Origin of the sequence: Faecalicatena faecalis (assembly GCF_012524165.2) — a bacterium.
Classification (GTDB): Bacteria; Bacillota; Clostridia; order Lachnospirales; family Lachnospiraceae; genus Faecalicatena_A; species Faecalicatena_A faecalis.
On the sequence record NZ_JABACJ020000020.1, the window covers coordinates 57672 to 102524 of the forward strand.

Genomic DNA, 44853 nt, shown 5'->3' on the forward strand with positions numbered 1-44853 from the left:
AGATAAAGTATCACCAAGGCTGCGGTTAAAAGATTCTTTGGACAAGATTTTTGAAAAACCGATTAGCAGGGAATTTTGTGTAGATTCCGTGGAAAGTAAGCTGTTTGGTCTTGGGAGTGAAAGCTATGTGCCGGGTTCACATGAATTTTATACAAATTACGTCATGACACATCAGAATTGTATCTTATGTATGGATGCCGGACATTTTCATCCGACAGAGACGGTTTCATCTAAAATTTCATCATATCTGGCATTTGATCAGGAACTGATGCTGCACGTCAGCCGTCCAGTACGATGGGACAGTGATCATGTAGTTATGTTGGATGATGAGACAAAAGCAATCATGGAAGAAATTGTCCGTTGCCATGCATTAGATAGAGTTCATATTGGGCTTGATTTCTTCGATGCAAGTATTAACCGGATTGCTGCAACAGTCATTGGTGCGAGAAATGCGAAGAAAGCACTGCTTCTTGCACTATTGCAGCCGACTGAGGAACTGGTCAGAGCAGAATTGGAGGATGATTTTACCAAGCGGTTAGCATTAAGCGAGGAAATGAAGATGATGCCGTTTGGACTTGTATGGGATATGTTCTGTGAACAGGAAGGAAAGCCGACGGAAGACTGGCTGACACGAATCCAGTATTAATAAGAACATGTATAAAAGGGAGGGCTAAAGTAATGGATCGAATTGTAATTCCAAATACCGAATTGTCTGTTTCACAGATTGGCCTGGGGACTGTTGGGGCAGGAATTGACTGGGATGGAGCAGATGCCGACAGGATTTTTGATACGTACTTGGATCTTGGAGGGAACGTTATCGACTCCGCACACGTCTATTCAGACTGGATACCGCCTGAAATAGCAAGAAGTGAGCGTGTAGTAGGCGATTGGCTTCAAAGAAGCGGCAAAAGGAAAGAGATTGTGCTGATTACAAAGGGCGGGCACCCCGATATGTTGGGAGAACATCCTGATATTCATATCAGCCGCATGAGAAAGAGTGATATGGTCGGTGACCTGGAGGCGTCTTTGAGGCAGCTTCGTACAGATTATATTGACATCTATTTTTATCACAGAGATGATATAAAGCAGCCTGTTGAACAGTTAGTTGATGTGATGCAGGGGTTTGTTAAGGAGGGGAAGATACGTTATTATGCTTGCTCTAACTGGTCAGCCAGGCGGATGAAAGAAGCGGAGGCTTACACTAAAAAAATGGGGTACCGGGGATTTATTGCAAATCAGGCACTTTTAAACGTAGGATCTAAATACATGAAACCGTTAGCTGATGATACTATGGAAGCAGTAGACGAGGAAATGTATCGTTACCATAAAGAAAATACATCAAATCTTCTTATGCCATATATGGGAGTGTGCAGTGGTTTTTTCCACATATATATTTCCAAAGGAGAAGAGGCGGTAAAGAATAGCCCATATTATACAAAAAATAATTTACAGATAGCAGAACATTTAAAGAAACTAATGGGAAAGTATGGATGTACCGTTTCACAGACAGTACTTGGCTTCTTTATGCAGCAGGAGTTCTCCTGTGTGCCTTTATATGGACCGCAGAATATAGAGCAGCTGCGAGATGCAATGGAAACCCCAGAAATTCCATTTTCGAAGGAAGATTATGATTTTCAATGATAAGAAAATAACTACGAAGCCAAAAGAGGAGGTAATTAGTTTGAGAAGTAATATTTCAAAACAAGAGTATCAAAGAGTTCCAATGAATGTTGGGGGTGAAATGCTTGATGCAGCATGGCTTAATAATCTAAGAGAGAACAATAAGACTAAAAAGATATATGATTCGGACCCATTTGTAGAAGTCTATCAGTTCCGCGAGAACTTTTATGGCTTTTTAACTGATCTGTTGGATGGAGATAATAATTATGTATGGATGTATTTGATTGTAGGACCTGAAAAAGCAATGTTGATTGACACTAGTTTCGGACTTGGAAGGCTAAAAGACCTTGTTGATGAGATAAGCGGAGGAAAAGAGGTCATCGTTGTCAATACCCATTGCAGCTGTGACCATTCCTATGGTAACTGTCAGTTTGAAAAAGCATATGGGCATGTTGATTTGGTGGATGATATGAACTGGAAGCAGAATCCTGGTATCTGGGACTATCTGTTTGATGAAGATGGAAAAAGCATCTGGGTCGACTTTGAACGTGAAGATCTTATACCATTTAAAAAGTATGAATTTATTGGGGTACAAGACGGCCATGTATTTCAACTTGGCGGGGATTATGATGTTGAACTTGTTTGGCTTCCAGGACATCAGCCAGGCCATGCCGGATATCTGGATAAGAAAAACCGTATTTTAATTGCTGGGGATGCAGTATGCGGCGGTGGAGTTGGGCTGAGCGGAGGAAGCGATTTCTTTGCTGATGAACATCATGCCAGGGATAAATTCCAGGGAAGCAATATACCATCGGAAGATTCCAGAAGGACGGTAACTGCGTATCGAGATGGCCTTGTAAGAGTATCGGAACGCATGGATGAATTTGATTATATTTTTGGCGGTCATGGGACAAATGATATAGATAAGAATATTATTCCATCTATTATCGAAACATGCAATAAAATTATAGCAGACCCTGATTGTTATGATTATAAGAATGGAGATAGATTACAGAAAATGGTCCCTGGCTGGGCATCCATTGGGTATTTTGAAAATGGTGTTTAGTCTGAACAATGTTGGAGTCTAGTAATTATAGAGGAAGTTTTCTATATCATTTTGTGGTATGGGAAACTTTCTCTTTTTAGATGGAGAGTTTTGTCTTTTTATCAAAACTAGAAGCTTATAATGAATATTTGTATCGGGAGGTGACTTTCTTACCAGGCAATGTTAAAATATGAGTAACGTAAGTGCGAGTCAGACAAGCAGGCATAATATAAGTAAGTGTGGAATGGTGCGGGAGGATGTATTCTGAAAGGAGCTAGTTTATGATAACAGTAATGAACCGGAAAGAACTGATTGCTACATATGATATGAGGGTTCAGTCGGAGGTCCGGGATCTCCTGGCGCACAATCATATCGATTATCAGGTCAAGGTAGTGAACCGGAAGAGCTCATCGCCGATAGGGCCTGGGATGCGGGCGTATACAGGGACCATGGGAGAGAAGCTTGATATGGAAGGGGAATATATCATCTATGTGAAGAAGGATGAATATGATGCAGCGTGGGAAGTGATTAAGGACGTGGATGTCAGTCCGAGACGATAAGGAGAATTGCAGGATGAAGTTATATGAGATTTATTTCAGTCCTACAGGCGGAACGCGAAAAGTCAGCGGGATTTTAAGCAGTGAATGGGATTGCGGGAAAACGGAGATTGATTTGTCTGATACGCAGGCAGATTTTCCGGAATATCAGTTTGGAGAAGATGATATCTGCATTGTATCGGTGCCTGTATTTGGCGGCAGAGTTCCTGTACCTGCGATTGAAAATTTAGGAAAGCTGAGAGGGAATGGTGCAAAGGCTGTTCTGGTGGCTGTGTATGGGAACCGTGCGTATGAGGATGCACTGCTGGAAGTGAAGGATGCGGCCGTATCCGCAGGCTTTGTTTGTGTGGCCGGGATTGCCGCAATTGCGGAGCACTCGATTATGCACCAGTTTGCGGCGGGCAGGCCGGATGAGACGGATAGAGGGCAGCTTTTGACATTTGCAAAGGAAATCAGGAAGAAGCTGGAAGCAGGAGAAGTTCCGGGCGGTCTATGTGTCCCGGGGAATCATCCTTATAAAGAATTAAAGGTTGTGCCGATGGTTCCGGTGGCTGGTGAAGAATGTATCAGTTGTGGAATCTGTGCAAAGAAATGTCCGGTCGGCGCTATTTCGAAAGAAAATCCGATGGAAACAGATGGAGATACATGTATCGCCTGTATGCGCTGTATTTCCGTATGTCCTGAACAGGCACGCAGGATAGATTCGGCGGCTGTGGAGGCACTTTCGAACCGGCTTTTTGATATCTGCACGGTGAGGAAAGAAAATGAACTGTATCTGGCGGAGTAGAAGAGGGGATTAGTGATGTTTTACGAATATGGTGATGGAAAACTACATTATGAAATGATAGGAGAAGGGAAACCTGTTCTCATGCTTCATGGTATGACATGCGACCTGAATATGATGAAAGGCTGTATGGAACCGATATTTACGGGGGATACCTTAGAGAAGTACCAGCGGATCTATGTAGACCTTCCGGGGATGGGACAGTCTGTTTTCCCGCTTGATTGTGCATCGGCGGACCGAATTCTGGAAGTGCTGGAGGCATTTATCCGCGATACGGTGCAGGGGGATTTTTTGCTGGCAGGAGAATCTTATGGGGGATATCTGGCCCGGGGAATTCTGTCAAAACTGTGTGACCGAATTGCAGGAATGCTGTTACTCTGTCCGGTGGCTATACCAGAGAGAAGCCAAAGGACGGTGCCGGAGACAAAAGTTAAGTTCTGGGATGAGCAGTTTCTGGATAGTCTGTCATCAGAAGAGCGGAGAGGATTCTTCGGATATGCAGTCGTTGCCAACAAGGAGACATACCGGAGATATCAGCAGGAGATTCAGCCGGGAATCGCTCTGGCAGATCCTGTGTTCGCTGAGCGGCTGGAAGAAAATTATGCTTTTACCTGGGACGTGGACGCGAGAATCAGAGAGCTTGGCTGTACACAGCCTGTCCAGTTCATCTGCGGAAGACAGGATGACTGCGTAGGATATCAGGATTTGTGGAATCTGATGGAGGATTATGAGAGGTCAGCTTTTTCAGTGGTTGATATGGCAGGACATAATCTGCAGATCGAGCAGCCGGAGATGTTTGGGGCACTGGTAAGGAACTGGTTGAATATGGCGGGAGAATAGAGGAGATATAGATGCCAAAATTAAGGAAGATGCTGGGGGATGTGAATTCAGAGGAATGCATTTCCCTGATGCAGTTGATAGAGACACAGAGTAAGAGTACCCTCACGGCTTGGGCTGTCGGGTATGTAAAGGAGAATTATCTTGGATTATATGAGGCAGAGCATCCGGAAGACCATCGGCTCCGGGATGCAGTTTCCGCCTGCGAAGAGTGCCTGACAGGGACAAAAAAGTTAAGTGAGATCAAGCCGGTTCTAAAGGAAGCGGCACAGAGTGCCCGCGATGCGGCAGACTATCCGGTTGGACAGGCAGCAGCACGGGCCGTTTCCACGGCGTGCGGAACACTGCAGACGCCCACGAACGCACTGGGGTTTATATTTTACGGAGCAGCTGCGAAGGCTTACAGTCAGGCAGGGCTGGATGGATCAAAGGAAGTATATGATAGACTGGCTGATGTGGAGTTCAGGAATGTTTATGAATCTCTGAAAAAGGCAGCAGTGGAGGATGAAAAGAATCCGGTTAAGGTGAAGTGGAATTGTTGATTTTCATTTGACCCGGGAAGTCGGGCAGCAGATTTTGAATATCTGTTTTGAAAATGTTTATTTTTATAAGTGAGAAAGAGAATGGAGGAACAGTATGACCAGAGGAGAAGGTGCATGTCTGATTTGTGGACAGCCGATTCAGTATTTTGAAAAAGCGCAGGAGATGGAGTGCGTGATCTGCCATCAGAAATTCATAAGCCATGCAAGCTGCGAGGAAGGGCACTATGTATGTGACGAGTGTCATGCAAGTAAAGGTGTCGAGATCATTTTACAAGGGTGTTTAAATAGCACGTCTCGAAATCCGGTTTTAATGATGCAGGAACTCATGGAAAATCCTTACATATATATGCATGGACCAGAACACCATATTTTAGTTGGAGCCGCCTTGCTCACTGCGTATCATAACAGTGGTGGTGAGATAGAAATTGAGAAGGCACTGGAAGAGATGAAGTCACGTGGAAGCGAATATCCCGGCGGCTCCTGTGGACTGTGGGGATGCTGTGGAGCCGCTGTCAGTACAGGGATGTTTATGAGTATTATCACAAAAGCTACCCCTCTGACGGGAAAATCATGGAGATTATCCAACCAGATGACATCCAGAGCACTCAAAGCGATTGCGGATTTGGGCGGTCCCAGATGCTGTAAACGTAATTCCTTTACAGCAGCCAAAGAAGCTGCAGAATTTGTCAAAGAAAATTTCCAGATAGAGATGGAACTTCCAGAAAAAATAGAGTGCGAATTCTCATCAGAGAACCAACAATGCCTGAAAGCACATTGTCCATATTTTAAAGTGGGCAGGTCCTTATGATGGTCATATTCAGAATATTTTTTAAACAATAAGGTTACAAATAAGAGTCCCCACGTTCCAGACTAAATTGTCTTGAATGTGGGGACTCTTTGGATTTTTCGGTTAATTGATACAATAAGTCGGTTTTCCTAGAGCATTTCTGCATTTCGATTGATAGTTTCCTGAAGGATGTTTTGTACATAGTTTCCGATATGCTTTTTTTCTTCCTTTTCCAGTTGATCTGGGTAGATTGGTTTTCCATATTCGATTATAACATGTACTTTTTTGATTCTTGGAAATTGTTTTTCGAAGATCGCACATGTATTATTCATGGAAATCGGTATGATTGCGCAGTTTGTCTTTGTGGCAATCTTAAATGCACCATCTTTAAAAGGAAGCATGCTTAATTCCTCCCCTTTATTACGTGTTCCTTCTGGGAAGATACAGATGGAGATTCCTTTTTTGACATAATCAATTGCCTGCAGGATGGTCTTAAGTCCTTCCTTCGGGTTCTCGCGGTCAAGGAACAGGCAGTACAGATAGCGCATCCATGTGGAAAGCAGTGGAATGTGCTCCATCTCTTTTTTTGCAACATATCCTGTCAGACGTCTGCAGCGGGAATATGTCAGCAGAATGTCGAAAAAACTACGGTGATTGCCGATAAACAGCACAGGTTCATCCGGGACATTTTCTTCTCCGATGACAGTCGTTTTCACACCTGTTATTTTCAAAATTACTTTGAATGCCCATTGAACAATACGCAGGGAGCTGTAGTCCCTCTTTTCGCGGTTGAATTTTCCGATGACCCATTCCACGAAAAATACTGGTATTGAAAGAATCAAGAACGATACCAGAAAGATTACGATACAGATAAATCTAAACATAAAGAAATACCCTCTTTTCTATTTTATTTATGTATAAAATCGAGGTACGCCCCTCGATTTCCGCTTTTACAATTATACTAAAGCTGATAAAAAAAGACAAGCTTTCTAAACAGTTTGTGCTTAGTGAGCGAGCTCCCACGCAAAAACTGTACATTTCTTTCCGCATATTCGTAGGAAAACGATTCAGCCATGCAAGCTCGATTCCGCGGCGGAGCCGCTCCATCTCGCTTCGGCTAAGCGCCGTATGGAAAAAAATATACAGTTTGTGCTTAGTGAGCAAGCTCCCACGCAAAAACTGTATATTTCTTTCCGCATGGCTGAATAGTTATGAATATTTCAGACAGCCTTTTAATATGATAATAGAGAGAATATACCGCGGAGATTGGATATGGAATATAAATCATATCGGTTTTGGCATCCCATAATACCAGTCTTAGGGGCAGGAACCATACACAGGAGGTGCAGATACCTGGTTGTTCTGACAGGGTGTCTGTTTATGCTGGTACTGTCAGGATGTGTATCTCGCCCCCAGAAAACAGAGAAGCTCAGGGACCTGAAATTTACTGTGATGGATAAAGAAAAAGTGCCAAATGAGTTGAAAACGGCAATTCTGGAGAACAGGGATATGCCTTTCAAGCTGACCTATGCTGACCAGGGATATCTGTACATTGCTGAAGGGTACGGGCCGCAGCAAAAGAGCGGGTACAGTGTGGAAGTGACAGGGCTTTATGAAACAGAGAATGCTGTTTATATACATACGAATCTATTGGGGCCTGAAAAGGGCGAGAAAACGCAGGATGCAGTCACATATCCCTATGTGGTGGTGAAGCTGGAATTTATCGACAAAAATGTGGTGTTTGATTAGAGGAGGATGTATATGGAATTGATTAAAAAGCAGGTACATTATACACAGGAAGGAAAACGTACGTTCGATCAGTTTTATTTGGATGAGGATTACAATGTCCCGGATGCGAAGGAGGATGTACAGCAGATTATTCAGGGGAATGGAAATGTTAAAATAGAAGATATCAAATTAGTGGAGAACTACATACGTATTTCCGGGAAACTGTATTTTCATATTCTTTATGTGACTGCAACAGGGGATCCCCAGCCTGCAGTTCTGGACGGAAAAATTCCCTTCGAGGAAATGGTCTACACGGATGGGGGAGAGATGGAGAACTATTTTATTCAGAACATCCGTGTGGAGTTCACCTCCAATCTGGTTCATTCCCGTAAGTTGAGCATCCGCGCCATGGTTGAGATGGAAATTGGCCGGGAAAAACTGGAGGATGAAGAGACAACGGTAGATATTGACAGTCCTGTATCCATTTATAAGAAAATGAAACGTGTAAATCTATTGGAGCTCCATACGACTAAAAAGGATACTTATCGAATCAAAGAAGAAATCACACTTCCAGGTACAAAGGAAAGTATTGGACAGCTTTTATTGACAGATGTCAGCAGCAGGAAGCTGGAGATCCGTTTGGGGCAGGATGAGATGCAACTGAAAGGGGAACTGCTCGTTTTCTGCATGTATTTGTCAGAGGACGGGAAGACCGATTGGCTGGAACAGACGCTGCCTTATGAGGGGAGAATTGAATGTGGTGGCGTGGAAGAAGGGATGTATTATTATGTCCACAGCAATCTGGAGGATACCCTTGTGGATATCCGCATGGATGAGGATGGCGAGATGCGTCTGCTTGGGATTGAAGGAACATTGAACTTGCGGATGAACATTTATATGGAGGAAGAAATGGAGCTTTTGGAGGATTTATATTCTCTGGAACAGAACTGTGGGTTTGAGACGCGGGAGGCTGTCTACGAGGAACTACTTGTACAGAATTATTCCAAATGTAAAGTAACGGAGAGGCTATCCCTTCCTGAATTAAAAGATGATGTGCTTCAGATTTGTCATAGTGATGGCAGTGTGCAGATCGAGCATATGGAACAAGTGCCGGAGGGAATTCAGATCGAAGGAATTCTTCATATTTCCTTCTTATATTTAAGGGCTGACGATGCGATGCCGTTTGGAGGATGGCAGGGAATGGTACCATTTTCATATCTCTTGGAATGCCCGGGAATGTCCGAAGAGGTGCGATACAATATTTCCTATCATGTAGAGCAGCTCTCTGTTAACCTTGCTGGCAGCGAGGCGGTAGAAGTGAAGGCTGTCCTGGCGTTTGATACCTTTATGCGCAGACCGGTGCCGATGCAGGTGATTACCAATGTGGAGCTGTCCCCTGTTTCTATGGAAGAAATGGAGCGGCGGCCAGGAATTGTGGGGTATATCGTGAAGGATGGAGATGAGCTCTGGAATCTGGCAAAAAATTACATGACCACGATCGAGGGGATTAAAGAGGTCAATGAGTTGGAGAGTGATGCCATCAAGGCAGGCGATAAGCTTCTGATTTTTAAAGAAAATATGAGCATACTATAATCCTGTTAAGGAAATAGAGGAGAAGAAGCAGTGTTACAGTACACGTCAACAGGGTGTGTACTGTAACACTGCTTCTTCGAAAATAATGAGATTCCGGGAGAAAAGATTCCGGGGGAAATGATTGATTTTTAAGAAAAATGTGGTTATACTGTGAGTATAATGTATACAAGATACAAAGGAGGACAAAGGATGAAACGGTTACCTGAGAGTGCAGTAAATCCTGCACAGCCTTCTGATGGGCAGGCGCTAAGAGGAACCCGGAAGAGGATAGAATTAAAGGCACTTGCGAAGATAAATCTTGGACTGGACGTATTGGGAAAAAGAGAAAATGGATATCATGATGTGCGCATGGTAATGCAGTCGATCTACCTGTATGATGATGTGAGAATTGAACGGACAAAGAATCCGGGGATTGAAGTGAAGACCAATCTGTATTTTCTGCCTACGGATGAGAATAATATTGCATATAAAGCTGCGGCGATGCTGATTGAGGAATTCCAGATTCATGAGGGCGTAGTCATCACATTGGATAAACATATCCCGGTGGCAGCAGGTATGGCTGGAGGGAGTTCTAATGCCGCGGCAGTCCTGTTCGGAATGAACAAGATGTTCGGCCTGGGGCTGTCCAAGCAGGAATTGATGGAGAGAGGTGTCAAACTGGGGGCGGACGTGCCGTACTGCATCATGCGTGGGACAGTTCTGGCCGAGGGAATCGGAGAAGAGCTGACAGTACTTCCGGCGATGCCGAAGTGTACGGTTCTGGTGGCCAAGCCTGGTATTAGTGTTTCTACAAAGGTGGTATATGAAGCATTGGATTCGAAAGAGATCGTAAAGCATCCCAATATTGATGCTCTGCTTGCTGGTCTTGAAAAAGGTAGTCTTCGAGAGGTAGCAGCTGCGATGGGAAATGTGTTGGAGGATGTGACGATTCCGATGTACCCCGTAATTGAAGACATTAAGAATGTGATGAAGGAAGAAGGAGCAATGAATGCCATGATGAGCGGCAGCGGTCCGACTGTATTTGGCTTGTTCGAGAACAAGGCACAAGCCAGGAAGGCACAGGAGAAGATCCGTGAAAAGGCACTGGCAAAGCAGGTGTATGTAACGAACATCCACGGGGCAAGGAGGAACGAATATGGAGCCTAAATTTGAAGTAACAATGAACGAATACCTGCCTTTAAGAGATGTTGTATTTAATACCTTGAGACAAGCGATTCTGCGAGGAGAGTTAAAACCCGGCGAGCGTCTCATGGAAATCCAGCTCGCGAATAAGCTGGGAGTCAGCCGTACTCCGATTCGTGAAGCCATCCGTAAGTTAGAGTTGGAGGGCTTAGTCCTTATGATTCCAAGAAAAGGTGCGGAGGTTGCGGAAATCACAGAAAAAAATCTAAGGGATGTTCTGGAGGTACGTGGCGCTCTGGAAGAACTGGCGGTCCGTCTTGCCTGTGACCGGATTGGCGAGGAAGGAATCGAGAACCTGAAAAAAGCTGCGAAGGGCTTCGAAGCCGTGCTTGATAGTGAAGATATTACGAAGATCGCAGAGGCAGATGTGGCATTTCATGACATCATCTACCTTGCGACAGACAATCAAAGACTAATTCAACTCTTAAATAACCTGCGTGAGCAGATGTACCGTTATCGTGTAGAATATCTGAAACAAAAAGAATGGCATCCGAAGCTCCTGGCAGAGCATCAGGATATTATCCAGGCCATTGCAAACCGGGAACGGGATAAAGCGGCTAATATCACAAGTCAGCATATAGACAATCAGGTAGAAGCTGTCATCGACATACTGCGTCATAAAGACGAATAAAATGAGAAGATTCTGACAATGGAGAGCAAAGGGGGCTTACCCCTTTGCAAAATGTATAAAGCCTGAAGTTCTGTCAATACTCCATATATAACAAAGATTAGCTAAATGGAGGTATTTACATATGGACAGGACTTATATAGAAAGGCGTGCCAACAGGATTATTTTGATTTTGGCAGTTGTAATTGCAACGATTATTACGGGGGTGCTGAGCTGGAGGATGCAGCTTACAGCGAAAGCAGAGGCGCAGGAACATCTGGCAGGGGAAGTGTTGCGCTTTCACATTTTGGCGAACAGTGACAGTAACGAAGACCAGGCTCTGAAGATGAAGGTCAAAGATCAGGTGATCGCGTATTTGGATGAAACTATGCCAAAAGGGCTGGATGTGGATGAGACAAAAGACTGGGTGCGCAGACATACTGACGAGTTGGAGAGTCTGGCAGAGACGGTCATTGCAGAAAAGGGGAGGGACTACCCGGTGAGTGCTGCTGTGACGACCTGCTATTTCCCGGATAAAACATATGGGGACGTGACATTTCCGGCTGGTAATTATGAGGCACTGCGAATGGAAATAGGTGCGGCAAAGGGACATAATTGGTGGTGTGTTCTGTATCCGAACCTATGCTTTTTGGATGCTGCGAATGCGGTAGTACCGGAAGAAGGAAAAGAAGAATTAAGAAGTGTGCTGACTGAGGAAGAATACTCACAGGTGACGGCACAATCAGACTTTAAGATAAAATGGTATTTTCTGGAGAACTTAAAATAGGATATCGGTTGTGGACAAACATCCGGGTATGTGGATAAAAGAACTCCGGGAATCAGGCGGAGGGGAAAATGACTGAATTTTTGGTGAAACATTTTGTGAAAGATTATGAGCATGTGGAAAAGGTGTCCGTGCGTACGGCTTATGGAGTATTATCCAGTATCGTGGGCATCTTTTGTAATGTTCTTTTATTTGTGATAAAATTTATAATCGGATTGATTCTGCACAGTGTTGCAGTTATGGCGGATGCATTCAATAACCTGTCGGATGCCGGATCCTCCATTATCAGCTTTATAGGAGTGAAAATGGCCAGCAAGCCGGCTGATGAGGATCACCCATTTGGGCATGGCAGGATGGAATATATAGCAGCACTTGTCGTCTCTTTTTTGGTATTGGAGGTGGGATTTACATTCCTGAAAGATTCATTGGGGAAAATCAGACATCCCGAGGTTTTGAATTTTCAATTGTTGTCTGTGATCATCCTGCTTCTGTCTATTGGTGTGAAGCTGTGGCTGGGAATATTTAACCGGAAATTGGGACAAAAGATTGATTCCAAGGTCATGATGGCAGTATTCACAGATTCTATGGGAGACGTAATCACAACGGGGGCGACGATTCTGTCCGTTGTATTTTTTGCGTTGACGGGAATCAATATTGACGGGTTTGTCGGTGTTGGAGTCGCTCTGGTCGTTATGTGGGCAGGTGTTGGAATTGCCAGGGATACGCTGGAGCCTTTGATTGGTGAGGCTGTGGACCCTGATCTCTATACGAAGATCAAGCGTTTTGTTGAAAAATATGACGGCATCGAGGGGACCCATGATTTAATTGTACATGATTATGGACCGAACAGAAGCATGGCTTCGATTCATGCCGAGGTCCCGAATAATGTGAATATTGAAGTCTCACATGAGGTCATAGACCGAATAGAACGTGATGCAGTGGAACAATTGGGGATTTTCCTTGTTGTTCATATGGACCCGATCGAAACAGAAGATGAGGCGGTATTAAGGCTTCGCAAGCAGGTTGAGGGGGCACTTAAAGGGTTGGATGAAAACTGCAGTATTCATGATTTTCGTGTGGTGGAAGGTCAGGAGCAGATTAATCTGATTTTTGATATGGTCGTACCGATCGCGTATGACGATATGCAGAAACGCGAGCTGCAGGAAAAGCTGGCTGCAGTACTTCGGGAAACGGATTATCGTTATCGATGTGTCATCACGATGGAACACAGCTTTATGGCAAATAAGGACGAAGATTAGACAGTATGCATCAGAACAATTAGAGGAAAGAAGGATAAGATATGTATTCATTTGACAGTAGAGTAAGATATAGTGAAATTGACCACCATGGCACATTGACCCTCCCCGGATTGATTAATTATTTTCAGGACTGCAGTACCTTTCAGTCAGAAGATATCGGGCTGGGACTGGAAGTGCTAAAGGCGAGGAAAAAGGCATGGATTCTTTCCTACTGGCAGGTTGTGATAGAGCGTTTCCCGGCAATGGGAGAGCAGATAACAGTGGGGACCTTTGCCAGCGGATTCAAGGGTTTATACGGAGACCGTAACTTTGTCATGGATGATGCAGACGGAAACCGGGTAGCCTATGCGAATTCTATCTGGGTATTTATGGATACAGAGAAGGGAAGACCCACAAGACCCAGCGAGGAGGATATTCGGCCGTATGGAGCGGAGCCTCCGCTTGATATGGTGTACGAGGGACGCAAAATAAAACTTCCCGAAATGAGTGAAAATCTTCCTTCTTTTCCTGTGCGGAAGTATCATATCGACACAAATGAGCATGTGAATAATTGCCAGTATGTACAGATGGCACTAGAAATACTGCCCGAGGATATGAAAATTCATCAACTTCGGGTGGAGTATAAGAAATCGGCGGTGCTTGGAGACGTGATTTATCCGAAGGCAGCATATGAGGCAGAACGGACGGTCGTGGAACTGTGCGATGCAGATGGCAAACCGTATGCGGTAATTGAGTTAAAAGAATAAAATGAAGAGATATAAGTTAGCTGTAAGAGAGAATAAGAAATAGGATAGCAGCAGAATCCGGGTGAAGGTGCCGTTTTCATAGGATTCTGCTGCTTTTTGCTTATAGAGAAAATTTGTCCGCACATTTTAGCAGTGAGATTCGTTAATCATATTGTAAGAATAGTGTGGAAGTAGCGAAGCGGATTCCAAATATCTGCTTTGAGCTGAAAGGGGGGATTCTGGCGTGTTCACGGGACTGGAAGAGGATTACGAGAAGATATACCGGTATTGTTATATGAAGCTTAAGCACCAACAGACCGCAGAGGATATTACGCAGGAGACCTTCCTTTGTTTTCTGGAGAATTGTACATACAAAGAAATCGGCAGGCGCCTGCCGTTTCTGTATACCATTGCCAGGAATAAATGTATTGATCAATATCGGGCGAAAAAGACAGAGGGACTCAGTGACAACGTGGCAGACAGTAAAGACAGAAGTCCAGAGGTTTCCATTGACCTTGAGCGTGCAGTAGTAAAATTGAACAGTGAGGAGCGGGAGCTGATTTTTCTAAGGTATGTCAATGAAGTACCAGTAAATGATATTAGTAAAATACTGAATATTTCCCGCTTTTCTGTACGCCGAAGAATTCAAAACTGCCTGAAAAAATTGAAAGATACATTAGGGGAAGATTTTTAGGACATGGAAGGAGGTATTGGCTTGCGAAAAAGAATAGAAGAAAAGCTAAGTAAGGATCTGAAACAATTATATAAAGCGCCTGTTCCAGAGGGAAAGGCAGAATTCATCAGAGAGCTGGAACAGCAGTTGGAACTGATAACAGAGAAGAAGGAGATGTCTAATTTCCAATTTATCTGCCAACAGATTCCTTATATCAGAAAATGGAATTGGCTGCTGGTAGTCTTAAGCTTTGTGTTTACCGTGCTGGGAATCAAATATATAGATAGACAAGCGGTCTGTCTGACGGCGGCTTTTGTGCCATTTTTGGCACTTGCGGCAGTATCGGAGGGCAGCCGTTCTATACAGTATGGTATGGATGAATTGGAGCTGGCGTCCCGGTTTCCATTAAAAGTCATTGCTGCCTCCAGGCTGTTCCTTTTGGGAGCAAGCAATCTGATCTTACTGACGGTATCCAGCTTTGTTTTAGGAACAAGAGGTACTACCGGAATTTTGTTCAATGGGGCAGTGATCATGATACCGTATCTGCTGACCGCCTTCCTGAACTTATTTATTGTAAGGAAGATGCATGGCAGGGAGAGTATTTATGTCTGTCTGGGAGGCACAGTACTGATCAGTGGGGTGAATTTGCTGATGAGCGTACCAGAGAATTCAATTTACATGCGGCTGAGTGATAAGAGTCTTCTGCTGATTTTTACAGCAGCAGTCATTATGACCATCCGTGAGTGTGTGAAATTTATGAAGCAAACGGAGGAATACGTATGGAGTTAGTAATAGATAGACTGACAAAGCAGTATAAAAATAAAATCGCTGTGGACCGGGTCTCCATAACATTATCACCAGGTGTATATGGTCTGTTAGGGGCGAACGGGGCAGGAAAAACGACGCTGATGCGTATGATCTGTGGAATATTGAAGCCTACAGGGGGGACGGTCACCTTTCAGGGAATACCGGTATCTAGTGAAGAATTCAAGGATATGTTGGGATATCTGCCACAGGATTTTGGGTATTATCCTGACTTTACAGGGATGGATTTTCTGATGTATATGGCCCTTCTGAAAGGAATCAATAAAACTGCGGCACGGAAGCGATGCAAGGAATTATTGGACCTGGTCGGGCTTTCAGGAATGGAGAAGAAAAAGATCAAGATCTATTCTGGCGGAATGAAACAGCGTTTGGGAATCGCACAGGCGATTCTGAACCGCCCAAAGCTCCTTGTGCTGGATGAACCAACAGCGGGGTTGGACCCGAAGGAGAGGGTACGTTTTCGAAACCTGATTGCAGAATTGGGGAAGGAAAATATTGTGCTTCTTTCCACGCACATTGTGTCCGATGTAGAGAAAATCGCGGACCGCATCCTTATGATGAAGGAGGGGCAGTTGATATTCAATGGGACCTTTGATGCTATCGGGGAAAAACTAGAGGACTTTTATTTGGAACAGTTTGAGGAGGATGGCATATGAAAAATTTCTGGGCATTGACAGGAGTTGAGTATAAGAAATTATTAAAACGAAAAACAATCTGGGTCACATTGGCGGTCCTCACTGCATTTGCTGTATTTTCTGTATGTGGATCTCTTCTGGGAAACGTATACGTAGAGGGGGAAGCAGTGAGCACACATTTTGAGATGATTCAACAGGACCGTAGGGCGGCGGCAAAGTTTGAAGGCGAGAAGATCGATGCAGGGATGCTTGATCGTCTGGCAAACCTGGAGCAAAAAGATTCTGATTCGATACCGACTGACCTGTTTGTCTATGTGGGAACGATACTGAAGAATGCAGGTATGACGGAGGAGTTGGAAGGAAATATGTACAGATTTGATGAAGATCTGTATCAGATAAGAGCAAAAGCTCTGGAAGAATACTGGAAGTCTGACGTTTTAGCAACAGGAGAAAAGGCAAGGCTACGGGAGATGAATCAAAAGTTAGAGATTCCCTTTACATATCACTACACAAAGGGATATGAGAAAGTAATCAGACTGGAGTATGCTCTTGCTGTCCTGCAGGGGCTGCTGATCGCTATTTGTATTCCTCTGATTTTTGCGGAGGAGCACCAGAGAAAAACGGCACAGGTAATTATGTGCAGCAGACTGGGGCGAAGCAGCCTGTTTCGGGCAAAAATATTTACCGGGATTACATTTTCTGTCTTGGGAACGCTTCTTTTATTTGCTGCGATACTGATACCTGCGGCGTTGATCTATGGGATGGGCGGATTCCAGACACCGATTCAGGTATACTTCCCGATGCTGCCATGGAACTTGAACATGGGACAGATGATGCTCATACTTTTGGGAATCGGGCTTTTATCAGCAATCCTCAGGAGTGTCATTGCCATGCTTCTGGCGGAAAAATTCAGGAGCAGCACAGTTCCGATGGCAATTCTGGTAGGCTTTCTGATTCTGAGCAGTTTCATTGAAATACCGGGTCAGTTCAGGGTTCTATCCAGAGTATGGGCCTGCATCCCAGGGAATTTTATGAATGCAGTGGATGCGTTTGGCAATAAGCTGATTTCTATGTTTGGTAATTACGCTGGAATCTGGCAGGCGGGTCCTATCTTTTATCTGATCTTAAGTCTCGTACTGATTGGAATCCTATTTAGTATTTATAGTACCTATCAGGTAAAGGAAAAGTAATCAGCTCCTTTTCGCTGACAGCGCAAATCAAGAAAAACAGCCTATCTTTTTTTATAAAGCTGTATCAGGAAATAAATCATAGGCCCGAACGTTAAAATCAGAGTTCCAGGCAGGAACCATGCAGGCAGCGGGCGGGCCGTGGTAGTGTTGACTGTAATAAAGGTAAAGACGAACACCATGACCAATTTCATAGTTACAATCATATTTTTCACAATCGTATAGATCCGGAGCTGATTTTTCCTTGTTACCTCTACACCTGTATTCCAAACCTGCGGATGGCGTTCTAACAGTCCAATGCCCAGATACATAAGGACAGCGACGATTGGGCAGAATAATATTTCATATTTTGAGCCCCAACGGTCAATCTCTCCGACACCGTTATAATGTGCAGGAAGCTGGTCGGGGAGCTGCTGCCAATTGATGATGAGCCAGATAAAGGTTCCAGCCAGCATTATGATGCAGGCCAGGTTGACGGCCCGGTGGTATTTGGTACGGGGAATTTCAAGTTTTTCGTTCATAGAAACGCCGCCTTTCTTCATGGACTGATCTAGGTCAGTACATTTGTTGACCTTATTATATATTCCGATGTAAAATAGTACAATAAAATATTTGCTAATTCATGGGATTCAAGGTATACTTACAGGGTATCGGAGGAAGAATCAAAGCAGGGTAGGAAGACTTTGGTGTAATAGAAGGAGATTTATCAATGAAGTTAGGTGAAAAACAGGTATTAACTGTTGTAAAAAAAGTGGATTTTGGAGTTTATCTTGGAACGGATGAGGAGCGCGTCCTTCTGCCGAAAAAGCAGGTGCCAGAAGGTGTTGAACCAGGTGATCCGGTTGAGGTGTTTTTATACAGAGATTCTGATGACAGGCTGATTGCGACTACACATGAACCGAAGATCACGCTGGGACAACTGGCGGTCCTTAAGGTAGCCGATGTAGGACGACTGGGAGCATTCTTAGACTGGGGATTGGAAAAGGATCTGTTCCTTCCATTTAAAGAGCAGACGGTCAAAGTACAGAAGGGTGATTCCTGTCTGGTATCTCTTTATATTGATAAGAGTGGCAGACTTTGCGCTACAATGAAGGTATATCATCTTCTGTCCACGGAATCCCCATATAAGAAGGACGACAGAGTTAGCGGGATGATTTATGATACCAGTGATGAATTTGGCATGTTCGTGGCAGTAGATAACAAATATTCTGCCCGGATACCAAAGAAGGATATCTGTAAGGGATTGAAGGTAGGCAGAGTCGTGGAAGCACGTGTGGCCGCTGTAAAAGAGGACGGTAAACTGGATCTGAGCGTGCGTGATAAGATTCCAGAGCAGATGGATAAGGATGCACAGTACATTATGAAAGTAATGCAGGGATATGACGGGGAACTGCCATTTACAGACAAGGCTGACCCGGAGACGATCAAGGATGAACTGAACATGAGCAAGGCCGCATTCAAGCGTGCTGTGGGACGTCTTCTCAAAGCTGGAAAGATTGAAATCCTGGAAAAAGGCATCCGCATCCGCTAAAAAAATATTGCAATCCTCCTAAAATAGGATATAATAGGAGAGGAAGAAGTAGATTGAAAGGAGATAGAGTAGAATGAAAGTACAGAACATCACAGACATAGACGCATTTTTTAAAGTAGTTGATCAGTGTAAAGGAAGAGTAGAGTTAGTAACAGGAGAGGGAGACAGACTGAACTTAAAGTCAAAGCTTTCTCAGTATGTTTCCATGGCGAACATCTTCTCTAACGGTGAGATTCCGGAACTTGAGATTATTGCATATGAAAAAGAAGATACAGACAGACTGATCGGTTTCATGATTAATGGTGGACAATAAGATCAGCAGTACATAAGTGAGAAGGAAGCATATAGAAGGGTAGTCTCTGTCAGGGACCGCCCTTTTTTCACATAAATACAGGCAGCAGAGGTGAACAATGGATTTTGCACATTTACATGTCCATACAGAATATAGTCTTCTGGATGGTTCGAACAAGATAAAAGAATATGTGGCAAGAGTAAAAGAGCTGGGAATGAACAGTGCGGCAATTACAGACCATGGTGTGATGTATGGTGTGATTGACTTTTACCGCGAGGCAAAAAGCCAGGGAATCAAGCCAATCCTTGGATGTGAAGTGTATGTTGCTCCGAATTCCAGGTTCGATAGAGAGATTGCCGGGGGAGAGGACCGTTATTACCATCTTGTTCTGCTGGCGGAGAACAATACCGGGTATGCGAACCTGATGAAGATTGTATCCCGGGGATTTGTGGAAGGATATTATTACAAACCGCGAGTGGATAAAGCGCTTCTTCGTGAGTATCACGAGGGGATCATTGCATTGAGCGCCTGTCTGGCAGGTGAGGTGCAGCGTTATCTTACCAAGGGATTGTACGATGAGGCAGTGAAGTCGGCTTTGGAATACCAGGAGATCTTTGGAAAGGACAATTATTTTCTGGAGCTGCAGGACCATGGCATCCCGGACCAGGCACTTGTCAATCAACAGCTTTTAAAGATGTCGCGGGAACTGGACATTGACCTGGTAGCTACCAACGACGTACATTATACCTATGCGGAGGATGAGAAGCCCCACGATATCCTGCTCTGCATCCAGACCGGCAAGAAGCTGGAGGATGAGAACAGGATGCGTTATGAGGGCGGGCAGTATTACGTCAAGTCCCCGGAGGAGATGGCGCAGCTATTCCCTTATGCCCTGGAGGCATTGGACAACACACAGCGAATCGCCGACCGCTGTGAGGTAGAGATTGAATTCGGTGTGACGAAGCTCCCGAAATATGATGTGCCTGACGGCATGACATCCTGGGAGTATTTGAATAAGCTTTGTTATGAAGGATTAGAGAAGCATTACGGTAACCCATCTTCGGAATTGAAGGACCGCTTGAAATATGAGCTGGATATCATCCAGAATATGGGATACGTGGATTACTTTCTCATCGTATGGGATTTCATTAAATATGCGAAGGATCATGGGATTCCGGTAGGGCCGGGACGTGGATCGGCTGCGGGAAGTATCGTTTCCTATTGCCTGGAAATTACGAATATTGATCCAATCAGATATCAGCTTCTGTTCGAGCGTTTCCTGAATCCAGAACGTGTATCCATGCCTGATATCGACGTGGATTTCTGTTATGAAAGACGCCAGGAGGTCATAGATTATGTGGTACGCAAGTACGGCAAGGACAGAGTGGTACAGATCGTGACCTTCGGAACGTTGGCGGCCCGGGGTGTTATTCGGGATGTGGGACGTGTGATGGACCTGCCATACGCGTTTGTAGATTCCATCGCGAAAATGATTCCAACAGAGCTGAATATTACGATTGATAAGGCATTGAAGATGAATCCTGAGCTCAGGAAGACGTATGAGACAGATGAGCAGGTCAAATATCTGATCGACATGTCCAGACGTCTGGAGGGACTCCCGAGACACAGCTCCATGCACGCGGCCGGGGTCGTGATCAGTCAGAAATCGGTGGATGAATATGTTCCCCTGTCCCGGGCACAGGATGGTTCGATCACTACGCAGTTTACCATGACCACGCTGGAGGAGCTGGGACTTCTTAAGATGGATTTCCTGGGACTGCGTACTCTGACGGTGATTCAGAATGCGGTACACATGGCGAGAGAGAAGACTCCTGGCCTGAATATGGACGAGATTGACTATAACGATAAAGAGGTGCTCGATTATATCGGAACGGGCAAGACGGATGGAATCTTCCAGTTGGAGAGTGCGGGGATGAAGAGCTTTATGAAGGAGCTAAAGCCCCACAGTCTGGAGGATATTATCGCCGGTATCTCACTATATCGTCCGGGGCCCATGGATTTTATCCCGCAGTATATCCGCGGTAAGAATGATGCCTCTTCCATTACCTATGATTGTCCGCAGTTGGAACCGATTCTGGAACCTACCTATGGCTGTATTGTCTATCAGGAACAGGTTATGCAGATCGTACGTGACCTGGCTGGGTATACCCTGGGACGAAGCGATCTTCTGCGCCGTGCCATGTCCAAGAAAAAGGGCGATGTCATGCAGAAGGAGCGGGAGATTTTTGTACATGGGGACCAGGAAAACGGGGTTCCTGGGTGTATTGCCAACGGAATCGATGAGAAGACGGCGAATAAGATCTATGATGAGATGATCGATTTCGCAAAATACGCATTCAATAAGTCCCACGCGGCTGCATATGCGGTGGTTGCCTACCAGACAGCCTATCTGAAATATTACTATCCCGTGGAGTTCATGGCAGCACTTATGACATCCGTGATTGAAAATCCGCCCAAGGTGGCAGAATATATCTATGCCTGCCGGCAGATGAATATTCAGATCCTGCCGCCGGACATCAACCGTGGAATCGCAAATTTTTCTGTTGACGAAGGGAATATCCGGTATGGACTTGCTGCGATCAAGGGGGTAGGTAAGCCGGTCATTGAGGCCATCGTGGCAGACCGCAAGGAGTTCGGGCAGTTTAAGAATCTGGAGGATTTTATCAGCAGACTATCTGTGAAGGAGATCCTCAACAAACGTGTCATTGAGAACTTTATCAAATCGGGTGCGCTGGACGGTCTGGGTGGAACAAGAAAGCAGTTCATGAGTATCTACATCCAGATCGTGGACCATGTGAACCAAGAGAAGAAGTATGCCATGACCGGGCAGATGACGCTTTTCGACCTGGTGGACGAGGATCAGAAGAGTGAGTTCGAAATCAAGCTTCCCGATGTGGGAGAGTATTCGAAGGAGAATCTCCTGGCATTTGAAAAAGAGGTGCTCGGTATCTATATCAGCGGACATCCACTGGAGGAATACGAGGAGAAATGGCGGAAGTCTATCTCAGCTACAACGGCGGATTTCCAGCCTGATGAGGAGACAGGAAGGACCAAGGTACATGACGGTGCGCGGGAAATCATCGGCGGCATGATTACGGATAAGACGGTCAAGCATACGAGAACGAACCAGATGATGGCGTTTTTGACGGTGGAAGATCTGGTCGGGACAGTCGAGGTGGTTGTATTTCCGAGAGATTATGAGAAGAACCGCGTACTTCTCGAGGTAGATAACAAGGTATTTATCAAAGGCCGGGTATCTGAAGAGGACGAGAAGGCGAGCAAGCTGATCTGTGAGAAAATCATACCGTTCGAACAGACAAAGAAAGAATTGTGGATTCAATTTCCGAGCAAGGCGGCATTTCTTGAAGAGGAGCAGATAGTATATGGTTATTTGGCAGACTCAGAGGGAGAGGACGAGGTCGTGATCTACTGTCAGGCAGAGCGGGCAGTCAAGCGCCTTCCAAGGAACCGTAATATCAGTATCGGGCAGCAGGTATTAGGCAGATTAATGAACCATTACGGCGAAAAGCGGGTAAAAGTGGTAGAAAAACCTATTGAAAACCATATATAAATAGGTTAGAATAATACCCGAAGTGTTAAAAAATAAGCAAAGTAGGTCCTGTTAAGTGTGAGGGACGCCGCACTGGGAAAAGATGCCGGCTGCGGAAAGTTTTTCAGTGAACTTTATGATTAGGTAGGGATTTTTAGAAAGGTGGATATGAACATGGCAGAAACAAAAGCAAAGAAGGAAAGCCTCCTGGATGAGATTGAGGATCAGATTCGCACAATTGGAGTTCTGACCAGTGGTGGAGATGCTCCGGGAATGAACGCAGCAATCCGTGCTGTCACAAGAACAGCGCTTTCTAAAGGACTGAAGGTCCGTGGAATCAGAAGAGGATATCATGGTCTTCTGAAAGAGGAAATTATAGATTTATCTGCCCGTGATGTATCTGATACAATTCAGCGCGGAGGTACCATCCTCCAGACAGCACGCTGTCAGGCGATGCGTACAGAAGAGGGACAGCAGAAAGCAGCAGCGATCTGCAAGAAATATGGAATTGATGGGCTGGTAGTAATCGGTGGAGACGGTTCTTTTGCCGGTGCACAGAAGCTATCACACCTTGGAGTCAATACAGTAGGACTTCCGGGAACAATTGACCTGGATATCGCATGTACAGATTATACGATTGGTTTTGACACTGCAGTCAATACAGCAATGGAAGCGATCGATAAGGTGCGTGATACTTCTACCTCTCACGAGAGATGCAGTATCATTGAGGTTATGGGACGTGACGCAGGCTATCTGGCTCTGTGGTGCGGTATTGCCAATGGTGCAGAGAGAATCTTGATGCCAGAGGAGAAGGATTATGATGAGGCGGCACTGATTGCGGATATCATGGCAAATAAAAAACGCGGTAAGAAGAACTACATCATCATCAATGCAGAGGGTGTCGGCGATTCTATCAATATGGCAAAGAGAATTGAGGAAGCGACCGGAATCGAGACACGTGCAACGATTCTGGGACACATGCAGCGCGGTGGGAGCCCGACATGTAAGGACAGAGTATATGCGTCTACTATGGGTGCTATGGCAGTAGAACTTCTCTGTGCAGGAAAGTCCAACCGCGTCGTTGGTTATAAGAACGGAAGATTCGTAGATTACGATATCGAGGAAGCTCTGTCCATGAAGAAAGAGATTCCTGCACACCAGTATGAAATCGCAAAAATATTAGCAATCTAGGAGACGAGTGCATTGAGTATGGAATGTAAAAAGACGGCGCCGATCGGTGTATTTGATTCCGGCGTCGGCGGGCTTACAGTAGTACGGGAGATGATCAGGCAGTTACCGAACGAGAATATCGTATATTTTGGGGATACTGCCCGCGTTCCATACGGCAGTAAGTCCCAGAAGACGATCATCCGTTTTTCGGAGCAGATCATCCGTTTTCTTAAGAAAAAGCAGGTGAAGGCAATCGTCATTGCCTGTAATACAGCCAGTGCGCTTGCATTGGATGCAGTAAGAGACGAATTCGACGTACCGATTCTGGGTGTGGTCATCCCCGGAGCACGTGCTGCGGTGGAGGCAACTCAGAATTACAAGGTGGGCGTTGTCGGAACAGATGCGACAGTCCAGAGCGGTATGTATACGAAGGTCATCCGGGGGATGAACCCGGATATTACCGTCATCGAAAAGGCCTGTCCCCTGTTCGTCCCGTTGGTGGAAGAGGGCTTTAAGGAGCATCAGGTGACACGGGAGATTATCGATTATTATTTGGATTCCATGAAGAAGACAGATATTGACGCGATGATATTGGGATGTACTCATTATCCTCTGCTCCGCTCTAAGATTCGTGCCTACATGGGGGATAAAATACAGATTGTGAATCCGGCCTATGAGACTGCGATGGATTTAAAGAGATTGTTAGAAGAACAGGATATGGTCAATGACGGAACCAAGGCACCGCACAGCAGCTATGAATTTTTTGTGAGTGATGCGGCGGAGAAGTTCCGGCAGTTTGCCAATACGGTGATGCCGTTCGACATATCCGAGACAAATGTAGTAAATATAGAAGAATATTAGGTGAAGCATATGACAAAGGATGTATTGGTCAGCATATCAGGAATGCACATGGACGTTGTCTCAGGAATGACAGATGCGGACAACGAGCCGATTGAGGTCGTCACCCCTGCCAGCTATTACTGCAAAAACGGCAAGCATTACGTCATTTATGATGAAGTAGTAGAAGGTATGACCGGGACAATCAAAAATAAAATAAAGATTACCGGCACAGACAGCGTAGAAATCATGAAGACCGGTATATCCAATGCCCATATGGTATTTGAGAAGAACAAGAAGAATCTTACTTACTATCAGACCCCGTACGGGCAGATGCTTGTGGGCGTGAATACCAGGAACATGGAAATTAATGTGACAGACGACAACATCGGCGTCAGCGTTGATTACGAACTGGATATCAATCATGAGCCATTGGCAGATTGTAAAATAAAGATGGAGATTTATTCAAAGGGGTCAGACCCTTTCTCATAGGGGGAAGACCTTTTGAATAATAATAGAGAACCCGTCCGGGATTTTCACAAGCTGAGAATCCCGGACGGGTTTTTTGACTGTATTTTTAAATTCCCCATTCACGTCTATACTGAAGTGGTGTTTTGCCATCCTCCTTTTTAAAACATCGAATGAAATATCCTACACTTTCAAATCCCAGATGATCTGAAATATCGTTGATGGACATGGTCGTGACACGAAGAAGCTCTTTTGCCTTATCAATCCGCATACTACGCTGAAATTCACTCGGCGTACTTCCGACATAAAGACGAAACTGCTTCTGAAGATAAAATTTATTTACAAAGAACTCCTCCGCAAGAGAGTCGAGCGTGATGCGCTCATTAAAATGTTCTGTAATATATTCCATAGCCTGTGGAACAAATTTAGGAGGCTGCTTTTTTAGCGCCATTGTCTTGTCGTGTATTGCAGATTCCATACAGTAGGTCATCAGATATGTAATGATGGAGGCGGCTTTGATGTCCGTCTGATAATCATTGTAAATATTGGTATTATAGAAGCTGATCAATTTCCGAAGATGCTGTACGGCGTCGTTGTTTCTCATGGTACCAATCGGACTGTTGTTATTGAGTTCCATAAAGCTTTCGTAGTATTCGTGTGTGGAATTTCCCCAGAAATGCATCCAGATCACATTCCAGTGTTCCGTGTCTGAATCTATTGCATAATAATTCAGTTTCCGACAGTCTATCCAGAAAAACTGTCCGGGAGAAAGCGTGTAATGCTTTTCGTCGTAGTTCAGATATCCTTTCCCATCTAAAGTGATTTTTAAGAGATAAGACTGCAGGCCCTGACGGGTCGTCATGTAATTTTTGCCTGTTACGAATTCCCCTACCTCCTGGACGTATGGCAGATGCGCCCGGGCTTTGGGGTTTGTGTGTGCGATGAACCATTGTGAATCAGGCGTGACATCAAGATTGTACTGAATAAATGCACAACCGGTCTGAGTTTCGGCCAAAGTGTCTTGATACTGTGGAAAGTCTACGAGATTCTGCGCTTTTTGATTTACTTTTTTCGTCATTTCCAAATTCCTCCTCCAAGCCAAGATAGTGACATTTTTGCACAAGATAAAATAATGACATCTTGGGCAACATGAGTATAATTAAAGGAAATGGATAGAGAATTTCGAAAAAAATATTAAATATTGTGCACAATTAAGCGTTTTTTTAGATTTGTTGGTGCTATCCATTGTATCACACATTTATTTGATTTTAAATCCAAAATCAGAAAATGTAAAAAATTACTAATACATCGAAAGGAAAAGAAAGTGAATACGAAAGTGCTGTTTGAGGAATACAGGGCAGATATTTTGGAGTGCGTTCATTCTGGGACTGTCTGTGTAGTAGACAAGAAAGGAGTCATCGCCTCTGTGGGGGATACAGATTGGACCTGCTTTTACAGAAGTGCTTCAAAACCGATTCAGTCTCTTCCAGTGCTGATTCATGGATTAGACAAAAAGTACGGACTGACAGAGGAAGAGATGGCACTGTTTTCAGGATCGCACTGGGGCGACCAGGAACATGTCAGGGTATTAGAGTCAATCATGGAAAAAACCGGGCTAAAGGAAGAACAGATGATTATGCTTCCGACTTATCCGAACCGAGTTTTCGAAAGGGAACGGCTGCTGAAAAACCATATGCCGCCCCGCAAGATCTATCATAATTGTTCGGGAAAACATCTGGGCATGATGCTGCTGGCAAGAGAATTGGAAGGGAAGGTGTCGGATTATTGGGTGCGCTCTAGCCGGACACAGCAGGAAATCCTGGAAATTATTTCGATGATGACAGATGTGGCGGTGAAGGAGATACAGATAGGGGTCGATGGATGTGGGGTTCCTGTATATGCGGTACCTTTCCATGCAATCGCAGATTCTTATCTCAGGCTGGTATGTCCAGAGCTGATCAAAGATTCGGTACTGCGCAGAGCGGTAGAACAAAATGTCAGGATGATACACCAGTTCCCCCATATGATTGCCGGAAAGGATGTTGTATGTTCAGTTCTTGCATCCAGCGGGGATCTGCTTGGTAAAAGCGGTGCAATGGGGGTATATGCAATGGGAATCCGTTCCCTGGGCGTTGGAATCGCAGCCAAGATCATGGATGGCAGCCATGATGAATTTGCGGCGGTCGTACAAAGAGTGTTTGAGGAGCTGGGCTATGTGAATCACGAGGTGACCCGAAGGTTGGAAGAGTTGTACCCATCGACCATTGTAAATGACAATTTAGAGACGGTGGGATATCGAAGGTCTGTTTTTCAGCTTTAGAAAAGTAAAAGAAAAGGAGATGTAACATGCAGGAGGAGTTGATTCGAATTCCGAGAACGGAATTCACGGGGCGTTGGGAAAAGGTTCAGATGCTGATGCAGGAACAAAATTTGGATATGATTCTTGCTTACAGCGATGACAGGGCAACTTACGGGAATGCTTATGCGAGATATTATACAGATCTGCAGACGCATTTTGAGCCGGTGATAGTCCTGTTCGCGGCAGGCATCCCTCCGGTCATAATGACCGGACCGGAGACCGATGGGTATGCGAAGGAGAGAGCGGCAGTCCAGGAGATTCGGGTATTATCTGAACTGGCAGCAGAGGATGAGGATTATCCGTTTTCAAGAGTAGAAACTTTGGGGCAGATCGTAGGAGAGTATGTAGGAAAAGTACCGAAACGGATCGGACTGGCTCCTAAGGTGTTGATGGGGGCGGAACTATATGAAGCGATCCTTGAGACTTTCCCGGAGGCGGAATTTGTGGATGTGGATAAGCTTCTGGCACCTTTGCGGGGAATTAAGTCCCAGAGTGAGATCAAAGTGATCACGAAGGCCTATGAGATTGCCAATGCAGGAATGCGGGCAGCCGTAGAGGCTGTCAGACCGGGAGTTACAGAGCGGGAAGTGGCAGCGGAGGCGGAGTATGTGATGCGCAAGATGGGGTGCGAGGGGTACGGTATTGATCCAATCGTTGCCACCGGTCCGAATACATACCATGTACTTGCAAGAACGACGTCAAGGGTAATCGAGGAAAATGACGTTGTCGTAATCACTCTGGCACCAAGATATGAAGGTTATCACGGAGCCTTAGGCAGAACAATCCTTGTAGGAGAACCTGGGGAGAAGGCCGAGCAGGCAGTGAAAGCAATGATAAAGGCACAGAATCTCTGTGCAGACAATCTGATTCCAGGTAAGGCAGGAAGTCAGGTGGAAGCGATGGGAAGACAAGTGATGAAGGAAGCTGGATATGAAAAGAACTTTATGTATTCCGGCCTTCATAGCGTTGGGGTCATCGAATTTGAGCCGCCGATTCTGGGACCTTCCAGCAATACTATCATCCAAAAGGACATGGTTATTTCCGTTGATATCCCATTGTTCGAGGCAGATGTCCAGGGGATGAGAATGGAGGATGGATACCTGATTACAGAGACAGGGTGCAGAAGACTCACAGATTGTCCGCAGTGGATTAAAAAGTAGAGGCAGTTTTATAAAAGGAAAGAGGGGGGATAGAAAAGCGGCTATCAAATACAACGTTAACCTCATCAAGGAAGTGGCGAAGCGGATCGTGGATTTCTGCTTTGACTAGAAAACAAGGGTAAAGAAGAATGGAGGAAAAGTCATGGGAAAGTGCATGAAAAAGGTTTTATCAGTAGCTTTAGCGATTGGATTAATTGCAGGTATGGCAACCGGCTGCAGCTCATCTAAGAAGGAATCTTCAAAGAACAATGATGCGGCAGCAAAAGAGGAGGGAAGTGGAAGCGCAACTCTGGATGCGATTTTGGAAAAGGGAAAGATCGTTGTGGGATGTTCTTTGAACGGAGCACCGATCGGATTCACCGATGACAGCGGAAAAGAGATGGGATACGATGTCGACTGGGCCAACAGGCTGGGTGAGGTTCTGGGCGTTGATGTAGAAATCGTCAATGTAGATGCCGAGACTCGTCTCCCGGCGTTGACATCAGGCCGTGTAGATGTTCTGTTTGCGAATGTGACTGGAAATCTGGAACGTGCACAGTCTGTTGATTTCTCTATCCCGTATCTGCGTGCAGGAATTAAAATGTTGACGGCAGCAGGCTCAGAGCTTCATACATTAGAAGACCTGAACAATCCTGATGTAACGGTATCTGTCAACCGTGGGTCTACCGGGGAAGCACTTGTGACAGAGTATGCACCGGATGCGAATATCCTGTATGTAGATAACTTTACAGACTCCGTTCTTCAGGTGGAGCAGGGAAAAGCAGATGCTGCGTTTGAAGACAATACGGTCGTGGAATATGCAGCGTCACAGAACGATAAGCTGGAAGCGCAGGAAAAGATGTATACTTCTGATCCGATCTGTGCGGCATGCAGGAAAGGCGATATGGAATTTACCCGGTATCTGGACATGTTCGTATCATGGCAGATCAGTTCTGGATGGCAGTCTGATACTTATGAAAAATGGTGGGGAACAAAACCGGCAGAATTAAATTACCTGTGGTAGTGACCACAACAGATGCCTGCCTGTGCAGGGCGGGCATCTGTGTACAGCAGGAGGAGACAAATGTATAAACTAAACTTCAATTTTCTTGAGCGATATGGAGACATGCTGCTGGATGGAATGAAGATGACGGTGATCATTGTGGCCTGGTGTCTTGTGATTGGACTTGTATTAGGAACGGTCATGGCACTGCTCAAACAATCAAAAGTGCGGATTCTGCGTATCTTTGCCACAGTCTATGTTGATATTCTCAGGAATACTCCGTTTCTGGTCCAGCTTTTCTTCTTTTTCTATGGTCTCCCGGCACTGGGAATCCAAACGGATGCAATGGCGACTGCGGTCATTGCCTTAGGAATCAATACAAGTGCACAGAACTGTGAAATCATCAGATCGGGGCTTTTAGCTGTAAAAAAAGATTATTACGAGTGTTCTGGGGCGTTGGGATATACCAAAATGCAGACATTATGGTATTTTGTGCTTCCGATATCCTTCCGTCTTGCCTTTAAATCCCTGGTAAATAACTTTATCAATCTGGTCCTTACCTCTTCTGTCTGCTTTTCCATTACCGTGGTCGAAACAATGGGCGCAGCAAAAATTATTGTGGGCAGGACATCAAGGCCGTTTGAAATCTATCTGATGATATTATTATGTTACTGCGTATTTACATATATCATTTCTTTTATTGCGAAACTGGTCGACAGAAAAATACACATTGTACTATAGGAGGGACTGAAATGTCATTTTACGATTATGCGAACCTGACGGGGAATGATGCCATGCAGTACCTTCGGGCAGCAGGAGTGACCCTATATATTACGTTAATGTCCCTGCTGATCGGAACGATACTGGGCGTGGTACTTGGACTGATCCGATGCTCTAAAAATAAGGTGATCAGTATACTGCCGCTCATTCTGATAGAACCATTACGAAATTCACCATTAGTGACACAGCTATTCCTCATATTTTATGGTCTGCCTATAATAGGGGGAATAATGTTGGATCCGTTTCCGGCTGCAATCCTGGCACTCTCTTTAAATACAGCGGCATTTATGGCAGTTCTGGTACATAATAGTGTTTCTGCGATTCCACAGGGGCAGTGGGAAGCAGGACTGGCTCTGGGGCACAGCAGAGGATCTACCTTTATCCATGTAATATCAAGACAAGCACTGAGACTTTTGGTGCCTCAGGCGATCACACTATATATTTCCCAGCTTCAGTGCTCTTCATTAGTTGCATTGATCGGAATCATGGACCTGACGAAATTAGGGCAGAATCTGGCACTCCGCACCTTGAAGCCGTTCCTGATCTATGGGATCGTCTTTTTGATCTATTACGTGATATCCAGTCCTTTGTCACGTCTGGCAAAGAGCCTGGAGAAGAAATTGTCATTCCATTATTAGAGCGTGGAACGCTATTAAGATAAGAGAGGTGAAGAGAACAATGTCTATGATTGAAGTGAAAAATGTTACGAAGAGTTTTGGTGATCTGACAGTATTAAAAGATTTCAGTGTAGATTTCAATCAGGAGGGGGTAACTGTTCTCCTTGGTCCGAGCGGAACGGGAAAAAGTACCCTTTTGAGATGCATAAATGGGTTGGAAACAATTGACGGCGGAGATATCATTGTGAATGGTCTGTCTGTAAAGGAGAAAAAGAATTTGCGGCAGATACGTCTGGATTGTGGTATGGTCTTTCAGAGAACCGTCTTATTCCCACATTTAAATGTAATGCAGAATTTAACTATGAGTCCTATAAAGCTTCTGAAAATGAACAAAAAGGAAGCAGAAGAAAAAGCTGTTCTTTATTTGAAAAAAGTGGGGCTGGAATCCAAGGCAAAGGCGATGCATAATGAGCTCTCAGGCGGTGAACAGCAGAGGATAGCGATTGCGAGAGCACTGATGATGAATCCTAAGGCTTTGCTGCTGGATGAAGTGACATCAGCACTTGACCCGGAGATGACAAGTGAGGTGCTGAAAATACTGGAGACGCTGGCGCAGGAAGGGGTATGTATGTTATGCGTGACCCATGAAATGCAGTTCGCAAAGCATGTGGCAAGCAGAATTATTTTTATGGATAAAGGGATTGCTGCGGCGGATGAGACGGCGGAAAACTTCTTTTCTGTTGTTAGGAAAGAAAATGAGAGAATTGCTAAATTCCTGCAGTTTATTGGAGAGTAATATAGAAGTAAAAAAATAACCACAGTTTCTGGTAATTCTTTCTCAAGAATGGATATCAGAATGCTGTGGTTATTTATTTTCTTATTTGTCTTTTTTGAATCGTGCGAAGAATCCCTTCTTTTTCTGTGGAGCTTCCAATGGTCCTCGAAGTCCTCTTACGGCTGTTATGTAGATACCGCTGACGGTTGCTTTGACTTCCTTCTTTACCGGAATCAATGGGAATACTTCTGCATCGCACATCAGTGTCATGATCTTGGGACCGACCTTTGCTTTTACGACCGGGACTTTAGTGCGTCTTAAATACTTCGGGGTATTCTCAACTACGACTGCAGGAAAACCTGCTCCTTTTAACTTCATCTTGCCCTTATCAATGATCAGCATATTGACATTCTGTGCGGCTGCGTCCATCTGTTCTTTCTGTGCTGCCTGTTTCTTCTCAGCTTTCTTGCCGAAGAAATAAAGTGCGACTAATGCAATGACTAAAAGAACAAGCACAATGAGCATTATCTTTAAACCTAAATTCACGACGAACCCTCCTAAAAATACTCTTTTTCCGCGATTATGCAGTAGTATTGTACCATTCTTTGGGGGGAAGTGCAAGTAATTTGGCATTTTAGGGTTACTTTTCCTACGAGAAGATAGTATAATCAATTATGTTACATACAGACAAAGAAGGAGTTTTAATTTTATGGCAGAAACGTTATGGAATGGATTGACATCAGCTTATAATTTTGTCATGGATAATCTGTTCATCATCAATATTTTTCTTTCTCTGGTCATTATTTTCTTTCAGAGACGTTCCCCGCAAACTGTGTGGACTTGGCTTCTTTTGCTCTATTTTATCCCGATTCTTGGATTTATTCTTTATCTGGTCATCGGACAGGATTTCCATAAGAGCAGGATGTTCAAGGCAAAGGAGATAGAAGGAGAGCTGAAATATGCGGTCCGGAGGCAAGAGGAGACAATATATAGGAAGCAGCTAAGACTTGCGAATCCTGAGATGGCAAGATTCAAGGATCTGATTCTTTATAATCTGGAGGCGGGCGAAGCGGTACTGACGGATAATAACGATGTGCGTATCTATACGGACGGAAAAGAAAAGTTCCGCGCATTGATTGATGAGATGAAGCAGGCAAAACGTTATATCCATATGCAGTATTACATTATCCGTAACGATGAATTATGGCAGGAGATAGAGCCTGTATTGATAGAGAAGGCCAAAGAAGGCATTGAGGTCAGGGTATTATTTGACAGCATGGGATGCCGGACGATGCATAATAAAGATTGGGAGCGGCTGGAAAAGGGCGGCGTACAGGTCGCAGAGTTCTTCCCGGCGCTTTTAGGGCAGCTTCAGCTCCGTGTGAATTACCGAAATCATAGGAAGATCGTGGTGATTGACGGACGTGTAGGTTTTGTCGGTGGATTTAATGTGGGAAGAGAGTATCTGGGTCTGGATAAGAAGTTCGGTTACTGGCGGGATACCCATCTTTGTATTGAGGGGGCGGCGGTCACCTCACTGGCAGTACGTTTTGTGCTGGATTGGAACTACGCGGCGAAGGAGAATCTGTTCTTACAGGATCATCTGTTCGAAATCCCCGATTATGTGAGGAACGGGCATGATCCGGTGCAGATTATTTCCAGCGGGCCGGACTCCCAGACAAAGACGATACATGATAACTATCTTCGCCTCATCCACAGTGCGAAGGAACATATCTATCTGCAGACGCCTTATTTTATCCCGGACGATTCTATTTTTGATGCATTGAAGATTGCAAGCCGTTCTGGAATCGATGTGCGGATCATGGTACCATGTAAGCCAGATCATCCATTCGTTTACTGGGCAACGTATTCCTATCTCGGGGATATGGTGGCAGCAGGTGCGAAGTGCTATGTATATGATAACGGTTTCCTTCATGCTAAGACGCTGAGCGTGGACGGAATGGTGGCTTGTGTGGGAACTGCTAATATGGATATCCGCAGCTTTGGGCTGAATTTCGAGGTCAACGCAGTTGTGTACAGTGAGAGGACCGTACAGCGTCTGGAACGTGCCTTTGAGAATGATATGACAAAATGTACCCATGTGACACGTAAGGTATATGATCAGAGAGGCTTGATCATTCGGGTGAAGGAGCAGTTCTCGAGACTTCTTTCTCCGCTGCTGTAATATTTTGGCTGGTGGGAATAGGAGATACTGTGAAAAGTCTATGAACCCCCTTTAAAATAGGAAGAAAATGTGATATAACGGTAAAGTATGCAGACTGGACGGCAGGTATTGCGTTTCTGCACGAATATAGAGAAGGACAACATGAGGTGAAAGAATGAAGAAGAGATTATTGGCACTGACAATGAGTGTTTTGATGGCAGCATCGCTTGCAGGCTGCAGCAAACAGCTTTCTAATGAATATATTACGGTCAAGCAGTATGACGGGCTTGAGGTTCCGAAGGCAGAAGCAACAGAGGTGACGGACGTAGATGTTGAGAATTCGATCAATGGCCGGCTTTCTGCAGCAGCGACTACAGAGGAGATAACAGACCGTGCAGCACAGGACGGTGATACGGTGAATATCGATTATAAAGGAACTGTGGATGGAGCAGAGTTTGAAGGCGGTTCTGCACAGGGCAGTGACCTTGTTTTAGGTTCAGGCAGCTTTATCGGAGCCAATGGTGATTATAAGGGATTCGAGGAGCAGATCGTCGGACACAACATAGGAGAGACATTTGATATTACAGTACAGTTCCCGGAGAACTACCCTGATATGGCGAATAAAGTTGCTGTATTCAACATTAAGCTCAATAAGATTTCTGTTCAGCATGTTCCGGAATTGACGGATAAGTGGGTCAAGGAGAATAGTGAAAAATCCAAGACTGTGGAAGAGTATAAGAAGGAAGTCAAGAAGGAACTGGAAAAGAACAATAAGGAGAGCGTAAAGAGCACTCTGCAGAATAGTGTTATGGAGGCTCTCGTAGATCAGATCGAGGTGAAGAAGCTGCCGGAGGATCAGGTCAAGGATCAGATGGCATCCATTGAATCCTACTATCAGCAGATGGCAGCTGTTTACGGGATGGAGTTCGAGGATTTCCGTGACCAGATGATGCAGATGTCTGAGGATGATTTTAACAAAGAGTCCAAGAATGCAGCCGAGACAGCAGTGAAAAGAAAGCTGGCATGTGAACTGATTGCGAAGAAGAAGAATCTGGAGCCTTCTGACAAGGAATATGAGAAGCAGATCAAGGAATACGCCGGAGATCAGGATGTAAAGGAGTTCAAGGAGCAGGTTGGAGAAGATGTGTTAAAGAATACGATCCTGCAGCAGAAGGTTGCAGAATATCTTGTTGATAATTGTGTGCAGGTGGAGCAGACCAACAGTACTGAGGAAGCAAAATAAAAGAGATTCGACAAATTTCGACAAATAAAGTCCTGAAAAATTACAAATAAAGTCCTTGCTTTCTGGGAATAAATCCCAGTATTATGGATAGAATAATCATATACACAAAGTAAAGGAGGAAAACAGGACATGCAAAAAGTTGAAATTTGTTTTCGCCGGCCAGAAGATATTACTGAGTTTGTGGATATAATGAATCAGTATGAATACGATATTGACCTGAAAAGTGGAAAAAATATAGTAGATGCGAAATCCCTTCTGGGAGTGATTGCAATCAGCAAGGCGGACGGAGTAGAACTTGTCATCCATAGTGATGACTGTGCGGAACTTTTGGAGAAGATCCAGGGGTATGCACGTAGCAGGAAGATAGCATAATATAGCAACATCAAGAAAGTAGAGGAGCGGATAGCGAATATCCGCTTTAACGAAGACACATATGAGAATCCCCGGTATCGTTATGATGCCGGGGATTTAATCGTTAGAAGAGTTTTTAAGGCTCTTGATAGTGCTGGGTCGTATTGCGGACAATAAGAGTGGGCTCTATGATCACTCGCTTTGGTTCCTTGGGCGGATCAGTTAACAACTGAAGCATAAGATCAGCCGCCTCCTTGCTCATGGTTTCTACATGCTGGCTTACTGTGGTCAACTGTATCTGATGCAGGCTGGAATAAGCGATATCATCGAAGCTGACAATAGAGATGTCATCGGGGATGCGAATGCCATGTTCGCCGCAGTAATTCATGAATCCGAGCGCAAGCAGATCATTGGCAATTAAAAACGCGGACGGGCGCTGTTTCGTCTCCCGGGGCGTGCTAAAAATGCTTTCTGCAGCTTGGTAGCCTGTATTCATTCTCCAGTCCAGATCATACAGGCAGTAATCAGCATGATAATCCAACTGATAGTTATTCAATGCCTGCTGAAATCCCTGAAAACGTTGTGAAGAGGCGCTGGAGCTTTTGTTCTGTCCGGCAAGAAAGCCGATTCTTTTGTGTCCCAGATTAATCAGATGCCTCGCCGCAATATAACCAGCCTGGAAGTTGTCTGTTACGATCAGGGGGCCGTTATAGTGCTTGGTGATACGGTTCACAAGGAGGACGGGGATATCAAGATGTCCCAGATACTTGTCAGCCTCCTCACTGTTCACGGTCACGAGTATGATACCGGAATAGTTGTACTGTTCTGCAAACTGGATAAACTGTTTTTCTTTTTTATAGTCATATTCACTGTTAAATGTCGTTACGATGAATCCCTTTGTGTCCAGTGCCTTCTGGATGCCAAAGGCCAGATCGGCATAAAAAGGATTCCTGATATCTCCTAAGATCAGGGCTACCATATTGCTGCGTCCGCGGCTTAAACTTTGTGCTACTGTGTTGGGACGGTATCCTATTTCATCTACGAATTCAAGGATCTGCTTACGTACAGAGTCACTGACTCCAGGAGCATTGTTCATTGCCCGTGATACGGTAGATGGTGAAACCCCAAGCATTTTTGCTACCTGCGAGATGGTGTAAGGTTTTTCACTCATAATCTGCCTCCTAATAAGCGGGAATATTAAGCATACTTTCTATTTTCTGCTATTGTGTTTATTATACCGCGTGACATGGAAAAAGGAAAGCGGTTACTTAGAAAAACCTCCCGGCATAAAAGAGTCCGGGAGGCTGGAAGTGTTTGATGTTTAAACTGATTAATGACAGGTCAGTGAAAATAAGATTTCTTTGTAGATCTCGTTTTTCTTATCGAAATCCTCAGGTGTGGAAGCTATATTTGCAATGACAAGCCGTTTTGTTACAGGGCAGTAGGTAGTGAGCTGCATAGCCATGATTGTTTCTTCCTGTCCCATAGAGCGGTAAACAGAGTGATTAGCACGTATGGAAGAGTACATAAGGTACGCTTTATGCGGCATATTATCAAGTGGCTCTATGGAAAGAATCTCAAAATGGTCTTTTTTATTTTTCTTTTGTTTCTTTTCATACTGTCTCTGGACCTCTTCCATGTATTCGTCGATGTTCGTATCCTTTTTCAACTTTGCCCAACGAAGGGAGAGAGAAGCCTGATCAGCACATTTTTTGTCAGCGGAGCGGTCGATCTTTGCAAAACCATCATGGAATGCAAAGGATTTGCTCGGGTTTACGAAAACATGCCATGTATCAGGATGTTTGATACCTACCTGATATACCTGAAATGGAATCAGGTTATATGTATCGGGTACTAATTCATGCAGTTCAGATTCCTGTTCTGTTTCTTTTTCAGCTAAGTTTGTCCTTGTTAATAATTTAAACATCATTTACGACCTCCAATTTTAAAATAAAATATTATTTTTCGTTTACAGCAGCAATTGTAGCGTCTGTCAAAGAAGTAAGCTCAGCACCAGAGTAGATGATAGAATCGATTCTGGTATGATATTTTGCGATGATTTCCTCTGGTACTTTTGTGCAGAGACTTACGATAACCAATAATGCTGTGTTGACTACAAGTGCCCAGATCAAAGCGGAGAATCCAAGCGGCGGTGTTACTATAAATGTAAAGATAATTGCTACGATCAGACCGGATACAGTTCCTGCGATTGCACCTTCCTTGGTAGCCTTTTTCCAGAATAATCCGGCAACAGTTGCTGGAAGGATCTGGGCAAAGAACGGTGAAGAAAGCTTATATGCATAATCTGTAATAGAAGCTGGTCTGACAGCTACGATAATAAGTGTGATGATCATCAGCACCAATAATACGATACGGCCAAACTTTACAACCTGTTTTGAATCTGAGGATCTTCCCTTTAATTCGTAAACATGATGCAGGTAGATATCTCTTGAAGCCATTGCACTTGCGGATAAGAGCAGAGAGTCTGCTGTGGATACACCGAAAGCGAAGAGGCAGAGCAAGGAGATAAATGCAATAAACGGAGGAGCATACTGTGTAGACAGTACTGCTACGATGTTGTCTGGTTTGTCAAAGCCTGCACCTAAGATAGCAGGAGCAAGGATTGCACCGATTAATACGATTGGTGTATATACTAAAACGTAGGAAATCGGCATAGCCCATGACATCTGACGGAAGTTCTCTTTGCTGGATGCAACAAAGGTTCTCATGAAAATGTGAGGCCATACTACTGTTGCGATAGCTCCGGTCAAGGCGTTTCCTACGATACCTTTCCAATCAAATGCACCGTTAGGACCAGGTGTGGAAAGAATGTCAAAGGTACCATTCTGTCTCATAATATCAACTGCTTCTACGAACCCGCCATTCGGGAAGTAGTGCATTGTCAGATAAACGATAAGTGTTAATAATGTACCAAAACCAAGGCACATATGGAAGGTATCCATCCAGGCAACAGATCCCATACCGCCTCCGATGATATGAAGGGATACAACGATCGTACCTACGGCAACAGCGATAACATAAGGTACCATTCCTTCTGTTGTTACTACGACAGCATCACCGATGGCAATGAGCTGCATTGCTACATACGGGATGATGAAAAGAATCAGTACGATGGATACGAGCAGGCCATAACCTTCTGAATAATATCTGGATCTTAAATAATCAACTGGTGTAGTGAAACCGTACTCTTTTCCAAGAAGCCACAGGCGGTAACCAAGAATAACGAACATAAGTCCGGCTACCATACCACCGGTATTGGAATAAAATCCGATTCCGTCTTTATAAATTCCTGATGGTGCTCCGTAAAAGGCAAGAGCACTGAATACGGAGATTGATGTGGTACATAATAGGACGAAAGGATTCAGTCCTCTGTCTGCAGTGAAGAACTTTTCAGATGATTCACTGGTTGATTTGAAGGAACGAAAGCCGTGCCATACAATAAAGATAGCATATGCCAAAATTCCCAAACTAATAAATACTGCTGGTTTCATTATATTATCCTCCTTATTTCTCTTTTGTCATAGATCCATTACTTTTTAAATCATGATTTCACATGCTTTTGTGTGTTGAAAAAAGCATTAAAGTAAATTCCCCAGACAATCGCTGCCGGTACTGGCAGGAAGAGCAGGATACAGAGCTGCAGAGGCAGCCATCCGAATAAGATCGGATTAGGCAGGAAGGTTACCAGGATGTAATCTACAAAGAAATAAATGATATTGAAGATTACAAATGCAATTTTTGAGCTCTTTTTCATAATTTTACTCCTTTCTTTAAAAGTAGTTCTTTGAAAAGACAGTCATGCGACAAGAAAACGATAACTGAAATCGTTAAAAATGTGTACGCAATCGATTTCTTGCGTTTTCTGGTTATGATAATAGCACAGTTGATTTTAGAAAACAATATTTTTGCCGAAAATGAAAACGAATTGTATAATAAATATAAAAACACACCATGTAAATTGTGCAAAAGTGATAAAAATGGTTTTCGTGCACTTATTATAGGAAGAAAACGTAAATAAAGGAAAAATACACAAAAAAGTCCTGAAATATATGGGAAAAATGCACATTGACGAAAAAAAGAGAGTTTGATACTATGTAGAAAAGAGAAAACGGTTGCGTAAAACCGGAAATTGGAATCTGCGATAGTAAGGAGGAGAAAAATGATAGACGGGAATCTCTTATGGGATAAGTCTCTTACCAATGACTTGATTCAAGTACAGTTCCAGGGGAGTCCAATGATAACTACTTTCCCAGGATTACCGGATAATTTGTATATGGCTTTAAAAAGAACTGCTTCTTATTATCCGGAGAAGATCGCTTTATCAGATAATTATGGGAGAGAATATACATATCAAAATTTCCAGCAGAGGTGTGAAGAGCTTTCAGCTTATCTGTACTTTAGAAAAGGAATACGCAAGGGCAGCCACGTGGGGCTGATGATGTACAATTGTGTGGAGTTTTGTGTGTCTTTCCTGGCGCTTAGCAGACTTGGAGCGGTTACGGTACCGCTTCCGAGTAAGTTTAAAGAAAAAGAGGTACTATCACTGGCGAAACGGGCCGAGGTAGAGCTGGTAATCTGTGATGAGCAATATGAAGCATGGTTTCAGGGCGTGTATCAGCCGGAGGCTGTGATGACAGTGCGAAAGGTCGAAGAACAATATGGTTTCTTAGATCTCTATCGTGAATGGGATGCACAGCCGCTTTTAAAAGCACAGGATATAAGCGGACTTGATGGCGTAGAGACGGGCAGCCCTAAAGATGCTGCAATTATTATGTTTACTTCGGGAACGACCTCTGAGAGTAAGGGCGTTTTACTGCGGAATTATAATATTATGCATGCAGTCGAGGCCTACCGCAGGACGCTGGGGATTACAAAGGAAGACATATCGGTCATTGCAACGCCGATTTATCACATAACTGGATTGGTTGCTCTTTTGGGTCTCTTCCTGCACACAGGAGGAACACTTTATCTTCACAAATTCTTTGATGCGTCCAGGGTGATTCGTGAAGCAAGGGAGAAAGGTTTTACATTTATCCATGCATCACCTACGGTGTTCAACCTTTTGATTCAAGAAGGGGAAAATACACCTCCTATTCCGTCGCTTAAGTCCTTTGCCTGCGGGAGCAGTAATATGAATAAGAGCAAGCTTAGGCAGTTACATAAATGGCTTCCAGATTCGAAATTCCACACTGTTTACGGGCTGACGGAGACCAGCTCTCCTGCCACAGTTTTTCCGGGGGATGCAGCCACGAGTACTCACATAGGGGCATCAGGAATACCGATACCAGGGACAAAGTTCATGATCCTGGATGAGGATGGAAAAGAGCTCCCGACAGGAGAGGTCGGAGAAATCGTGGTAAAGGGAAGCGTGGTTCTGGATAGTTATTATAAGCAGAAATCACAGAGTCTAAAGGATGGCTGGCTGTATACAGGCGATCTCGGATATTTTACGGAGGATTCGTATCTATTTGTAGTAGACCGGAAGAAAAATATGATCAACCGCGGCGGTGAAAAGATCTGGTGCTTTGATGTGGAGAATGAATTGACATCCATGGAGGAGATTCAGGATGCAGCGGTCGTAGGAATACCCGACGAGCTTTATGGAGAAGTGGCAGCAGCAGTCGTGCAGCTTCGGACAGGCAGCGAGGTGACACCGGAGATGATCAAGGAGTATCTTGCAGGAAGAATTGCGAAGTACAAGATTCCGGTTAAAATCAAATTAGTTGACAGGGTGCCGCAGACGGCAAATGGAAAAACAGATAAAAATACGATAAAAAAATTATTGATGGAGGATGAAACATGATTAAGGCAAATTTTATCACAGCAGAAGAGGCCGCACGTTTTGTAAAAGACGGTATGACGATTTGTCCGGTCGGCATGACACTTGTAAGTGCCAGCGAGTCTGTGCTAAAGGCTCTGGAGGCTTCATTTTTGGAAACACAGCATCCAGCGGGGCTGACACTGCTCCATTCTTGCGGTCAGAGTGACCGGAAAGACGGAATTCAGCATTTCGCACATGAGGGTATGGTGACCAGAATTATCGGTTCACACTGGGGACTGCAGCCAAGATGGATGGAGATGATCGCAGGAAATAAAGTGGAGGCCTATTGTCTGCCACAGGGACAGATCGCGCAGCTCTATAGAAGCATGGCATGTGGACTGCCAGGCAAGATGTCAAAGGTCGGTCTGGGAACTTTCGTGGATCCAAGACTGGAGGGCGGTAAGATGAACGACCGCACCAAGGAATTGGAGGATATCGTTGAGATCATGGATTACCATGGGGAAGAGTATATGTTCTACAAACAGGTTCCAATCGATATCTGTCTGATCCGTGGAACAGAGTGCGACGAGATGGGGAATCTGACAACAGATGAGGAAGCCATGAAGCTGGAGGTGCTTGCTGCGGTCATGGCGGCAAAGCGGTTTGGCGGAAAGGTAATCGCTCAGGTAAAACGAGTGGTACAGACTGGAACAATTAATCCGAAAAATGTGACGGTTCCGGGTGTATTTATCGATGGTATTGTCGTATGTGAGAATCCTGAGACAGACCACAGACAGACTTCATCCTGGTATTTTGATCCTTCTTACAGCGGGCAGGCGAGAGTACCTCAGAATGCGATTGAACCACTGCCGATGAGTGTGCGGAAGTTCATCGGAAGAAGAGCGATTGAGGAAGTTTATCCGGGATGTGTGGTGAATCTTGGAACGGGAATCCCGAATGACGTTATCGGAAATATCAGTAATGAGGAGGGTATCAATGACGATATCATGATTACTGTTGAATCAGGAATCTACGGAGGTGTTCAGGCGGGAGGCATTGATTTTGGAATCGGCCAGAATCTTTATGCCATGATCGGTCATCATGAGCAGATGGATTATTATAACGGAGCCGGTGTAGATGTGACCTTTATGGGCTTTGGCGAATTAGATGGACAGGGAAATATCAATGCTACGAAGATGGGACCTCGCTGTACGGGGTGCGGTGGATTTATTGATATTACACAGAATGCAAAGAAGGTTGTTTTCTGCGGTACATTTACAGCAAGTGGATGCAAATTTTCGTTCAAAGACCATAAATTGACGATAGAAAATGAAGGTAAGATCCGCAAGATGGTATCCGAGGTCGCACAGTACTCTTTTAACGGTAAGATTTCCCGTGAAAAGGGACAGGAAGTATATATTGTGACAGAACGAGCTGTATTTCAGTTAGTTCCAGATGGAGTTATGTTGATCGAGATTGCCCCGGGTATTGACCTGCAGACACAGGTGCTTGATCTGATGGATTTTGAACCTATTATCAGTAAGGATTTGAAGGTCATGGATGAAGCGTTATTTAATGAAGGGCCTGTTGGAATGCGTGATTTAATTATGAGCAAAAATACACAGGCAGATTAAACGACAGGTTATGGATTTAGAAACAATAATTTATTTATATATCATGAAAGGAGAACAACAATGAGATTAGAAAACAAAGTAGCAATTGTAACTGGTGCAGGAAGAGGACTTGGAAAAGGAATTGCCAAGAAGCTTGCGAAAGAGGGAGCAAAAGTTGTAGTTGCTGATATGGCTCCAGCAGATGAAGCAGTGGCAGAGATTGAGGCAGAAGGTGGAACTGCCTGCACATTTACAGTAAATGTGGCAAAGCAGGAGGAAGTTCAGGCTATGGTGGCATTCGCCATTGAAAAGTATGGAACTTTGGATATTATGGTCAATAATGCGGGAATCAATCGTGATGGAATGCTGCATAAAATGCCGGTTGAAAATTGGAACACAGTCATTGATGTGGATCTGACCGGAACATTTTATGGGACACAGGAAGCAATCAAATATATGAGAAATCAGGGATCAGGCCGTATCATTAACATTTCATCAGGCAGCTGGCTTGGAAATCTGGGCCAGGCGAACTATGCAGCAGCCAAGGCAGGCGTAGTAGGTCTTACTAAAACAGCAGCTCGTGAAAATGCAAGAAAAGGAATTACATGCAATGTCATCTGCCCAGGATTTATTGAGACTGATATGACATTGAAATTAAAGGAAGTCAATGATGGAGCTGCATGGGACAGCATGATGCAGAGAATTCCAATGGGGTATGCTGGAAAGCCAGAGGATGTAGGAAATATGGTTGCTTTCCTGGCATCTGATGAAGCTGCTTATATCACTTCAGAAGTGATTAATGTCGGCGGCGGAATGATTGTATAAGATATCGGAATGGAAGATACATATTCAGTATCATAAATATAGCAGCGTAAAAGGCAGTTGAAGGAGGCGGTATCAGTGAACATAGCTGTAATCGGTGCAGGACTGATGGGAAGCGGAATCGCACAGACCTGTGCACAGGCTGGATATGAAGTAAAGAACATCGATGTATTTGAGCCGGCAATAGAAAAAGCGAAGGCGAACATGGAGAAGCTGTTCGCGAAGAAGATCGCAAAAGGAAGCATGACAGAAGCACAGAGGGACGAGATCTTCGCAAGAATGTCCTACAGCAGCAACATGGAGGATGTCAAAGGGGCGGAGATCATCATTGAAGCAGTGCCAGAAAAGATCGAGCTGAAGAAATCCGTATTCGGGCAGATCGACCAGGCAGCAGACCCGGAGGCGGTCATCGTGTCCAACACCTCTGGACTGAGCATCTCCGAGATGGCAGCAGTGACCAACAGGCCGCATAAAGTGATGGGAGTCCACTTCTTCTATCCGGCCCCGGTCATGAAGCTGGTGGAGCTGGTGCGCGGCATCGCCACGGACGATGAGACCTACAATAAGGTGAGAGAGTTCGCGCTCAGCATTCAGAAGACCGTCGTAGATGCACCGGAATACCCGGGCTTCATCGTGAACCGGATCCTGGTACCGATGCAGAACGAAGCTGCTTTTCTGGTCATGGAGGGCTGCCGGCCTGAGGATGTGGACAACGCCATGAAGTTAGGTGCGAACCACCCAATGGGGCCTTTAGAGCTGACCGACTTCGTCGGAATCGACGTCATGCTCGCGACCATGACCGGATTATATAACGGATTCCATGACAGTAAGTACAGACCGTGCCCACTGCTGGAAACAATGGTGAAGGCCGGGCATCTGGGACGTAAAACAGGCCAGGGATTCTACAAATACGATAAATAAGACAGGATATTTTGAACATGGAGAGCAAAGGGGCCTGGCCCCTTG

At 44.6% G+C, this 44853-nt stretch carries 46 protein-coding genes (1 of these 46 cut by a window edge); 38 read left to right on the forward strand and 8 right to left on the reverse strand.

The genetic code is table 11. The features are described 5' to 3' along the window. The 8 genes from HGO97_RS17555 to HGO97_RS17590 form a co-directional block, all read left to right on the forward strand. A protein-coding gene (locus HGO97_RS17555) for an L-rhamnose isomerase (RefSeq protein ID WP_216244232.1) crosses the window boundary here: on the forward strand, positions 1-646 show its 3' portion. The gene continues 584 nt to the left of window position 1, outside the view; the window shows 646 of its 1230 coding nt (coding positions 585-1230); its start codon lies beyond the left edge, outside the window; the stop codon is at positions 644-646. A gap of 32 nt (positions 647-678) precedes the next feature. After that, complete coding sequence (locus tag HGO97_RS17560) at positions 679-1641, forward strand: aldo/keto reductase (RefSeq protein WP_216244233.1); 963 nt, start codon at positions 679-681, stop codon at positions 1639-1641. Beyond that, entirely contained in the window at positions 1628-2686 is a 1059-nt protein-coding gene (locus HGO97_RS17565; RefSeq protein ID WP_216244234.1) for an MBL fold metallo-hydrolase, read from the forward strand. The genes HGO97_RS17560 and HGO97_RS17565 overlap by 14 nt, the downstream gene beginning before the upstream one ends. A 260-nt stretch (positions 2687-2946) precedes the next feature. Then, on the forward strand, positions 2947-3225 hold the full coding sequence (locus HGO97_RS17570) for a hypothetical protein (protein ID WP_216244235.1): 279 nt from the start codon (positions 2947-2949) through the stop codon (positions 3223-3225). Between the two features lie 13 nt (positions 3226-3238). Then, positions 3239-4009, forward strand: coding sequence for a 4Fe-4S binding protein (locus tag HGO97_RS17575; protein ID WP_216244236.1), 771 nt, complete (start codon positions 3239-3241; stop codon positions 4007-4009). A gap of 15 nt (positions 4010-4024) precedes the next feature. Next, positions 4025-4846: an alpha/beta fold hydrolase gene (locus HGO97_RS17580; RefSeq protein ID WP_168866560.1), complete on the forward strand. Its 822-nt coding sequence runs from the start codon at positions 4025-4027 to the stop codon at positions 4844-4846. A gap of 11 nt (positions 4847-4857) precedes the next feature. Then, entirely contained in the window at positions 4858-5385 is a 528-nt protein-coding gene (locus tag HGO97_RS17585) for a putative immunity protein (RefSeq protein ID WP_168866561.1), read from the forward strand. Between the two features lie 94 nt (positions 5386-5479). Continuing rightward, positions 5480-6193 carry a DUF5714 domain-containing protein gene (locus tag HGO97_RS17590; protein ID WP_168866562.1) on the forward strand — a complete coding sequence of 238 codons (714 nt, stop codon included), beginning with the start codon at positions 5480-5482 and terminating at the stop codon, positions 6191-6193. Positions 6194-6321: 128 nt separating this feature from the next. On the opposite strand, the gene HGO97_RS17595 is transcribed toward HGO97_RS17590, so the two are convergent. Then, positions 6322-7056 carry a lysophospholipid acyltransferase family protein gene (locus HGO97_RS17595; protein WP_168866563.1) on the reverse strand — a complete coding sequence of 245 codons (735 nt, stop codon included), beginning with the start codon at positions 7054-7056 and terminating at the stop codon, positions 6322-6324. Positions 7057-7444: 388 nt separating this feature from the next. On the opposite strand from HGO97_RS17595, the gene HGO97_RS17600 reads away from it, so the two are divergent. The 11 genes from HGO97_RS17600 to HGO97_RS17650 all read left to right on the forward strand — a co-directional run bounded on the left by HGO97_RS17600 (position 7445) and on the right by HGO97_RS17650 (position 17373). Beyond that, positions 7445-7921 carry a protease complex subunit PrcB family protein gene (locus HGO97_RS17600; RefSeq protein WP_216244237.1) on the forward strand — a complete coding sequence of 159 codons (477 nt, stop codon included), beginning with the start codon at positions 7445-7447 and terminating at the stop codon, positions 7919-7921. A gap of 12 nt (positions 7922-7933) precedes the next feature. Continuing rightward, entirely contained in the window at positions 7934-9493 is a 1560-nt protein-coding gene (locus HGO97_RS17605) for a DUF3794 and LysM peptidoglycan-binding domain-containing protein (protein ID WP_216244238.1), read from the forward strand. A gap of 189 nt (positions 9494-9682) precedes the next feature. Further along, positions 9683-10639 carry a 4-(cytidine 5'-diphospho)-2-C-methyl-D-erythritol kinase gene (gene ispE / locus HGO97_RS17610; protein WP_216244239.1) on the forward strand — a complete coding sequence of 319 codons (957 nt, stop codon included), beginning with the start codon at positions 9683-9685 and terminating at the stop codon, positions 10637-10639. Continuing rightward, complete coding sequence (locus HGO97_RS17615) at positions 10629-11306, forward strand: GntR family transcriptional regulator (protein ID WP_216244240.1); 678 nt, start codon at positions 10629-10631, stop codon at positions 11304-11306. The genes ispE and HGO97_RS17615 overlap by 11 nt, the downstream gene beginning before the upstream one ends. A 121-nt stretch (positions 11307-11427) precedes the next feature. Continuing rightward, complete coding sequence (gene spoIIR / locus HGO97_RS17620; protein ID WP_216244241.1) at positions 11428-12069, forward strand: stage II sporulation protein R; 642 nt, start codon at positions 11428-11430, stop codon at positions 12067-12069. Between the two features lie 68 nt (positions 12070-12137). Continuing rightward, on the forward strand, positions 12138-13325 hold the full coding sequence (locus tag HGO97_RS17625) for a cation diffusion facilitator family transporter (RefSeq protein WP_216244242.1): 1188 nt from the start codon (positions 12138-12140) through the stop codon (positions 13323-13325). A 41-nt stretch (positions 13326-13366) separates the two neighbouring features. Continuing rightward, positions 13367-14071 (forward strand): acyl-[acyl-carrier-protein] thioesterase, encoded by a 705-nt coding sequence (locus HGO97_RS17630; protein ID WP_216244243.1) that lies wholly within the window; start codon positions 13367-13369, stop codon positions 14069-14071. A gap of 223 nt (positions 14072-14294) precedes the next feature. Next, the gene (locus HGO97_RS17635) at positions 14295-14744 is read left to right on the forward strand and encodes an RNA polymerase sigma factor (RefSeq protein WP_287839818.1); all 450 of its coding nucleotides are present in this window, start codon (positions 14295-14297) and stop codon (positions 14742-14744) included. Between the two features lie 21 nt (positions 14745-14765). Then, positions 14766-15512 (forward strand): hypothetical protein, encoded by a 747-nt coding sequence (locus tag HGO97_RS17640; RefSeq protein WP_216244244.1) that lies wholly within the window; start codon positions 14766-14768, stop codon positions 15510-15512. Further along, positions 15503-16204 (forward strand): ABC transporter ATP-binding protein, encoded by a 702-nt coding sequence (locus HGO97_RS17645; RefSeq protein WP_216244245.1) that lies wholly within the window; start codon positions 15503-15505, stop codon positions 16202-16204. Before HGO97_RS17640 ends, HGO97_RS17645 begins: the two co-directional genes overlap by 10 nt. Further along, positions 16201-17373, forward strand: coding sequence for an ABC transporter permease subunit (locus tag HGO97_RS17650; protein WP_168866793.1), 1173 nt, complete (start codon positions 16201-16203; stop codon positions 17371-17373). The genes HGO97_RS17645 and HGO97_RS17650 overlap by 4 nt, the downstream gene beginning before the upstream one ends. Before the next feature lie 41 nt (positions 17374-17414). Here HGO97_RS17650 and HGO97_RS17655 read toward each other — a convergent pair whose 3' ends face one another. Beyond that, a complete protein-coding gene (locus HGO97_RS17655) occupies positions 17415-17891 on the reverse strand; it encodes a DUF1648 domain-containing protein (protein WP_216244246.1) in 477 nt (158 codons plus the stop codon). 188 nt (positions 17892-18079) lie between these two features. Between HGO97_RS17655 and HGO97_RS17660 the strand changes: the two genes are divergently transcribed. The 6 genes from HGO97_RS17660 to HGO97_RS17685 all read left to right on the forward strand — a co-directional run bounded on the left by HGO97_RS17660 (position 18080) and on the right by HGO97_RS17685 (position 25263). After that, positions 18080-18901, forward strand: a complete 822-nt coding sequence (locus tag HGO97_RS17660; RefSeq protein ID WP_216244247.1) for a CvfB family protein — start codon at positions 18080-18082, stop codon at positions 18899-18901. Between the two features lie 73 nt (positions 18902-18974). After that, complete coding sequence (locus HGO97_RS17665) at positions 18975-19214, forward strand: polya polymerase (RefSeq protein WP_216244248.1); 240 nt, start codon at positions 18975-18977, stop codon at positions 19212-19214. 97 nt (positions 19215-19311) lie between these two features. Further along, positions 19312-22785, forward strand: coding sequence for a DNA polymerase III subunit alpha (locus HGO97_RS17670; RefSeq protein WP_216244249.1), 3474 nt, complete (start codon positions 19312-19314; stop codon positions 22783-22785). A 153-nt stretch (positions 22786-22938) separates the two neighbouring features. Further along, a complete protein-coding gene (pfkA, locus tag HGO97_RS17675; protein WP_216244250.1) occupies positions 22939-23955 on the forward strand; it encodes a 6-phosphofructokinase in 1017 nt (338 codons plus the stop codon). Positions 23956-23973: 18 nt separating this feature from the next. Continuing rightward, entirely contained in the window at positions 23974-24795 is an 822-nt protein-coding gene (gene murI, locus HGO97_RS17680; protein ID WP_216244273.1) for a glutamate racemase, read from the forward strand. 9 nt (positions 24796-24804) lie between these two features. Further along, entirely contained in the window at positions 24805-25263 is a 459-nt protein-coding gene (locus tag HGO97_RS17685; protein WP_216244251.1) for a DUF1934 domain-containing protein, read from the forward strand. A gap of 85 nt (positions 25264-25348) precedes the next feature. Here HGO97_RS17685 and HGO97_RS17690 read toward each other — a convergent pair whose 3' ends face one another. Next, positions 25349-26317 (reverse strand): AraC family transcriptional regulator, encoded by a 969-nt coding sequence (locus tag HGO97_RS17690; RefSeq protein WP_216244252.1) that lies wholly within the window; start codon positions 26315-26317, stop codon positions 25349-25351. Between the two features lie 246 nt (positions 26318-26563). On the opposite strand from HGO97_RS17690, the gene HGO97_RS17695 reads away from it, so the two are divergent. The 6 genes from HGO97_RS17695 (at position 26564) to HGO97_RS17720 (ending at position 31933) form a co-directional block, all read left to right on the forward strand. Continuing rightward, on the forward strand, positions 26564-27559 hold the full coding sequence (locus tag HGO97_RS17695; RefSeq protein WP_216244253.1) for an asparaginase: 996 nt from the start codon (positions 26564-26566) through the stop codon (positions 27557-27559). Positions 27560-27585: 26 nt separating this feature from the next. After that, the gene (locus tag HGO97_RS17700) at positions 27586-28758 is read left to right on the forward strand and encodes a M24 family metallopeptidase (RefSeq protein WP_216244254.1); all 1173 of its coding nucleotides are present in this window, start codon (positions 27586-27588) and stop codon (positions 28756-28758) included. A 142-nt stretch (positions 28759-28900) separates the two neighbouring features. Continuing rightward, positions 28901-29761 carry an ABC transporter substrate-binding protein gene (locus HGO97_RS17705; RefSeq protein ID WP_216244255.1) on the forward strand — a complete coding sequence of 287 codons (861 nt, stop codon included), beginning with the start codon at positions 28901-28903 and terminating at the stop codon, positions 29759-29761. Positions 29762-29821: 60 nt separating this feature from the next. Continuing rightward, complete coding sequence (locus tag HGO97_RS17710; RefSeq protein WP_216244256.1) at positions 29822-30481, forward strand: amino acid ABC transporter permease; 660 nt, start codon at positions 29822-29824, stop codon at positions 30479-30481. 11 nt (positions 30482-30492) lie between these two features. Then, a complete protein-coding gene (locus HGO97_RS17715; RefSeq protein ID WP_216244257.1) occupies positions 30493-31158 on the forward strand; it encodes an amino acid ABC transporter permease in 666 nt (221 codons plus the stop codon). A gap of 46 nt (positions 31159-31204) precedes the next feature. Next, on the forward strand, positions 31205-31933 hold the full coding sequence (locus tag HGO97_RS17720) for an amino acid ABC transporter ATP-binding protein (RefSeq protein ID WP_216244258.1): 729 nt from the start codon (positions 31205-31207) through the stop codon (positions 31931-31933). Positions 31934-32014: 81 nt separating this feature from the next. On the opposite strand, the gene HGO97_RS17725 is transcribed toward HGO97_RS17720, so the two are convergent. After that, complete coding sequence (locus HGO97_RS17725) at positions 32015-32437, reverse strand: hypothetical protein (RefSeq protein WP_246597554.1); 423 nt, start codon at positions 32435-32437, stop codon at positions 32015-32017. A 184-nt stretch (positions 32438-32621) separates the two neighbouring features. On the opposite strand from HGO97_RS17725, the gene cls reads away from it, so the two are divergent. From cls to HGO97_RS17740, 3 genes are all read left to right on the forward strand, one after another. Next, positions 32622-34097 carry a cardiolipin synthase gene (gene cls, locus HGO97_RS17730; RefSeq protein WP_216244260.1) on the forward strand — a complete coding sequence of 492 codons (1476 nt, stop codon included), beginning with the start codon at positions 32622-32624 and terminating at the stop codon, positions 34095-34097. A 154-nt stretch (positions 34098-34251) separates the two neighbouring features. After that, positions 34252-35319, forward strand: coding sequence for a trigger factor (tig, locus tag HGO97_RS17735; RefSeq protein ID WP_216244261.1), 1068 nt, complete (start codon positions 34252-34254; stop codon positions 35317-35319). Between the two features lie 129 nt (positions 35320-35448). Then, positions 35449-35691, forward strand: a complete 243-nt coding sequence (locus HGO97_RS17740) for an HPr family phosphocarrier protein (protein WP_216244262.1) — start codon at positions 35449-35451, stop codon at positions 35689-35691. A 115-nt stretch (positions 35692-35806) separates the two neighbouring features. On the opposite strand, the gene HGO97_RS17745 is transcribed toward HGO97_RS17740, so the two are convergent. The 4 genes from HGO97_RS17745 to HGO97_RS17760 form a co-directional block, all read right to left on the reverse strand. Continuing rightward, positions 35807-36841: a LacI family DNA-binding transcriptional regulator gene (locus tag HGO97_RS17745; protein ID WP_216244263.1), complete on the reverse strand. Its 1035-nt coding sequence runs from the start codon at positions 36839-36841 to the stop codon at positions 35807-35809. 159 nt (positions 36842-37000) lie between these two features. Beyond that, positions 37001-37600, reverse strand: coding sequence for a hypothetical protein (locus HGO97_RS17750; RefSeq protein WP_216244264.1), 600 nt, complete (start codon positions 37598-37600; stop codon positions 37001-37003). A 28-nt stretch (positions 37601-37628) separates the two neighbouring features. Then, entirely contained in the window at positions 37629-39182 is a 1554-nt protein-coding gene (locus HGO97_RS17755; protein ID WP_216244265.1) for a sodium:solute symporter family protein, read from the reverse strand. A 50-nt stretch (positions 39183-39232) separates the two neighbouring features. Further along, positions 39233-39445: a hypothetical protein gene (locus HGO97_RS17760; RefSeq protein ID WP_216244266.1), complete on the reverse strand. Its 213-nt coding sequence runs from the start codon at positions 39443-39445 to the stop codon at positions 39233-39235. 405 nt (positions 39446-39850) lie between these two features. Between HGO97_RS17760 and HGO97_RS17765 the strand changes: the two genes are divergently transcribed. The 4 genes from HGO97_RS17765 to HGO97_RS17780 all read left to right on the forward strand — a co-directional run bounded on the left by HGO97_RS17765 (position 39851) and on the right by HGO97_RS17780 (position 44808). Then, positions 39851-41494: a class I adenylate-forming enzyme family protein gene (locus HGO97_RS17765; protein WP_216244267.1), complete on the forward strand. Its 1644-nt coding sequence runs from the start codon at positions 39851-39853 to the stop codon at positions 41492-41494. Further along, a complete protein-coding gene (locus HGO97_RS17770; RefSeq protein ID WP_216244268.1) occupies positions 41491-43086 on the forward strand; it encodes an acyl CoA:acetate/3-ketoacid CoA transferase in 1596 nt (531 codons plus the stop codon). The genes HGO97_RS17765 and HGO97_RS17770 overlap by 4 nt, the downstream gene beginning before the upstream one ends. A gap of 60 nt (positions 43087-43146) precedes the next feature. Then, positions 43147-43890 (forward strand): 3-oxoacyl-ACP reductase FabG, encoded by a 744-nt coding sequence (fabG, locus tag HGO97_RS17775; RefSeq protein ID WP_216244269.1) that lies wholly within the window; start codon positions 43147-43149, stop codon positions 43888-43890. 75 nt (positions 43891-43965) lie between these two features. Then, entirely contained in the window at positions 43966-44808 is an 843-nt protein-coding gene (locus tag HGO97_RS17780; protein ID WP_216244270.1) for a 3-hydroxyacyl-CoA dehydrogenase family protein, read from the forward strand. Positions 44809-44853: the final 45 nt, after the last annotated feature.

Coding starts and splice junctions, on each gene's coding strand:
- HGO97_RS17560 (WP_216244233.1), top strand. CDS start 679: ATGGATCGAATTGTAATTCCAAATACCGAATTGTCTGTTTCACAGATT.
- HGO97_RS17565 (WP_216244234.1), top strand. CDS start 1,628: ATGATTTTCAATGATAAGAAAATAACTACGAAGCCAAAAGAGGAGGTA.
- HGO97_RS17570 (WP_216244235.1), top strand. CDS start 2,947: ATGATAACAGTAATGAACCGGAAAGAACTGATTGCTACATATGATATG.
- HGO97_RS17575 (WP_216244236.1), top strand. CDS start 3,239: ATGAAGTTATATGAGATTTATTTCAGTCCTACAGGCGGAACGCGAAAA.
- HGO97_RS17580 (WP_168866560.1), top strand. CDS start 4,025: ATGTTTTACGAATATGGTGATGGAAAACTACATTATGAAATGATAGGA.
- HGO97_RS17585 (WP_168866561.1), top strand. CDS start 4,858: ATGCCAAAATTAAGGAAGATGCTGGGGGATGTGAATTCAGAGGAATGC.
- HGO97_RS17590 (WP_168866562.1), top strand. CDS start 5,480: ATGACCAGAGGAGAAGGTGCATGTCTGATTTGTGGACAGCCGATTCAG.
- HGO97_RS17595 (WP_168866563.1), bottom strand. CDS start 7,056: ATGTTTAGATTTATCTGTATCGTAATCTTTCTGGTATCGTTCTTGATT.
- HGO97_RS17600 (WP_216244237.1), top strand. CDS start 7,445: ATGGAATATAAATCATATCGGTTTTGGCATCCCATAATACCAGTCTTA.
- HGO97_RS17605 (WP_216244238.1), top strand. CDS start 7,934: ATGGAATTGATTAAAAAGCAGGTACATTATACACAGGAAGGAAAACGT.
- ispE (WP_216244239.1), top strand. CDS start 9,683: ATGAAACGGTTACCTGAGAGTGCAGTAAATCCTGCACAGCCTTCTGAT.
- HGO97_RS17615 (WP_216244240.1), top strand. CDS start 10,629: ATGGAGCCTAAATTTGAAGTAACAATGAACGAATACCTGCCTTTAAGA.
- spoIIR (WP_216244241.1), top strand. CDS start 11,428: ATGGACAGGACTTATATAGAAAGGCGTGCCAACAGGATTATTTTGATT.
- HGO97_RS17625 (WP_216244242.1), top strand. CDS start 12,138: ATGACTGAATTTTTGGTGAAACATTTTGTGAAAGATTATGAGCATGTG.
- HGO97_RS17630 (WP_216244243.1), top strand. CDS start 13,367: ATGTATTCATTTGACAGTAGAGTAAGATATAGTGAAATTGACCACCAT.
- HGO97_RS17645 (WP_216244245.1), top strand. CDS start 15,503: ATGGAGTTAGTAATAGATAGACTGACAAAGCAGTATAAAAATAAAATC.
- HGO97_RS17650 (WP_168866793.1), top strand. CDS start 16,201: ATGAAAAATTTCTGGGCATTGACAGGAGTTGAGTATAAGAAATTATTA.
- HGO97_RS17655 (WP_216244246.1), bottom strand. CDS start 17,891: ATGAACGAAAAACTTGAAATTCCCCGTACCAAATACCACCGGGCCGTC.
- HGO97_RS17660 (WP_216244247.1), top strand. CDS start 18,080: ATGAAGTTAGGTGAAAAACAGGTATTAACTGTTGTAAAAAAAGTGGAT.
- HGO97_RS17665 (WP_216244248.1), top strand. CDS start 18,975: ATGAAAGTACAGAACATCACAGACATAGACGCATTTTTTAAAGTAGTT.
- HGO97_RS17670 (WP_216244249.1), top strand. CDS start 19,312: ATGGATTTTGCACATTTACATGTCCATACAGAATATAGTCTTCTGGAT.
- pfkA (WP_216244250.1), top strand. CDS start 22,939: ATGGCAGAAACAAAAGCAAAGAAGGAAAGCCTCCTGGATGAGATTGAG.
- murI (WP_216244273.1), top strand. CDS start 23,974: ATGGAATGTAAAAAGACGGCGCCGATCGGTGTATTTGATTCCGGCGTC.
- HGO97_RS17685 (WP_216244251.1), top strand. CDS start 24,805: ATGACAAAGGATGTATTGGTCAGCATATCAGGAATGCACATGGACGTT.
- HGO97_RS17690 (WP_216244252.1), bottom strand. CDS start 26,317: ATGACGAAAAAAGTAAATCAAAAAGCGCAGAATCTCGTAGACTTTCCA.
- HGO97_RS17700 (WP_216244254.1), top strand. CDS start 27,586: ATGCAGGAGGAGTTGATTCGAATTCCGAGAACGGAATTCACGGGGCGT.
- HGO97_RS17705 (WP_216244255.1), top strand. CDS start 28,901: ATGGGAAAGTGCATGAAAAAGGTTTTATCAGTAGCTTTAGCGATTGGA.
- HGO97_RS17710 (WP_216244256.1), top strand. CDS start 29,822: ATGTATAAACTAAACTTCAATTTTCTTGAGCGATATGGAGACATGCTG.
- HGO97_RS17715 (WP_216244257.1), top strand. CDS start 30,493: ATGTCATTTTACGATTATGCGAACCTGACGGGGAATGATGCCATGCAG.
- HGO97_RS17720 (WP_216244258.1), top strand. CDS start 31,205: ATGATTGAAGTGAAAAATGTTACGAAGAGTTTTGGTGATCTGACAGTA.
- HGO97_RS17725 (WP_246597554.1), bottom strand. CDS start 32,437: ATGCTCATTGTGCTTGTTCTTTTAGTCATTGCATTAGTCGCACTTTAT.
- cls (WP_216244260.1), top strand. CDS start 32,622: ATGGCAGAAACGTTATGGAATGGATTGACATCAGCTTATAATTTTGTC.
- tig (WP_216244261.1), top strand. CDS start 34,252: ATGAAGAAGAGATTATTGGCACTGACAATGAGTGTTTTGATGGCAGCA.
- HGO97_RS17740 (WP_216244262.1), top strand. CDS start 35,449: ATGCAAAAAGTTGAAATTTGTTTTCGCCGGCCAGAAGATATTACTGAG.
- HGO97_RS17745 (WP_216244263.1), bottom strand. CDS start 36,841: ATGAGTGAAAAACCTTACACCATCTCGCAGGTAGCAAAAATGCTTGGG.
- HGO97_RS17750 (WP_216244264.1), bottom strand. CDS start 37,600: ATGATGTTTAAATTATTAACAAGGACAAACTTAGCTGAAAAAGAAACA.
- HGO97_RS17755 (WP_216244265.1), bottom strand. CDS start 39,182: ATGAAACCAGCAGTATTTATTAGTTTGGGAATTTTGGCATATGCTATC.
- HGO97_RS17760 (WP_216244266.1), bottom strand. CDS start 39,445: ATGAAAAAGAGCTCAAAAATTGCATTTGTAATCTTCAATATCATTTAT.
- HGO97_RS17765 (WP_216244267.1), top strand. CDS start 39,851: ATGATAGACGGGAATCTCTTATGGGATAAGTCTCTTACCAATGACTTG.
- HGO97_RS17770 (WP_216244268.1), top strand. CDS start 41,491: ATGATTAAGGCAAATTTTATCACAGCAGAAGAGGCCGCACGTTTTGTA.
- fabG (WP_216244269.1), top strand. CDS start 43,147: ATGAGATTAGAAAACAAAGTAGCAATTGTAACTGGTGCAGGAAGAGGA.